The organism is Clostridium thailandense (assembly GCF_019207025.1).
GTDB classification, from domain to species: domain Bacteria; phylum Bacillota; class Clostridia; order Clostridiales; family Clostridiaceae; genus Clostridium_AM; species Clostridium_AM thailandense.
Genome location: NZ_JAEEGC010000008.1, coordinates 1 through 57,671, shown reverse-complemented (window position 1 = coordinate 57,671; position 57,671 = coordinate 1). Strand labels below are relative to the sequence as shown.

At 30.3% G+C, this 57,671-nt stretch carries 48 protein-coding genes (1 of these 48 running past the window's edge); 37 read left to right on the top strand and 11 right to left on the bottom strand.

Features of this window, described 5'->3' with window-relative positions; genetic code table 11:
- Positions 1–96, top strand: partial view of a ferredoxin-like domain-containing protein gene (locus tag I6U48_RS02405; protein WP_218318806.1) — the 3' portion only. The gene continues 579 nt to the left of window position 1, outside the view; only the last 96 of its 675 coding nucleotides appear in the window; its start codon lies beyond the left edge, outside the window; it ends in the stop codon at positions 94–96.
- Between the two features lie 342 nt (positions 97–438).
- The gene (locus I6U48_RS02400; RefSeq protein WP_218318805.1) at positions 439–1,770 is read left to right on the top strand and encodes a CoA-disulfide reductase; all 1,332 of its coding nucleotides are present in this window, start codon (positions 439–441) and stop codon (positions 1,768–1,770) included.
- A gap of 131 nt (positions 1,771–1,901) precedes the next feature.
- On the opposite strand, the gene I6U48_RS02395 is transcribed toward I6U48_RS02400, so the two are convergent.
- The gene (locus tag I6U48_RS02395) at positions 1,902–2,180 is read right to left on the bottom strand and encodes a hypothetical protein (protein WP_218318804.1); all 279 of its coding nucleotides are present in this window, start codon (positions 2,178–2,180) and stop codon (positions 1,902–1,904) included.
- 246 nt (positions 2,181–2,426) lie between these two features.
- Between I6U48_RS02395 and I6U48_RS02390 the strand changes: the two genes are divergently transcribed.
- The 4 genes from I6U48_RS02390 (at position 2,427) to I6U48_RS02375 (ending at position 4,871) form a co-directional block, all read left to right on the top strand.
- Positions 2,427–2,993: a bifunctional transcriptional activator/DNA repair enzyme AdaA gene (locus I6U48_RS02390; RefSeq protein ID WP_218318803.1), complete on the top strand. Its 567-nt coding sequence runs from the start codon at positions 2,427–2,429 to the stop codon at positions 2,991–2,993.
- Positions 2,993–3,460: a methylated-DNA--[protein]-cysteine S-methyltransferase gene (locus tag I6U48_RS02385; RefSeq protein ID WP_218318802.1), complete on the top strand. Its 468-nt coding sequence runs from the start codon at positions 2,993–2,995 to the stop codon at positions 3,458–3,460. The genes I6U48_RS02390 and I6U48_RS02385 overlap by 1 nt, the downstream gene beginning before the upstream one ends.
- Positions 3,457–4,059: a DNA-3-methyladenine glycosylase family protein gene (locus tag I6U48_RS02380; RefSeq protein WP_218318801.1), complete on the top strand. Its 603-nt coding sequence runs from the start codon at positions 3,457–3,459 to the stop codon at positions 4,057–4,059. Before I6U48_RS02385 ends, I6U48_RS02380 begins: the two co-directional genes overlap by 4 nt.
- A 395-nt stretch (positions 4,060–4,454) precedes the next feature.
- Positions 4,455–4,871, top strand: coding sequence for a CGGC domain-containing protein (locus I6U48_RS02375; protein ID WP_218318800.1), 417 nt, complete (start codon positions 4,455–4,457; stop codon positions 4,869–4,871).
- Between the two features lie 207 nt (positions 4,872–5,078).
- Here the strand turns inward: I6U48_RS02375 and I6U48_RS02370 are convergent, their stop codons facing one another.
- Complete coding sequence (locus tag I6U48_RS02370) at positions 5,079–5,735, bottom strand: hypothetical protein (RefSeq protein ID WP_218318799.1); 657 nt, start codon at positions 5,733–5,735, stop codon at positions 5,079–5,081.
- A gap of 421 nt (positions 5,736–6,156) precedes the next feature.
- Here I6U48_RS02370 and I6U48_RS02365 point away from each other — a divergent pair, with 421 nt between their 5' ends.
- The 5 genes from I6U48_RS02365 to I6U48_RS02345 all read left to right on the top strand — a co-directional run bounded on the left by I6U48_RS02365 (position 6,157) and on the right by I6U48_RS02345 (position 10,348).
- Positions 6,157–7,692: a histidine kinase gene (locus I6U48_RS02365; protein WP_218318798.1), complete on the top strand. Its 1,536-nt coding sequence runs from the start codon at positions 6,157–6,159 to the stop codon at positions 7,690–7,692.
- Positions 7,693–7,720: 28 nt separating this feature from the next.
- Complete coding sequence (locus tag I6U48_RS02360; protein WP_218318797.1) at positions 7,721–8,425, top strand: response regulator transcription factor; 705 nt, start codon at positions 7,721–7,723, stop codon at positions 8,423–8,425.
- Between the two features lie 191 nt (positions 8,426–8,616).
- Positions 8,617–9,879: a serine hydroxymethyltransferase gene (glyA, locus tag I6U48_RS02355; RefSeq protein ID WP_376774513.1), complete on the top strand. Its 1,263-nt coding sequence runs from the start codon at positions 8,617–8,619 to the stop codon at positions 9,877–9,879.
- Between the two features lie 7 nt (positions 9,880–9,886).
- Positions 9,887–10,075, top strand: coding sequence for a hypothetical protein (locus tag I6U48_RS02350; RefSeq protein ID WP_218318795.1), 189 nt, complete (start codon positions 9,887–9,889; stop codon positions 10,073–10,075).
- A gap of 51 nt (positions 10,076–10,126) precedes the next feature.
- A complete protein-coding gene (locus I6U48_RS02345; RefSeq protein WP_218318794.1) occupies positions 10,127–10,348 on the top strand; it encodes a M20/M25/M40 family metallo-hydrolase in 222 nt (73 codons plus the stop codon).
- 89 nt (positions 10,349–10,437) lie between these two features.
- Here I6U48_RS02345 and I6U48_RS02340 read toward each other — a convergent pair whose 3' ends face one another.
- The 3 genes from I6U48_RS02340 to I6U48_RS02330 are packed head-to-tail and all read right to left on the bottom strand — an operon-like array spanning position 10,438 to position 17,862.
- Positions 10,438–11,346: a diguanylate cyclase domain-containing protein gene (locus tag I6U48_RS02340; RefSeq protein WP_218318793.1), complete on the bottom strand. Its 909-nt coding sequence runs from the start codon at positions 11,344–11,346 to the stop codon at positions 10,438–10,440.
- Positions 11,339–15,160 carry an ATP-binding protein gene (locus tag I6U48_RS02335; RefSeq protein ID WP_218318792.1) on the bottom strand — a complete coding sequence of 1,274 codons (3,822 nt, stop codon included), beginning with the start codon at positions 15,158–15,160 and terminating at the stop codon, positions 11,339–11,341. The genes I6U48_RS02340 and I6U48_RS02335 overlap by 8 nt, the downstream gene beginning before the upstream one ends.
- A gap of 59 nt (positions 15,161–15,219) precedes the next feature.
- Positions 15,220–17,862 carry a protein kinase domain-containing protein gene (locus tag I6U48_RS02330; RefSeq protein ID WP_218318791.1) on the bottom strand — a complete coding sequence of 881 codons (2,643 nt, stop codon included), beginning with the start codon at positions 17,860–17,862 and terminating at the stop codon, positions 15,220–15,222.
- Positions 17,863–18,050: 188 nt separating this feature from the next.
- On the opposite strand from I6U48_RS02330, the gene I6U48_RS02325 reads away from it, so the two are divergent.
- Positions 18,051–18,971, top strand: a complete 921-nt coding sequence (locus tag I6U48_RS02325; RefSeq protein WP_218318790.1) for a nitroreductase family protein — start codon at positions 18,051–18,053, stop codon at positions 18,969–18,971.
- Positions 18,972–18,996: 25 nt separating this feature from the next.
- Here I6U48_RS02325 and I6U48_RS02320 read toward each other — a convergent pair whose 3' ends face one another.
- Together I6U48_RS02320 and I6U48_RS02315 are read right to left on the bottom strand one after the other, a co-directional pair.
- Complete coding sequence (locus tag I6U48_RS02320) at positions 18,997–19,476, bottom strand: ferritin family protein (RefSeq protein WP_218318789.1); 480 nt, start codon at positions 19,474–19,476, stop codon at positions 18,997–18,999.
- A gap of 830 nt (positions 19,477–20,306) precedes the next feature.
- Entirely contained in the window at positions 20,307–20,891 is a 585-nt protein-coding gene (locus tag I6U48_RS02315; protein ID WP_218318788.1) for a DJ-1/PfpI family protein, read from the bottom strand.
- A gap of 294 nt (positions 20,892–21,185) precedes the next feature.
- On the opposite strand from I6U48_RS02315, the gene I6U48_RS02310 reads away from it, so the two are divergent.
- A complete protein-coding gene (locus I6U48_RS02310) occupies positions 21,186–22,142 on the top strand; it encodes an NAD(P)-dependent oxidoreductase (protein ID WP_218318787.1) in 957 nt (318 codons plus the stop codon).
- 136 nt (positions 22,143–22,278) lie between these two features.
- Here the strand turns inward: I6U48_RS02310 and I6U48_RS02305 are convergent, their stop codons facing one another.
- From I6U48_RS02305 to I6U48_RS02295, 3 genes are all read right to left on the bottom strand, one after another.
- Positions 22,279–23,034, bottom strand: a complete 756-nt coding sequence (locus I6U48_RS02305) for a sulfite exporter TauE/SafE family protein (protein WP_218318786.1) — start codon at positions 23,032–23,034, stop codon at positions 22,279–22,281.
- A 168-nt stretch (positions 23,035–23,202) separates the two neighbouring features.
- Entirely contained in the window at positions 23,203–23,856 is a 654-nt protein-coding gene (locus I6U48_RS02300; protein ID WP_218318785.1) for a pentapeptide repeat-containing protein, read from the bottom strand.
- Positions 23,857–24,017: 161 nt separating this feature from the next.
- Complete coding sequence (locus I6U48_RS02295) at positions 24,018–24,494, bottom strand: DsrE/DsrF/DrsH-like family protein (RefSeq protein WP_218318784.1); 477 nt, start codon at positions 24,492–24,494, stop codon at positions 24,018–24,020.
- 296 nt (positions 24,495–24,790) lie between these two features.
- Here I6U48_RS02295 and I6U48_RS02290 point away from each other — a divergent pair, with 296 nt between their 5' ends.
- The 19 genes from I6U48_RS02290 (at position 24,791) to I6U48_RS02200 (ending at position 50,708) form a co-directional block, all read left to right on the top strand.
- On the top strand, positions 24,791–27,166 hold the full coding sequence (locus I6U48_RS02290; RefSeq protein WP_218318783.1) for a Lon protease family protein: 2,376 nt from the start codon (positions 24,791–24,793) through the stop codon (positions 27,164–27,166).
- Between the two features lie 172 nt (positions 27,167–27,338).
- Entirely contained in the window at positions 27,339–29,249 is a 1,911-nt protein-coding gene (locus I6U48_RS02285) for a cell wall-binding repeat-containing protein (RefSeq protein WP_218318782.1), read from the top strand.
- A gap of 163 nt (positions 29,250–29,412) precedes the next feature.
- Positions 29,413–30,459, top strand: a complete 1,047-nt coding sequence (locus tag I6U48_RS02280; protein WP_218318781.1) for an HD-GYP domain-containing protein — start codon at positions 29,413–29,415, stop codon at positions 30,457–30,459.
- Positions 30,460–30,643: 184 nt separating this feature from the next.
- Positions 30,644–33,883, top strand: a complete 3,240-nt coding sequence (locus I6U48_RS02275) for a DEAD/DEAH box helicase (protein WP_218318780.1) — start codon at positions 30,644–30,646, stop codon at positions 33,881–33,883.
- A 352-nt stretch (positions 33,884–34,235) separates the two neighbouring features.
- Entirely contained in the window at positions 34,236–35,759 is a 1,524-nt protein-coding gene (locus I6U48_RS02270) for a YfcC family protein (RefSeq protein ID WP_218318779.1), read from the top strand.
- Between the two features lie 141 nt (positions 35,760–35,900).
- Complete coding sequence (locus I6U48_RS02265) at positions 35,901–36,098, top strand: helix-turn-helix transcriptional regulator (protein WP_218318778.1); 198 nt, start codon at positions 35,901–35,903, stop codon at positions 36,096–36,098.
- Positions 36,099–36,100: 2 nt separating this feature from the next.
- Entirely contained in the window at positions 36,101–36,541 is a 441-nt protein-coding gene (locus tag I6U48_RS02260) for a DUF2178 domain-containing protein (RefSeq protein ID WP_218318777.1), read from the top strand.
- Positions 36,542–36,802: 261 nt separating this feature from the next.
- Complete coding sequence (locus I6U48_RS02255) at positions 36,803–37,726, top strand: NTP transferase domain-containing protein (protein WP_376774512.1); 924 nt, start codon at positions 36,803–36,805, stop codon at positions 37,724–37,726.
- Between the two features lie 122 nt (positions 37,727–37,848).
- Positions 37,849–40,413 carry a selenium-dependent xanthine dehydrogenase gene (xdh, locus tag I6U48_RS02250; RefSeq protein WP_218318775.1) on the top strand — a complete coding sequence of 855 codons (2,565 nt, stop codon included), beginning with the start codon at positions 37,849–37,851 and terminating at the stop codon, positions 40,411–40,413.
- Between the two features lie 56 nt (positions 40,414–40,469).
- Positions 40,470–41,105, top strand: coding sequence for a nucleotidyltransferase family protein (locus I6U48_RS02245; RefSeq protein WP_218318774.1), 636 nt, complete (start codon positions 40,470–40,472; stop codon positions 41,103–41,105).
- Between the two features lie 71 nt (positions 41,106–41,176).
- A complete protein-coding gene (locus I6U48_RS02240) occupies positions 41,177–43,291 on the top strand; it encodes a xanthine dehydrogenase family protein molybdopterin-binding subunit (protein ID WP_218318773.1) in 2,115 nt (704 codons plus the stop codon).
- Positions 43,291–43,758: a (2Fe-2S)-binding protein gene (locus I6U48_RS02235; RefSeq protein ID WP_218318772.1), complete on the top strand. Its 468-nt coding sequence runs from the start codon at positions 43,291–43,293 to the stop codon at positions 43,756–43,758. Before I6U48_RS02240 ends, I6U48_RS02235 begins: the two co-directional genes overlap by 1 nt.
- Positions 43,752–44,570 (top strand): FAD binding domain-containing protein, encoded by an 819-nt coding sequence (locus I6U48_RS02230; protein ID WP_218318771.1) that lies wholly within the window; start codon positions 43,752–43,754, stop codon positions 44,568–44,570. The genes I6U48_RS02235 and I6U48_RS02230 overlap by 7 nt, the downstream gene beginning before the upstream one ends.
- 411 nt (positions 44,571–44,981) lie before the next feature.
- The gene (locus tag I6U48_RS02225; RefSeq protein ID WP_218318770.1) at positions 44,982–45,926 is read left to right on the top strand and encodes an efflux RND transporter periplasmic adaptor subunit; all 945 of its coding nucleotides are present in this window, start codon (positions 44,982–44,984) and stop codon (positions 45,924–45,926) included.
- A gap of 40 nt (positions 45,927–45,966) precedes the next feature.
- Positions 45,967–46,629: an ABC transporter ATP-binding protein gene (locus I6U48_RS02220; RefSeq protein ID WP_218318769.1), complete on the top strand. Its 663-nt coding sequence runs from the start codon at positions 45,967–45,969 to the stop codon at positions 46,627–46,629.
- A gap of 13 nt (positions 46,630–46,642) precedes the next feature.
- Positions 46,643–47,809: an ABC transporter permease gene (locus I6U48_RS02215; protein ID WP_218318768.1), complete on the top strand. Its 1,167-nt coding sequence runs from the start codon at positions 46,643–46,645 to the stop codon at positions 47,807–47,809.
- Positions 47,810–48,061: 252 nt separating this feature from the next.
- Positions 48,062–48,625: a hypothetical protein gene (locus tag I6U48_RS02210; RefSeq protein ID WP_218318767.1), complete on the top strand. Its 564-nt coding sequence runs from the start codon at positions 48,062–48,064 to the stop codon at positions 48,623–48,625.
- Positions 48,626–48,814: 189 nt separating this feature from the next.
- The gene (locus I6U48_RS02205) at positions 48,815–49,927 is read left to right on the top strand and encodes an acyltransferase family protein (RefSeq protein WP_218318766.1); all 1,113 of its coding nucleotides are present in this window, start codon (positions 48,815–48,817) and stop codon (positions 49,925–49,927) included.
- 97 nt (positions 49,928–50,024) lie between these two features.
- Positions 50,025–50,708: a GGDEF domain-containing protein gene (locus I6U48_RS02200; RefSeq protein ID WP_218318765.1), complete on the top strand. Its 684-nt coding sequence runs from the start codon at positions 50,025–50,027 to the stop codon at positions 50,706–50,708.
- A gap of 299 nt (positions 50,709–51,007) precedes the next feature.
- Here I6U48_RS02200 and I6U48_RS02195 read toward each other — a convergent pair whose 3' ends face one another.
- Positions 51,008–51,217: a hypothetical protein gene (locus I6U48_RS02195; protein ID WP_218318764.1), complete on the bottom strand. Its 210-nt coding sequence runs from the start codon at positions 51,215–51,217 to the stop codon at positions 51,008–51,010.
- A gap of 313 nt (positions 51,218–51,530) precedes the next feature.
- Between I6U48_RS02195 and I6U48_RS02190 the strand changes: the two genes are divergently transcribed.
- From I6U48_RS02190 to I6U48_RS02170, 5 genes are all read left to right on the top strand, one after another.
- On the top strand, positions 51,531–52,226 hold the full coding sequence (locus tag I6U48_RS02190; RefSeq protein WP_218318763.1) for an ABC transporter ATP-binding protein: 696 nt from the start codon (positions 51,531–51,533) through the stop codon (positions 52,224–52,226).
- A 42-nt stretch (positions 52,227–52,268) separates the two neighbouring features.
- Entirely contained in the window at positions 52,269–54,758 is a 2,490-nt protein-coding gene (locus tag I6U48_RS02185; RefSeq protein WP_218318762.1) for an ABC transporter permease, read from the top strand.
- Positions 54,759–54,864: 106 nt separating this feature from the next.
- On the top strand, positions 54,865–55,557 hold the full coding sequence (locus I6U48_RS02180) for a response regulator transcription factor (protein ID WP_218318761.1): 693 nt from the start codon (positions 54,865–54,867) through the stop codon (positions 55,555–55,557).
- A gap of 6 nt (positions 55,558–55,563) precedes the next feature.
- Positions 55,564–56,805, top strand: a complete 1,242-nt coding sequence (locus I6U48_RS02175; RefSeq protein ID WP_218318760.1) for a sensor histidine kinase — start codon at positions 55,564–55,566, stop codon at positions 56,803–56,805.
- Positions 56,806–56,958: 153 nt separating this feature from the next.
- On the top strand, positions 56,959–57,639 hold the full coding sequence (locus tag I6U48_RS02170) for a GntR family transcriptional regulator (protein ID WP_218318759.1): 681 nt from the start codon (positions 56,959–56,961) through the stop codon (positions 57,637–57,639).
- Positions 57,640–57,671: the final 32 nt, after the last annotated feature.

Below are 57,671 nucleotides of genomic sequence, written 5' to 3'. Positions count from 1 at the left end.
GAAAATGCAGGTACTAGAGAAAGGATTGGAGATTACATAGATAGAGTGGGTTTGGATACGTTCAAAGAGCAAATAGATCTTAACAGTTATCTATAAAATAAAAACATAAATCTGATAGATTACTTTTTAAATCAAACTATATTGTGTGAAATAACTAATTAGAGTAGTTTTTTCTTTACAGTTATCTTAAATAAGAGTAAAATTATTTATAGTATAGTAATACCTGCTTTTTCTTTTTCTCTGCAAAGAAAATTAAGAAAGGCAGGTATTATCTATTTATAATAGTATTCTTGTTTTAATAAGGCAATTCTCTGAAGTTTTTATATAGATACCCACGTCTGATTAAAAAAATATTATCTACTTCTGATGGAAGTCTAATTAATTTTGTATTTAAGCATAAAATAAAGTCTGAAATTATTTATAAATAGGAGGAGTTTTATGAAGATTGTTGTTGTTGGTGGAGTTGCTGCGGGTATGTCGGCTGCTTCTAAAATTAATAGAGCTGATAGTAATGCTAAGATTACAGTTTATGAGAAAGGTTCATGTTTATCCTATGGTGCCTGTGGGCTTCCTTACTATGTATCTGGTATGAACGATGATTACACCAAAATGATAGCAAGAACTAAAGAAGAATTTGAAAAGCAAGGAATGAAAATAAACATTAAACATGAAGTTATTAAAGTTATACCAGAAAAAAAAGAAATTTTAGTTAAGGATTTGCAAGAAGATAAATTAATTACAGATTCCTATGATAAACTTATGATTGCTACGGGTGCTGTACCAATAGTACCTCCTCTAAAAGGAAAGGATTTAAAAGGGGTTTACGTACTTAAAACTCTAGATGATGGAATAGCATTAAAAAAAGCAGTAGAAGCTCCAGAAGTGAAAAATATAGTAATCGTTGGTGGAGGATATATAGGAATAGAGTTAGCAGAGACATTATCGAAAAAAGGTAAAGATGTTAGAATTGTGGAGATGGCCTCAAGAATAATACAATCTTTTGATGCTGAAATAACTGAAAAGGCATCGGAAATTATTATACAGGCTGGAATTAAACTTAATTTGAATGAAAAAGTTGAAGAAATTATCGGTATTGAAAAAGTTATAGGAGTAAAAACTGACAAAGGAAGTTATGAGGCAAATTTAGTTATACTTGCTATGGGTGTAAGACCAGCCACAAAATTTTTAAAGGATTCAGGAATAACATTAGCCCAAAATGGAGCAGTTGTAATTGATAGAGAAATGAGAACAAATATTGCTGATATATATTCGGCAGGAGATTGTGCAGAAGTATATAATAAGGCAAAAGAAGAAAATTCCTTTATACCATTAGGAACTAATGCAAATAAATGTGGAAGACTAGCTGGAGAAAATATTACAGGTAAACATATTAAATATGTAGGAACTTTGGGGAGTACGGCTATTAAAATTCTAGATTATGAATTAGCAAGAACTGGCTTATCGGAAAGTGAAGTAAAAGCTTTGGCTATTAATTATAAAACTGTATTTATTAAGGCTGCTGATCATCCGGGTTATTATCCTAATCCAACACCTATTTGGATTAAACTTATATATGAAGAAGGTACAAATAAAATTTTAGGTGCACAGTCTATAGGCGAAAAGGGAGTAGTGCTTAGAATAGACATATTTGCTGTAGCAATCCATAATAGTATGACCACAATGGATTTAGGAATGACAGACCTATGTTATGCACCTCCTTTTGCAGGGGTATGGGATGCAGTTCATATAGCGTGCAATGCGGCTAAATAGAAGATTTACCAGTATTGTGACAATATTAATACAATATTGTTACAATACTGAGGTGATTTGATGCTGGAAAATTGCATCCATTGTACGCCAGGCTAAGCTAAAGACTATGCATTTATTTCTGAAAAAACCTTCTATTTAAGGAGTTCTTCATAATCTGATGTGAGAACTTCATCTATATATTGATTAACATCCTCAGCCGTGAAATCAATCTTTAAAGCTCTAAGGTGATAAGTGCATAAAGAGAAAATCATATCTTTTAAATCACTTGTAAGTCTTTCATCAAGCCAGTAGGTTATAACACCGGATATACTGTGGGTAAGTAAAATTGAAGTTACATTTATATCACTTATATCGGATAAATGTGATTTATTTAAATGTTCTAATATACCTTTTAAATAAATTAAATTCATGGATTGTTTGTAAAACTATGCAGGAAGAGTTCGGGCATACCTGATGGAGATTTCCGTGGATTAATGTTTTTAAGAAAATGATATTGCCAAATATATAATTAATTGATGAAATATAGGAAGATTTATAGTTTTATTTTCTGTAAAATATATTTATAATAGAATCGTTAATCTTTTAAAATAAGAAGTTAGGAGATATACTTGATAATCTAATTTGTTTTAGGAAGGAGCCTAATAAGGAGAAAGTTTATGAAAGAAATTACAAAAGTTTCTGATGACAAGAAGTGGCAAGCTGTTGTTAGCTGCGATAGAAATTATGATGGTATATTTTTTTATGGAGTAAAGACGACAGGAATTTTCTGTAGACCATCATGTAAGTCAAAGACTCCTCTACGTGGTAATGTGATTTTTTTTGATAATGCAGCAGAATCGATAGAAAAAGGATTCCGTTCCTGCAAAAGATGTTGTCCGGAAAAAATAGTCTTTGAGCCTGATTTGGAACTTATAAAAAGAGCTAAGGATATATTTGATGCAGATTATAATAAGCAAGTTAATTTAAGCAATGTTTCAGGACAGCTTGGAATTAGTAAAAATCATTTGATAAGAATTTTTAAAAAGTATACAGGTACTACACCTGTACAGTACATTGCCAAGATAAGAATAGATGAAGCGGAAAAATTACTGAGTGAAGGGGATAAGAGCATTATTGAGGTTGCATATGAATCAGGGTTTAAAAGCTTATCTAACTTTTATAAATGTTTTAAAGAGCATACTGGATATACACCAAATAAACATAGAAGAGGAGATGGTTTTTAGTGCCTACATATTTTTATGAATATAACATTGGAAAAATCGGCATAACTGAAAAGGAAGGAAAAATAACCAATCTGTATTTTATAAATGATAAATTGTCTCAAGACCTTCAGCTATATGAAACTCCTATATTAAAAGAAGCAGCACAACAGCTTGAAATGTATTTTTGCGGTAATCTTAAAGAGTTTTCTCTTCCACTTGATCCCCACGGAACAATCTTTATGAAACAGGTTTGGGAGAATCTTTGCAAAATACCATATGGCAAAACAGCAAGCTACAAGGAAATAGCTGTGAAGGTGGGTAATCCTAATGCTGCGAGGGCTGTAGGACTTGCAAATAATCGTAACCCAATTCCAATATTTATTCCCTGCCATCGTGTTATAGGTGCAAATGGATCACTTACGGGATATCGTGGAGGAATTGAGTTAAAAAAGAGATTGCTTGAAGTGGAGAATATAAAAATAATATGATGTTTTTTGAATATGGACAAGAGGAAATAGAATACTTAAAAAGCAGAGATAAAAAACTTGCTTCAGCTATTGATAACATTGGTATGATAAAACGAGAAATTATTCCTGAACCCTTTCCTGCTCTTATTTCAAGTATAGTTAGTCAACAGATTTCAAAAAAAGCCGCGGAAACTGTATGGAACAGGTTGGTTGATCTGCTTGGTGATATTACAGCAGAAAGTATTGATAAAATAAGTTTATCTGAAATTCAAGGCTGTGGTATGACTTTAAGAAAAGCCGGGTATATAAAGGGAATTGCAAATGCAGCTACAACAGGTGAGGTGAATTTTAATACACTTCATACCCTAAGCGATGAAGAGATAACAAAAAAACTTTCTGCACTTAATGGAGTGGGTGTTTGGACTGTTGAAATGCTGCTAATTTTTTCGCTTTGTTGTCCAGATGTAGTGAGTTATGGGGATCTAGCTATTCGAAGAGGGATGATGAATTTATACAATCTTAAAGAGCTTCCAAAAGAAAAGTTTTATAGGTATAGAAAAAGATATTCGCCTTATGGTTCTGTCGCTTCATTATATCTATGGGCGCTTTCTGGACAGTAGGTGGTATGTATTGTAGACAAACACGGCCTACACTTAACTTATACTATGAGAGTTATTGGTGATATTTAGAGCATATAAATATATTTTTAGAGGACAATAGACAGAGGACAGTGAAGGTAAGTTTTCTTTCTTACGTCAGAAAACTAATTTGTTTTTTTAGGCTTGTTTTGCTAATGCAAAACGTCGCTTAAGCAGAGAGTGCTCCTGCGAAACAAGAGAGCAGAAGTTTCTTTTAAATTAAAGATTTTTCGTAGTGCAGCGGAGAAAAATCCTCCTTCAGGCATAATTTCAAGCATTTTTTGTTCCTCCGTTAACTGATACCATAAAGTAAATTATAACTGATACTTTTGATGATACCATATTGAGAGTATAATTTAAACAAGGGAGGGATAGGTATGAATACTAAATATGTTGTTATCATTCAGTGCGATATCGCACATAAAAGGTGCAGTGGATTTGCATGTACAAATGCTTTTTATAATAAGGATGAAGTTTTTAAAGATTATGATGATACTACAAGATATATTTCTTTTACTTGTGGTGGTTGCTGTGGAAAGGGAATTGCATCTAAATTAGAGCATTTCTCTAAAAAAGTATATAAAAAGAATAATATAAATAAAGATGATATCGTAGTGCATTTATCATCTTGTATGGTGACAGATAATTACCACTATGATAGATGTCCACATGTAGACTACATAAAGAGCATAATTGTGAAAAAAGGTTATAAAAATGTAGTTGAAGGGTCTTATATAAGTAATGGTGCGAAAAAGAAAAGAGAAGAAGAAATATACAACTGTTATGATAAATAAATAGGTGCAAATGTAGCAATTATAGCTAGAAGATATGAAAAGCTACAAGAATTTAGACAGGTTATAAATTATTTGCTAATGGAAGGTGGACAGCAATTAATAATAGTAAAAATTTGGTAGAGTTAAGAGGGAGCATCCATAGATTTTTGTAAATCAAATCTATGGATGTTCCCTCTTAGTGCGACAACCATTTTTTTATTGATTAAATTATTCTACAGTTAATATACCACTTGCAGAAACTCCATTACTTGAATTAAGTATAGTTACCTGAATATTTTTTAATGTAGTAAGATTTACATAAGGTGATGTTATTGTAAGCACTCCATTACTTCCTTTTGCAGTACCAACCCCACTTTGAAATGTTAAGTTGTTGGCAATAATCGAGCTTGTAATATCATTACCATTTTGATCTAATACTCTATAGGTTGCTTGTCCAGTAGTTCCAGCATCAGTAATTGTTAAATTAGTTGAAGTTATTTGAATCTTAACTATTGTCTGAATACTAAAATGTAAGGACCTAGTTTGCCTCATTGTGGTTCCTTTAGATGAATGGGCTTGCGTTCCTATCGCTAAAGTATAACTTTCACCTGTAGTATATCCTGAAGATGGTGGGTAAACTATTATACTTTTGTTATCATTTCCTAATTGAAGACTTATATTTGTCTTAATGCCTTTACTATCAGTAACCACAACTGCTTGTTTAGTTAAATAATCATAACCAATGATGTCTGTAAAATCGATTATCCACTTTTTATTAGCAGGTACTAATTGATTATCAGTAATCTGAAATGCAAATACATTGGTAGAAAATAATAAACTTGTCCCTAAAATACAAGACATAACTAATAATTTAATTTTTTTCATAACACTGATATCCTCATAACAAAAATTTATGCAAAATTTAGCATATATATTAAATATACACTATAAAAGATTATATTTCTACTAAAATTAAACATTTCTTAACAGGAATGAAGAAAGAATTACATTATTTAAGTTTTTTCTTCTAAAACAAAAGATATTTCTTAACCTTCGTGTTTTGAAAGTCCTCCATAAGTTTCACTATGAAAGTTTAAATTCATAAGTAGCAATTCAATTATATTGAATATTCTGTATAAGTTTGATAAAATGTGTTTATATAATAGATTTATTGCACAATAATAAACAATTATAAATATGAGTAGAAATAGAATATTAGATTTTAATAAGATTACAATGATATAGGTTGAAATACCAAGCTTCTATAGAGCTTGGTATTTTGTTATAGTAGAGGGGAATATGCATTATGAAAGGAAATATACAATCTTTCGAATGGGGCTATATAGAGTGGATTTATGAACCGGACTCTAATAATCCTGTAAATAATATGAGTATAGGAATCGTGACTATTTTACCGAATAAACGTCAAAATAGGCATATACATTATGGTGATGAGCAAGTTATGTATGTATTATCAGGAGAAGGTGATCAACTTATTGGGGATATTATAAGCAATATAAAGGCAGGGCAGATTTATCACATGGAAGCGGGTATCATTCATGAAACAATAAATACAGGAGATGAAGCAATTAAACACTTACTGATATCAATTCCCGTACAATATGAACAGAATATGTTTATGCAAAAAGAAGAGTTAGAAATATTCAATAGCAGCAAAGTGTTCAATGATACAGTTAAAATTGATGATGAAATAAGTTATATATATGAAGCACTTGTCAACCCCTTGAAAATGCCAGTTGCTATCTTTGATTTAGGGGGGAAGATAATTATTAAAGGCAGAGACTATCCTGAATTCTGTAAAGATAATTGTTTAATCGATAAAAATGATGGGATTTGTCCTATGTATAGTAATAAAGGTGAATATGCACCACCTCAATATAAAGCATTATCAGCAGTTATATGTCCTCATGGGTTAACAGTATTTACTACTTTTATTACACTAAATAATAAGCCTATTGGAATGATAAAAGGAGGACATATTCAAACAGTCTCATCTAATTCCAATAATTATGATAATTCAAATAAAGAAATTCATATTGTTCCGAAGGGAACATTAAATGCAGTATTACAGCAGCTAAAAAAATTAAGTAAAGCTATAGAAAATTATTATGTTTTTAAAAATGTGAAGATCGAGTTAAGCAAAAAAGAAGAAATTATTCGAGATATTATAAAAAACGAAATTGCACTTGAGGAGTCACTAAAATTAACAAAAGAAAAAATATTGAATATACAGATTAATAATCATTTTCTATTTAATACATTAAACAATATTGCAAGTCTTGCTGTGAAAGAAGATGCGATGAAAACATACCAATCTATTATAGATATTTCAAAGACACTAAGATATACAGCCGCAAATCAAAATCATTTTGTTCAACTAAAAAGTGAAATTGAATTTTTGAAGAACTATACAAATTTACAAAAATTAAAATACGGAGAGAGGCTAAAAATTAATATAGATGCTTCAACTGATATAAATAATAAAAATGTCCCATTTAATTGCTTGCAGCCAATAGTGGAAAATTGTTTTGTCCATGGATTTAAGAATATAAACAAAGATATGAAAATAAATATTATAGTGAAATTGAATAAAGATTATCTAATAATTGATATAAATGATAATGGCATGGGGTTAAATGAGGAAAATTTGGATAAACTTAGAAGCAAAATTAGTGAATATGAAAAATATGAATTAAGGGGACTTATGATGGTTTATTATAAGTTGAGATTGTTTTACGGAGAAAATTTTGATTTTAAAATAGAAAGTTCTAAAGATAAAGGTACTAATGTAAGAATAACTTTACCAGAGTATATAACGTAAGATATGCTTGCCTTGGGGAGGGATAAAAATGAGACATGCAATTATTGCTGATGATGAATATTTGTCCATTGATTTAATAAAATATTTAATTAAACGCTTTGATTTACCTATAAATGTTATAGGACAGGCTTTAAAGGGAGATGAGGCTTTAGAAATGATAAGAAATTTAAAACCAGATATTGTTTTTTTAGATATTGAAATGCCAATTTTAAATGGTTTAAAAGTTATAGAAAAAACAAAATCACTACAAAGTAATTCAATTGATTTTATCGTTATTACTGCCTATAGCTACTTTGAATATGCTCAGTCCTCTCTAAGACTAGGAGCAAAAGATATATTATTAAAACCAATTGAACCTGAACAATTTTTGAAGACAATGGAAAGAATTTTAGGATATAGATACTCAAATAATAAGATTTTTAATGAAATACTGGAATATATAAATCATAATTATCAAGAGGCTATCGAGCTAAAGGAATGTGCAGAAATGTATCATACAAGCCCAAGTTATATTGCCAGAATGTTTAAAAAATATTATGATCTAAGCTTCATTACCTATGTAAATAATCTTAGGATTAATAAAGCAGCAGAACTGCTGAAAAGCACAGATATACCTATTAAAGAAATAGCTTATAAAGTAGGATATAACAATCTTAACTACTTTTATAAAGTCTTCAAAAAGAATATAGGAGTTACACCAAATATATTTAAAAATAGTTTGATTGAAAAGTAAAAATTATTCTAATAAGATTCCCTTATGGTCAATTGTAAAATATAGGATATTTTACAATTAATTAAATAACAAATTGCAATTTTGTTCAATAAAAAGTCAATTATATTAATATAATTGGCTTAAATGTTATGAGATAATTTATACATGATGAGGGATTTGAAAAGCTAAAATTCAAAAAGTAGGAGGAAAAAATTATGTTGAAGACAGTTAGAGAGAGTGATAGGGAGTTATACGAAATAGTAAAAGAAGAGTATGGACGTCAGAAGATAGGTATTGAAATGATAGCTTCAGAAAGCTATGTACCAATTGAGATTTTGGAGCTTCAGGGCAGCATATTGACAAACAAAACCATGGAGGGGTTTCCAGGAAATAGATTTCATGCAGGCCACCAATTTATCGATAAAATGGAGACTCTTGGCATAGAAAGAGCCAAAGCCTTATTTAAAGCAGAGCATGCTAATATACAACCGCATTGCGGATCAAATGCTAACCAAAGTGTTTATGTAGCAATACTTAAACCTGGAGATACTGTAATGGGAATGAGACTGGACCAGGGAGGGCATCTAACACACGGTAGTAAGGTAAACTTTTCTGGTAAGACTTATAATTTTATTTCATATGGTTTAAATAAAGAAACTGAGCTTATAGATTATGAAGAAATGGAAAGATTGGCAAATGAACATAAACCTAAACTGATTGTAGCAGGGGCAAGTGCTTATCCAAGATTTATAGATTATGAAAGAATATCAAAGATAGCGAAATCTGTTAATGCATATTTTATGGTAGATATAGCGCATGTAGCAGGTCTTGTTGCAGCAGGAGTACATCCAAGTCCAGTACCTTATGCTGATTTTGTAACATCCACAACAACTAAAACTTTAGCAGGAGCAAGAGGCGGATTTGTACTTTGTAAAGAGGAATATGCAAAACAGCTTGATAAAGCTACATTTCCAGGTGCACAGGGATCAATGCACCTTCACATAATGGCGGCCAAAGCATTCACTTTTAAAAGAGCGTCTACTGAAGAGTTTAGAGAATTGATGAAGCAAGTAGTAAAAAATGCGCAAAAACTTGGAGAAGTATTGCAAAAAAGAGGTTTTAGACTGGTAACAGGTGGAACAGATAATCATTTACTATTGGTAGATCTTAGTCCTAAAAAGTTAACTGGAGTAGAATTAGAAAAAGCACTTGACTATGTAGGAATATCGGTTAATAAGAACATGATTCCTTTTGATCCAGAAAAGGCTATGGTAACAAGCGGTGTGAGAATAGGTGCAACTGCAATGGCAACAAAAGGTATGAAGGAAAAAGAAATGGAGATTATAGGAGAATTAATTAATGAAGTAGCTGAAAATATAAATGACAATAAAGCATTAGATTTAATTAAAGAAAAAGTTGCTGAATTAGGAGCTCAATTCCCACTTAAATATCCGGAGTATTTTGAAGCTGAATAGAAAAAGTATGAAAACAGACTCATTGATATTAGTAGAAAAAGGAATTATGGATAATCCTAAAGTAGATGCAATATTTGGACTTCACAATCATCCAGATATTCCAGCAGGTAAAATAGGATTAAAATTAGGAGGATTGATGGCGGCGGTTGATACAATTTTGGAATATATTTTTGATTTGCCAGCGGTGTTAACATGAAGGATATGTACGGAATTGGAAAAGAAGCTGTTGTAACTATCTGTGGGGAGGATGGAGCTGTTTGATCTAATACCTTCTATGGGCGGTGAGGACTTCTCAATATATACGGAAAAAACTAAAGGATGCTTCTATTGGTTAGGAGTAGGAAATAAAGAAAAAGACTGTGTATATCAATGGCATAATCCAAGATTTGATGCAGACGAAAGTGCGCTGATAATAGGAAGCAGCGTATTGGCAGTATCCGCTTTGAAAGCAATTGAATATTTTATATAGTTCTTTTGTTAAATTGTAATAAAATCGCTACACAAGCTTAAAAAATCATAACAAAAGGATTTCTTTAAGCTTGTGTAACAACTATAATCTTAAAAACATACAATATTTCTGCCACTTTTTTTGGCTTTATAAAGTGCATTATCGGCCCCAGTTATTAAAGCTTCTACTGTTGAATGAAGGTCTGGGACAATTGAAGTTACTCCTAAACTTATAGTAATTTGGTCGCTAATTAATGAATGTACATGGGGAATCTTAAGTTCTATAACTTTCATACGAAATCTCTCTGCAATCTCAATAGCATTTTTAAGATTTGTATTAGGTAAAATACAAGCGAATTCTTCACCGCCATAACGTGCAAACAGGTTGTTTTTTCTTTTTATTGTAGAATTAAGCTCTTGAGCAACCTTTATAAGGCAAGAGTCTCCAAGCTGATGTCCATAATTATCATTAAATAATTTAAAATGGTCTATATCCAGCATTATGAGTGATAACGGAACTTTTTCACGAAGGGCAACAGCAAGTTCCATTTTTAGGTATTCATCAAAACGACGGCGATTAGGAATACCGGTTAACCCATCGCAATAAGAAATATTTAGAAGTAAATCAGTATATTTTTTTAATTTAGCGTGGGTTTTAACTCTTGCTTTTACAACAACTGGTCTTATAGGTTTGGTTATATAATCTGCTGCACCAAGTTCAAACCCTTCAATTTCATCTTCTTCACTATCTTTTACAGTAATAAATATAATAGGAATGTTATGAGTTATAGGTGAAGCTTTTAATTTTTTGCATACTTCATATCCGTCTAAATTAGGCATTACAACATCAAGAATTATTAGATCAGGAGGATTATTTGAAAAAGCTATTTTAAGAGCCTTTTCACCACTAGTAGCTACTTTAACGGAATAGTCATATCGCAGCAATTCCACAAGAATTTTTATATTTTCAATAGCGTCATCTACTATTAAAATGCTCTGTTTTTCAGGTTGATCAAACATTATCAAAAACTCCTTCTGTTGATATTTTCAAGGATTTGAATATTTTTTTAAGAATCTGAATTGCTCCATCAAAGTCATATCTATTTAAATACTTCTCAATTTCTTCCAGTTCTTTATAAAACATCGAAGCTTCAAGATGATTTTTAAGATCTTCAAGACAAAATTCAGAATCTGGGCTATCTTCTTTTAAAAGCTTTTCTAGTTTCTTTAAAATAGATTCAATTTTGACTTTATCAATAAAGGTTTTATCTATAGTGGATTTGTTAATTTCAATTTTCTCAAGACTTTTTATTGAGTTTATTGTTAATTTCAATTGTTTATCAAGTTCATATAAAAATCTATAAGCTTCTGGTTTATTTTTATTTATTATTGATGAGTGTAATTTTGAAGTAAACTCATTTATTTTATAGGCTGATATATTTGAAGCCACACCTTTTAGTGTATGGGCTAAAAACTTAGCTGTATCCATATCTGATATGTCTAAAGCATGAAGAATATCCTTTGATGAATCTTTTGATTCTGATTTAATCCAGCTATTAAGTATCAAAAACAATTGGTCTATATCTATAGGCTTTGAAATATAGTCATTCATTCCTGCTTTTAAGCAATCCTCTTTAGTACCTTCCATGGCATTGGCGGTCATAGCAATTATAGGTAATTGTGCGAATTTACTGTCTTTCCTTATAATTCTAGTTGCTTCATATCCATCCATTATTGGCATCTGAATATCCATTAAAATAATATCATAATTTGAAGCAGTTATTGCTTTAAGTGCTTCTTTGCCATTATTAGCTATGTCAACAATGAGCTTTGTATCATGAAGTAATTCGGTTATAAATTTCTGATTTAATATGACATCTTCAACAAGCAGTACTTTTGCAGCTTTTATATGTTTTTTTAATTCTATTCTTTTTAAAGTCTTGTCTACCTTTAAATTGTCATTACTTTTAATTTCAGTTTCTAAGTTGAATTCTAAAGTAAAAGTAAAGATACTTCCAACACCATATTCACTTTCTACTTCAATGTCTCCATTCATCATATTAACTAAATTTTTGCAAATGGTCAATCCTAAGCCTGTGCCGCCATATTTTCTGGTTATGGAAGTATCTGCCTGTGAAAAAGGTGTAAATAGTTTAGGAAGTAGATCTTTTGTAATGCCTATTCCAGTATCTTTTACAGAGAAACTAATCTTACAGTTTTTTTCATTACTATAAAGCAATGAGGCCTTTATAAGGATAGACCCTGTTTCAGTAAACTTAATAGAATTATTAAGCAAGTTCATTAATATTTGTTGTAGTCTGAGGTGATCACCATTGAGATAGCAGGGAATATCTTCTGAAATATCACATATTAATCTTAATCCCTTATCAATAGCTTTCATTTGTATCATAGCTACAGTACTGCTTATTACATCCTTTAAATTGAAATTAATTGACTCTAATTCCAGCTTACCTGCTTCTATTTTGGAAAAATCTAATATATCATTAATTATTCCAAGAAGGTTTTTCGAAGAACTTTTAATTTTATTTATATAATCTAACTGTTTTGCAGAAAGATCAGTTTTTAGAACTAGATTAGTAAATCCTATAATGACATTCATAGGAGTGCGAATCTCATGACTCATATTAGCTAGAAATTCACTTTTAGTTTTTGTAGCAGCTTCAGCTGATTCCTTTGCAATCTTATATTCTTCCATTATTTTTTGTTCATTGACATCACGAATCATGCCTTCTATTCCAAGAATATTACCTTCTTTATCACGATAATAATGGGTATTAGTGGATGCCCATTTAATTGTGCCATCCTTACATATTATTTGCTGTTCAAAATTTTCAACGTAATTTTTTTCTTCAAGTATTTTCAACATATTTTTACGCTGCTCAGGATATTTATAAAAAACTTCAATATCTTTATTTATAATTTCTTCTCTTGTATATCCCAATAAATTTTCACAAGAAGGTGACGCAAGGATGACTTTTCCTTCAAGGTCTGTACGATAAAAAACATCTTGAATATTTTCAAAGAGATTACTATATTCTTCTTTTGTACTTTTTATCTCTTCATAATTTAAAGAATTCCTAATGGAAACCACAGCTTGAGATACAAGTATTTTTAAAATTTGAAGTCTTTCTGCTGTAAATATATTTTTTATTGTTTTATTCTCAAGATAAAGTACACCTATGACTTTTGCTTGTTCTCTTATTGGTATGCAAAGTATGGATTGAGGCTGATTATTAATAATATATAAATCTTCACTAAATAAAGCTGATTCATTCACAGCATTTAATATAATTTCTTTCTCAGTCCTTCTTACATAATTAATAATGGATTCAGGTAAATCTTCTGCTTTATAATTTATAGATTTTTTTAGAATAATTTCAATATTGTTATTTAAGGTAACATTTGCATGTATGCATAATTCATTTTTATCTTCAAGCATTAAAAAAGCATATTGTGCACCTGCATTTTCTATTAGGATATTCATCAATTTTTCTATTAGCTTGTCAAAAATCATTTCGCTAGATATTGCTTGCGAAGCTTTTATTAGACTTGCAGCATCAAGAATATCCATTATATTTTTATTTGTAGTGCTAATATCTTCATACCTCTTAATTATAGTTTTTAAGCCTGAATCATATGGCGATTTTTTTTCCTCTAAGAGATAGCGATAGGATTTAATAAGGTATCTTACCTTGCCTTTAGCACCCCATTTTTCATATAAAACTATAGCATCTTCTAAATAGGATATAGCAATTTTTTTTCTGTTGAAGGATAAATGAAATTTTGCGGCTAATTCATTAGCAAGAGCTTCAATAACTTTAAAACCATTTTCTTCTGAATCTCTTATAGCTTCATCGTATAAATCCATTGCTTTTAGAAAATTCTTAGAGATTCGAGCAATTTCTGCATCAATTAATAAAATATTGCAATTAAAATTCTGGGGGCAAATTTCAACCCATTTTTGGAAAATGGATCTATGAACTTTTAATTTGTTCATTAAAAGCATTTGTTTATCTTTATTTAAACTTTCATATGATGATGTTATAAGTAAAGAATAATATAAGTAATATTGAGGATTTAGGTATGTTCCACCAGGAGAATACACAATTAAACTTTCAGTTTCCTCAGCAAGTTTTAATCCTTCAATATATTCTCCATAAAAATACAACAAACTAATTTTATTTATATTATAGTAGTTAATTTGAGTATTAGCACCCATATCCTTTAACTTTTTTAAGTGGTCAAACTCAATATAATCATCATAATTTAGAGATGCTTTATCATCAGTTAATCCCATAAGGCTTAATGTAGAAGTTTTGGTTATCATATTTCTTTCATAATATATATAATTTTTAAGTCTAAGGGAAAAATCGTTAGCTTCATCACAAACATTGACTACTTCTTGAAGCTCATACAAACCTGATATCATCATGTAATAGGGAAGAAAGGAAATGGAATAATTGCTAAAATTAAAATCACCATACTGTTTTCCAACTTCATAAGCTTTTTTCATTAATAATATGCTTTTATTAAGAGGGTCACACCATATATTTACAAAGGCAGAGGTAATAAAAAAAATTTTGCAATCCAACTCTTTTATTTTAAATTTTTTGTTCATTAATATTGCCAGTTTGCCAAATTCATATCCAACTGCGTAATTTTCAAGCTTTCCACACAAAAGCAAAGCATAGGCAGCAAAAGCATAAGAGCTTTCTTTTGAATTACCATACTTTAGCGATATGTTAACCATTTTAAGAATAACTAAAGCAAAAAATAAAGGATCTCCAAAATAGGCAGATTGTGTGAGTGACATCAATATTCTTATTTTTAAAGCCTCTTTAGGATCTTTTATCTCTGGTGAATTAATTAGATCTATAATCTTTCTATTTCCAAGGATTTTTTTATCTGTTTTAACTCTTCCTCAATTTTTATTGGCATCTGCTGCTCTGTTATATCAACATCAATTCCAAATTGTTTCGTTCCTTTCTTTCCTATCTTTATTCCTTCTTCAAATCTACCAGTAACGGAAAAGAGAGTAAGATAGGTTATATACATTTCACCATATTCAAAATTTGATTTAACCTTTGTGAATATAAAATCTGTTAGTTCTTTAGCTTTCTTATGGTTATCAGCAAGAAATTCACATTCAGTTAATTCCTTATATATTAAAAACATCAATTTATGTTCAGTTTCCCACAGATCATTACTTAACAGTTTCGTTGCCAATGTAAGAAATTCTGCAGCTTGTGAGTAAGCTGTAGAAACTTTTGCTTTTTTTCCTGCTATTAGAATAAGCTTTGCCAATTGAAGCTTATCACAGGAATTAGTTATTAAATTAATACCTTTAGAAAGGTGTGTTACAATCTCAAATATTTTTTCTTCAATTTGCTCAGGAAGGGTATTATTTAAAATACTATATCCAATAGTTAAATGAGTAGAAGGCATATCCTTAGATGAAATCATCAATTGACATGCTTCTTGAATTTTATCATGATAAAATCTAAATAATGAAGGATTATTAGAGAGCCAGTTCTTATTAAAATTATCAGGTCTAGTAATAGGAAGAATTAAACCTTCCAAAACAGCCTTTGATATGGAGTTCATTATGTCTTTATCAGATAAATTCATTATCTTGGCCAATAGATTTATATCAAAAGTACTTCCAACATATGAAGCAATACTTAATATATCACGTAATTTTTGGGGAAGTTTATTAAGACGATAATCCAGTAGATCTATAACATTATCTGAAATTATAAGTTTATTGATCTTTTCTTTATCCCAAAGCCATTTACCTTTCTCGGTATCAAACCATACAGAACGTTCTTGATAATTTCTTTTAATAAATTCCTTTGCAAAAAATACGTTGCCATTAGTTTTTCTAAATATAAGCTCAGAAAATGGTTTTGAGACCTCATTATCGCAGAAAAATATATCAGAAACCATATTATTAATATCACAGAAATCTAGTGGGCTTAGAGCTATGTTTTTTACAAATAATCCATTGTTGTTAATTTTTTTTATGAGATTAGTAAGAGGATGCCCTTCGGAAACTTCATCTTTTCTACAGCTGCTTATTAAAGCTAAATATTGAAGCTTATTTTCTGTAATTAGCATTTCCATTAAATTTAAAGATGCCAAATCTGCATTTTGAAGATCATCAAGAAAAATAACTAAAGGATGTTCTTTTGTAGCAAAAATCTTTATGAACTCTAGAAACATCATTTCAAAAACATTTTTAAGTTCCCCAGGACCAAGTGCTGCTGCTTTTGGTTGTCTGCCAACGATGATTTCTATCTCTGGAATAACATCAATAATATATTGCCCATTATTTCTAAAAGTTTTTAAAAGTTTATTTTTCCACTCTTCAACTTCATTTTTATTTTTGATTAGAAGTTGTTTTATAAGAAGTGTAAAAGCTTGAATTATTGCACTATAGGGTATATTAAGCTTTAGCTGATCAAATTTTCCTTCTATAAAAAAGGCTTCTTTATGTGCAGCATTTTTTAAGACTTCATGAATAAAACTGGTTTTTCCTACACCTGCGTTTCCGCTTATGATAACAACTTCAACACTGCCATTATAGGTAAGATTAAGTGTTTTTGTAACTTCTTCAATTTCGTCCTTGCGTCCATAAATTTTTTGAGGTATGTAAAGACATTCAGATAAATCTTTTTGTCCAGTTTTGAAATTGGTAATTACCCCATCATTTTCAAGCATAGAAAGACACTTTTTTAAATCATATCTTATACCATAAGAACTTTGATATCTATCTTCAGGATTTTTAGAAAGCAATTTCATAACTATATCAGAAATTGTAATAGGTATTTTTGAATCTAAATTTACAGGTGGATCTGGTATCTTAGCTATATGGGAATATGTAAGTTCAATAATGTCTTCATTTAAAAATGGTCTTTGACCAGTGAGGAGTTCGTAAAAAGTTATTCCTAAGGAATAAAAATCCGAACGATAATCAATAGCCCTATTCATACGTCCTGTTTGTTCAGGAGACATATAAGCTAGAGTGCCTGGTAAAACGTCTGTTTCCATAGAAGCACCAAGGAGTATTTGAGAATAACTTAAGTCAGTAATTTTCACTTCATCAGTAGTAGTATTTACAATTATATTTGATGGCTTTATATCTCCATGTATGATATTATTTGTGTGAAGTTTATCAAGAATTTTAGTCAGCTTTATGGCTATTTTTATGAAATCTAATAAATTAAGCTTGTGTACAAGATTTAGTTTCTTCATAGAAACACCACCAAAATCCTCCAGTATTATGGCAATAGAATTTTCATTTCTTTCAATTCGATATATTTTTACAATCCCCTCAACATTCAAGTCTATTAAATGTTCATATTTATTTATTAGCTCATTCAACATTGTAGAATCAGGGTACCTTATTTCTTTTACTATAACATTACAGTTATCTTTTTTGGAAAAACATCTAAATACGATGCTTTTTTCACTGTCCCCAATTTCTTCGATAAATTTATAATCGCTAAAATCCATTCAATGATACCTCATTTCATTTTAAAGTAATACATTACAAATATAAGTGAGTATACGTATTTAATATAATAAATAAAGTCTTTTTATAGTATAGTAAAAAGAATTGAAAGAAGTCTTTTTTACATAATATAATAATGATATTGAATTGTAAATCTTTCTATATAATTGAAAAAAGGAGTTGAATATTTATGCCATTAAAAACCGGTAGATTCTATGAATGTGCAGAAGTTGAAATAGATAATGACAAATGTACTTGTTGTGGACTTTGTGTGAAGGTATGTAAGGGGGCTCCATTGTTTATAGAAGAAAAAATTGTTAAGATAGATCAGAACCGAGTATTTGGATGTATTGCATGTGGACAGTGTATGGCGGTTTGTCCAAATAAAGCAATAAAAGTGAGTGGAAGAGACATGTCACCTGAAGATGTCATAAAATTACCTGAAATTGAAAATAGAGCTGATTACGACAATTTAAAATCGTTAATGCTATCCCGTAGAAGTGTAAGAGACTATACAAAGCAAAGAGTGGATCGTGAGACAATAGAAAAAATATTAGAAGCATCATCAACTGCTCCAAATGGTCTTGGAAGTTCTGATGTTGAGGTTCTAGTGTTAGATGGAAATGAAAAGGTTGAAGAATTCACATTAGATCTAATTAACGTTTTAAAAAAACATATGTGGTTATTTTCACCTATGATGCTTAAGATCTATAGACCGTTCATTGGAAAAGAAAATTATGATTCTTTAAAAACTTTTGCTGTAACTGCTGTTAATACATTTATAGATGGTTATGATGAAGGAAAGAACTGGTTAACATATTCGGCACCATTAGCAATGCTTTTTCATTCATCCCCATATGCTGACCCTGCTGATTCATATATTTCTGCGACTTATGCAATACTAACAGCACAATCGTTGGGATTAGGAAGTTGTATGCTTGGGACACCAAATTTAGTATTGAATTTTTTTGGAAAAAAGATAAAAGAAAAATATGGAATACCACTTAAAAATAAAAATGGTATAATGGTGATATTTGGTTATCCTGCTATTAAGTATAGTTTTGCATTAAAAAGAAGATTTTCAAATATTAAGTTTTTTAGCTTATTTTAACAATGATTTATTAGGTAATTCTCAATTATTGAGAATTACCTAATAAATCCATGAACACTTTTTCGTGTTCTTGTTCTTCTTTTATAATTATTGAAATAACCTTGTATATATCATTGTTTACATCATCTATTTTTTCTAATAATCGACCTTGTATATCTAAAAGAAGGCCAATATTACTTCTTTCGAATTCTAATGCAAACCTAAGTAATTGTTTAACACTATTAATTTGAGGAAGTTGAATATTATTGATAAATTCAAATAAAAGTTTAGCAGCTTTATCGTATAAGTAAAAATCTATAGGTTCAGTCAATTTGTCATCCCAAGCATGCATTAAATTTTTATAGTATTGAATATGCTTTTGTTCTTGTTTTGCAATGGTTTTAGCGACGACACTAATTCTTAGAGAATTATTTTGTGCAGTTTCAGAAATTTGAATATATATTTTTAATGCATCTTCTTCAATATTAATAAGTTTTTCTAATATATCTAAGATTGTATAATTCATAGTAACCCTCCATAGTACTAAAGAAGTTATTATATAATGTTTAGTAGAAATTTAAAATATGTTATAAAAAGGAAATGATATAGGAAGTAGTAAAGAACTATTAGTCTATTTATAAACATATCATGAAAATTTATATTATTCAATATCAAAAGCTAAATAGTAGAATATCAGATTTTTTAATAAGGTTTTCTCAACTAATTAGTAAAAATATTTACTTTTATAAATATATAATGCATAATATAGAAAATAGAGTTTATTACTGAGAGGAATTAAGATAAATTTAAACAAAAAGTTCATAATTATTGTATTAATGCTTTTAATATTTTCCCTGGTAGGGAATATTTTTTTATATGAGAAAAATAGCATTAAAGAACCTATAAAAAATTAAATTTATTCTAAGTAATTTTAAAAAGCATAACTATTTTTCTCTAATGTTTAACTCTAGATTTAAAGAGTCTAAAAAGCAACCATAAAGTAATTGTCGATTTAGCAATTAAATATATAATAGCAATTAAAAATAATATTAGGTGGTGATGAAAGTTATATGAACTAAAAAAACTAAAAAAACTCAAATAAATCACCTCAGAATGTATTTAAAGTTATTTTACGTATTTTAAAGCAATTTAATACAAGGATAAATGTGGTAAATAAAAAGCCAGAGGTAAAAAAACCTCTGGCATAAAGATTATATCAATTCTATCAATATCATAACAACATTTTTAACTGTTTATTGACAGCAAATATTATTAGGGGACACGAATCAAATGATATAATCTTTACAAAAATAGAATGTGCAAAATTGAAATTATTATTCTGGTAAGTATAGGGAATTAAAATCCCATTAGATTTTTAACTTTGGTACAGTTTTCTGGAGAAGTTAATAGTTCTAAAAGTTTGAAAGCCACAGCGAAAGCCGTTGAGGGATTGTAAGAGGTAATTATATTTTTGTCAATAACAATAGGTTTGTCACAAATAACATTAGCTCCAAATTCAGCTAGTTGTTTTTGTCTTTGGCCATTGGATAAATTATAGGTTGTAGCATTTCTATTAGTTAGTACTCCACTTTTACCAATGGGTAATGCACCAACACAAATAGAAGCTATTATTTTTCCTGATCTATCAAATTCTTTTATTAAGTTTAAAAAAATCTCATTATAAGCATCTTCATAAAATCCAGCCTCTTCGAAACCACCTGGTATTGCAAGAGCATCAAATTCATCAACGTTGACTTCATTGATTTGCATCTCAGGAGTTATTGTAAAGTTAAAGGTACACTTTAATTCTTTTCTCATTCCAACAGTTATTAATTCTGTAGTACCATCACCATCTGATTTATTCCATCCTATAACATCTGTAAAAACACTTGCTTCCACAGCCTCAAAACCATTAGCAAGAAGTAGTAATACTTTTTTCATAATTAAAACATCTCCTTATATATTTCTATTTTGCTTTTCTTAAGTATAACTCTGTATTTAACATCAGTAAAATTGAAATAACTGAAATAAACAATCGAAATATATGATATTATAATACATAAAAATAAACATATATATCTAGCTATGAGCAAGTTAATTGAAATTGCACTAGAAAATTCAGCTGATTGGGAATAAAAAAGATGAAGTTTTGTACTAGGCTTTTTATAGATTAATACGGTATAATACTAATTAGCTACATTACTAAGATAACATTTGAAATAAATGGAGGGAAAAATGAATAATATTGTATTTCTTAATTCGAGCAGAATAAATTTTGATAACAAACTTGATTTTTCATACTTGGATAAGTTAGGTAAAGTTAGTAAGTATGAAGATAGTAGTAACGAAGAAATTCTAGAAAGAGTAAAAGATCAAAACATAGTAATTACAAAGGAATTAACAATTGGTAGAGATTTAATTGAACAATTTCCGTCTTGTGTCAAATTGATTTGTGAAGCTGGTACAGGTTATAACAATATTGATATTGCGGCGGCAAAAGAAAGAAACATATCTGTGTGTAATGTTCCAGGTTATAGTACTGAGGCAGTTGCGCAGTTGGTGATGACATTTATATTAAGTTTAAGTTCATCGTTATCAGCTCAACAGAGGATGATTGAAGATAAAAACTATGATAACTTTACTAAATACCTTCAAGTACCTCACTTTGAAGTACAAAATAAAACTCTTGGAATTATTGGCGCAGGGGCTATTGGTCAGCAAGTTATGAAAGCAGCTGCAGCTTTAGGAATGAACATAGTTGTATATAGCAGAACTTTTAAAGAGTTAGGAGAACCAAAAATTAAGTTTGTAAGTCTTGAAGAACTTCTTAAAGAAAGTGAGTTTGTTACCATAAATTGTCCGCTTACTTCTGAGACGAAATACCTTATTGACAAGTCGAAACTAGAACTTATGAAACCTTCAGCTTTCATAATAAATACTTCAAGAGGAGCAATAATAAAGGAAACTGATTTAATTGAGGCTTTGAAAAACAAAAAAATCGCTGGAGCAGCACTTGACGTTCAAGATCCAGAACCTCCAGAACTGAATAATCCACTTTTCAATATGAAAAATGTTATTCTTACTCCACATATAGGCTGGAGATGTCTTGAGTCAAGACAAAGACTTATAAATCTCTTGGCTGAAAACGTAGAAGCATTTATCAATGGAGATCCTATTAATATTATTTGCTAAGATCATAAATACAGTATAATTAGCATATAAAAAGTCTGTGTTGACCTTACACAGACTTTTTGTATTAATAGCTATGTTCCAGAACTATATAATTATCAATTATTATTTAGAATAAGAAATCTCATATTACCATCTTCTAAATGATTATATTATAAAATAATTTACCTGCTACAGCTAAGGCCATAGTAACAAAAATAGGCTTTATAATTTTAGCTCCCTTTCTTAAAGCAACTTTAGCCCCTATACGTGCGCCTATCATCATAAATATTGCAACTGGTATACCTATCTTATAGTTAATCTCACCTCTTAGTGCAAACATAATAACAGCTGCAATATTTCCAATAAAGTTCATTACTTTGCAGTTTCCACCTGCTCTTACAAAATTAAATTTGTATATGTTTACAAGCCCAAAGATTAAAAAAGCACCAACTCCAGCGCCTAAGAAGCCATCATAAAACCCCAGACCTAGAGCCATAACAATTCCCATGGATATATTTTTTCTCGAAATGCCTTGAAACTTGTCCTCAATTCCTATGTTTTTAGAAAACAAGCTATATAAGCCGACGAATAATAGCAGTACAAGTACTATAACATTAAGGTAAGTTGATTTTATGCTAAGCACAGTAGTTACGCCTAAAATAGCACCAATAAAACTAAAAGGAATTAAATATTTTAATATATCATAATCTACCTTTCCAGATTGAGCAAATTTAATTGAACTAGAAAAAGTTGAGCAACAAGAGGTAAATTTATTTGTGCCTAATGTTATATGAGGTGGAATACCTGCTAACAAAAAAGCTGGTAAGCTTATTATGCCTCCGCCACCAGAAATAGAATCTACAAAAGCTGAAAAAAAACAAGCGATACATAGAAAAATTAAGCTGTTATCCATGAATAGTCTCCCCTTTAAAATAATACTTTGAAGGACTGTTTTTAAATATATTTAACTTCTTGTCATGATTATAACAAAGAAAATTCTATATTAAAAATATATAAAAAATATTGTAGCAATATTAATAAAGTATAGAAAGTAGGGGGACTTAAAATTTTAAAAACTGATCTATTTAATAACGAGACCGAGTAAGACTGAAAGGGAAACTGCTTGCATAGCAGAAACTATGGCACCGTTAACATCAGCTATATTTGCACTCATGCCTTCAATATCACAACTGGTAAAATCTATTCCTTTAAGGCTTGTAAAGTTCATTTGAGATTGGAGTAAGCTAGATTCTTGAAATTCAACTTTTGAAAACACTGAATTCTGAAAATCTGATGAACGTAATTGACATTGAAGGAATGCAACTTGTTTGCAATTGGAGTAGTTAAAAAAGGCATACTGACCATTGCAATTTTCAAAAATTACATTTCTCAAAGTAGCCTCACTTAAATTTATGCCAATAACTTTACAATTTACAAATTCCACTCTATGTAGTGAAGCCTCGCTAAAATCTATATTCGATAAATCACAATTTTGAAATCTTACATCTAATAGTTCAATGTTTCTAAAAACTATTTTATCAAAAATAGCATTTTCAAATATTACTTGCTTGAAAGTTATTTTGTCTGCTTCATGATCTTCTAAAGAACAATTACTAATTTTTCCAAAAGAAAATATAGCTTCATCTTCTAGATCCTCTTTAGAAAGTTCCATGATCTCTAAGTCATTATCAAACTTAGGTCTTAAAACCTTTGTTTTATTTTTTTTTTCTTCCATAGGTTGATGCCTCCATTATATTTAAAATTATTAACTATTTATAGTTTATTATAGCATTAAAAAAATTTTATTATCAACTAAGAATAAATAGAATATAATTAATTACTTAAATCTAATTAGGGTCTGTTGCTGGTATCTATAAGTGCAACAGACCCTAAAATTTAAATAAATAATTGCATATCTGAATCGAGAGCATCTTTTAAATAATCCTTCGCTTCAATTATTTCAACCTCTGGAAGAAGTTCTTCTTTCTTAAAGCCCATAATTTCAACTGAAAGTTTACATCCATAGAATTTGACACCTTTCTTTATTGCACCCTTTAGAAAAGCAGTAACGGTAGGAGCTTCATCATCCTTCATCATAGCTTTTAACATTTCTTTGCCAAAACCACTAAAATTCATTTTAGATAGTGGTAAATCTTCAATTCCCTTAGGAGTCATAAATGCGAACATTTTTTCATAAAGGCTCTTATCGTCTGGAGCATCAGCTTTTGGATCTCTAACTAAAAGAATTCCCCAAAAACCTAAAAATATTGTTACGTCCACTCCAAGTTCTCTTGCAGAATTAGCTATAACTAAGGCGGCAATGGCCTTGTCATAATCTCCACTGAATATAAGCAAATTTAATTTTTTTTTCAAATCAAACACCCTTTCATATTGAAAATTATAATATTAGTTTAGTCGTTATTAAAAATTTTATGTGAATAAAAGAAAATATCTGTATATTTGTCTGTAGAATTAAAAAAGTGGTAAATAAAGTGAGTTATGGACATCTTTTTATAAGAAAATAAGAAAATTGTTACAATTTCGAAAATATCAAAAGAAATTGCAGGAATTTAAAAATAAATATTGAAATATATATAGTAAAGAATAGATATTTCAATACTTAAAACATCAATTTATTTGTACAAAAAATAAGTTTCTGGAGGTAATCTATGAGAGAGTATATAGAGTTAAAACGAAAGGATTTAGAATTAGGAACAAAGGAAATACCAGAGTTTGATACCACGGAGAATGTGGGATGCTATGATATGGTGATAGGTCAGAAGAGGGCTGTGGAATCTATAGAGCTGGGATTAAACATGGAGAGCAAAGGATATAACATATTTATATCTGGTAAAACTGGTACAGGCAAAACTGGTTATATTGTAAGAAAAATAGAAGAATACGCAAAGAAAATGCCTACACCTGAAGATTGGTGCTATGTTTACAATTTTGAAAATCCTAATAACCCAATAGCAATTTCTCTTGAAACAGGTAAGGCAAGTAAGTTTAAAGAAAAGATGAATTTATTAGTGAAGTATATTGCAAAAGAAGTACCTGTATACTTTAGTTCAGAGAACTATGAGATGGAAAAAAACAGAATAATAGGTGAATATGAGAAACTTATTTTAGGACTGTCTAGAGAACTGAATGTTGAGGCCAAAAAAAGAGGGTTTAGCGTGAAGAAAACACCTACTGGAGAATTCATGTTTATCGCACGAAAAGACGACAAGGATTTAACAGAAGAGGAATTTGAAAATTTAAGTGAAGATGAAAAAAAGAATATGGAGATTTATGTAAATGAGCTTAGAAATATATCTTCAGATATATTTAAGCAGAGTAGACAACTTGAAAAGAAGCTAGAGTTAGAGTTAAAGCACCTTGACGATAAAATTGCTGAAACCATCATATCGTCAAAGATTGAAGAGCTGATAGAAGATTATGGTTCTAATTCAAAAGTTGTTGCATATTTAGAAGCTGTAAAAAAGGATATAATTGAAAATATATCATACTTTTTTGAAGAAGATGATAATGAAAAAGAGGCTAAGAACATAAAATTGGCAGTTTTTAGAAGATATGACATTAATGTCTTAGTAAATAATAGTGAAAATTCAGGTGCTCCTGTTATATTTGCTGATTCCTCAGCACAAGGACAGATGTTTGGTAATATTGAATACGAGAATAGAATGGGAAATCTTATAACTGACTTTACATTAATAAAACCAGGGTACTTGCATAAAGCTAATGGCGGATATATTATAATTAAGGCACAGCAATTACTAAACCAACTATCCTCATGGGAGTTGTTGAAAAAATGTATTAATTTGGAAAATATAACCATTAACAATTCGAAATATAATATAGATGTACTACCTATATCAACCTTGAATCCAGAAGAAATACCTTTAAAAATAAAAGTAATATTAATTGGAGGACATTATATATATTCTCTTCTTCAAAAAAATGATTTGGAATTTGAAAAAATATTTAAGGTTAAAGCGGAGTTTGATACTGAAATAGAAAGAGATAAAGATAATACCACTAACCTTATAGGTTCAATAGGCTGTTATATAAATAAAAATAAAATTAGGCATGTAAACAGAGAAGGAATTGTAAAATTATTGCAATTTTCTTCCAGACTTGCAGAAAATAAAAGCTATTTTTCTGCCTCTATGGGCGACATATTTAAGATAGTTGATATTGCAAATTATTATGCTAAAAAGGATAATAGTGAGCTGATTAAAGCTAAGCATATTTCAGAAGCCTTAAAGGAACAAAATTCTATGCATGGACTTATTAGAAATAAGGTGTTAGATATGTATAGAAAGAAAAAATATATAGTTGATTTAAAAGGAGTAAAGATTGGACAAATAAATGGACTTTCTGTTATAGATTATGGAGATTGTACAATTGGGCAGCAGCATAGAATAACTATTTCTACTTTTGCTGGAAGAGATGGAATAATTAACATCGAAAGAGAAGCGGATATGAGTGGAAGTATTCATAGTAAAGGTGTAATGATATTAGCTGGTTTTGTAGGTGAACTTGTAGGAAGGGACATACCAATATCATTTAATGCTAATATTGTATTTGAACAACTTTATTCAGGCATTGAAGGGGATAGTGCATCTGCAGCTGAACTTCTCGCATTATTGTCAAGTTTATCAGGAATTCCAATAAAACAGAGCATGGCAATAACTGGTTCCGTAAATCAAAAGGGTGAAATACAACCGATTGGTGGAGTTAACGATAAAATAGAAGGACTCTTTGATATATGTTCGTTATATGGCCTTGATGGGACACATGGAGTAATAATTCCTGACACCAATGTAGAGGATCTTGTATTGAAGGAAGAAGTATTAGATGCGGTAGAAGATGGAAAATTTCATATATACTCCGTTAAAAATATCAGTGATTGTATTGAAATATTGTTTGATGATAAGAATATATCTGAAGTCAAAGAAGATGTTTTAGGATATGTAAAGAAAAAGATGATGGAAACATTGGTAAAATACAATGACATTTTAAAAGAATCTAAGGTCAATTAAAAAATTAAAATAACTTTTTTCATATGCTCCCTCTCAAGATTTTGTGAGGGAGTATTTATATGTCCTTAATAAAAATTATAGTTTAATATCTTAAAATTATTTTACGTTTACCTAAAGCTTTTAAAATAAACTTCGATAATAAATTGGCAAAATTTTCAGGAGGTAACTTAAAATGAGAGTACTTAAATTATTAAACTACAAAATAATTTTTGCTAGTATGTTTATATTAAGCATTATTTTTTTGAATACAAAAGTTTTAGCAGAAGATATGAATGCTAGCAAAACAAGCATACAACGAATAGAAGGGTCTAATAGAATTGAAACTGCAAATTTGATTTCTAAATATAAATGGAAAGATACTTCAGAAAATGTAGTAATTGCTTCATCTGAAGATTTTTTTTGTGCCATTAGTGCAGTGCCATTAGCTTCAAAGTTAAACTGCCCTATTTTGTTCACTGAAAAAAATACTTTAAATCAAAATACTAAGGAAGAAATTATAAGACTTAAAGCTAAAAAGATTTATATAATTGGTGACAAGGATGTTATTTCTCAAGAAACAGAGGATGAACTATTGAAAATAGCTAACAGCGTATACCGTATTCAAGGAAAAGATAAATTTAGTATATCTACAAATATTGCATTAATTATTGGTAAATCTGATAAGGTGTTTATAGTAAATGGAAATGATTTTCCAGATGCTTTATCTATAGCATCGATTGCAGGTAAAAATGAAGCACCTATAATATTTACAGACAAAGAACAATTAACTACATCAGCTATGAAATATATAAAGAGTAATAAAATAAAAGAATCATATATAGTTGGAGGAAAGGAGGTTATTAGTAATGACATACTAAATGGCTTACCTAATCCTTATAGGCTATTTGGAGAAGATAGATATGCAACTAATATTGATATAATAAATTATTTTAGTGATGAATTAAATCAGAGTAGTACATTTATTGTTCCAGGAGAAAGTATTGAAGACTCAACTGCAGCAATAGCTGCAGCTGTGGTAGCACAAAGTAGTTCATCACCACTTGTTTTGATGGGAGCGCCTGGTGAAACATACTCGAAGAACTTTTTAGAATCGAATAGTTTTAATATAAATAATGTCATAATTATTGGCGGGGAGAATGTATTGTCAAGTAAAAGACTTGGAATACTTGGTGATTATAATAGCATAAATGCTAAGGACTATTTAGATACCGTAAGCTATGATGGAAGTAATCAAGGGTGTCATCCTAAAGTCTTGTACTTCCCTGACCAATGGTCAGGTTGGAAGTACTGGATGGTATTTACTCCTTATCCTAATGGAGATGATAAATATGAAAATCCTTCTATACTTGTATCACAAACGGGGCATGAATGGTTTACACCATATGGACTAGTAAATCCAGTGGTGTCAGGATTAAATCAAAGTGATTGTCATCTAAGTGATCCACATATACTATTTAACCAAGGAAACAAAACTTTAGAATTATGGTACAGGGCTACTTACTATAATAATGAAGATAGGATAATGAGAGTAACTTCAAAAGATGGAGTTAAGTGGTCGGAGCCGGAAAAAATGGTCTCATTTTATGGAGTAAAAGAATGTTTAAGTCCTACAGTTATTTTTGAAGATAATAAATATAAAATGTGGTATGTAAGTGAAGAATTAAAATGTATGTATATACAAAGTGGAGATGGTAAGCACTGGACTTCTCCGAAAGAAGTTAAACTAAACTTAACTGATTCATATGTTCCATGGCACCTGGATCTAATCAAGACAGATTTGAGTTATGAAATTTTAGTTTCTGCATTTAAACTGAAAGAAGCAGCATTGAATAATAGGGTATTAATGTGGGGAACATCAGAAGATGGGTTGAATTTTAATAACTTGACTACTGTTTTGATACCAACTCAAAATGATAACTCATGGGATAATAAACAGATCTATAGATCCTCTTTTGTAAAGGTTAATGGTGTTTATAAAGTATTTTATTCAGCAATGAATAAAAAGAATCAGTGGCATATTGGCCTTTCACAAGGAAAAAGCATGAAGTATCTACATGGATTTGCATTTAAAAAACACAAATAGTTTGCAATTAGAGACACATCAAAGCTTATCAAAAGTTTTAGATGTGTCTTTTTATAGCTATTTATTAATGATTAATTTATGCATGAAAAAAAAATTGTTTAGTGTTATAATTATATAAAAAAAGTTGAAAAATAATAATTTTTGTATTTTTGAGGAGATAAGCATGGGGAAAATATGCATATTAGTTTCAGAGTGCAAATTAGGAGACATAGTTGCACAAAAGGTAGTAAGCAAATATGGTGCGACTATTGCTGTAGAAAATACAGTTATAAACAATTATATTAAAAATAAACTTATTGCATTTGATATAAATTATATTTGGATATATGGAAATGCTGATGAAGAAACACCTAAATTAATAGATAATAATCTTTTGAAACTAAAGAAAGATTACAAACAAAATGTTATGGAGATTAATGAAGTTATAAATGATTTATCTAGAGGAAAACCAGTAAATGTACAAAAAATAGATAAAATATCAAATTCAATTTATAATGCTATAAATGATGAATACCATATTATTAAGTGTCTTAGTGAGCTAAGAACAGCAGATCAACATCTATATAGCCATAGTATAAATGTATCTTTTTATGGAATGCTACTAGGCAAGTGGCTGTGTCTAACAAAAAGTGAGATAAATAAAATAGTGCAGGCTGGACTGCTTCATGATATAGGAAAAGCAAAAATACCAACTGAAATTTTAAATAAAAAGGGAAAATTAGATGTTCAAGAAGTTGAAGAAATAAAGAGACATACTATATATGGATATAACATGGTAAAGAGAATACATATTATTTCAGATGAAGTAAAAGAGGCAATTTTGTTACATCATGAAAGAATGAATAAATCAGGATACCCTATGGGAAAAGATGGAGATGAATTAAGTTTATATTCTAAGATAATTGGTATTGCAGATGCTTATGATGCAATTACTTCAGAGAGGATTTATAGGCATAGAGAAACGCCTTTTATAGCTTTTGAAATACTTCAAAAGGAAAATATAGAGTGTTTTGATATACATATAATGAGTACTTTTTTAGGAAACTTGGCAGCCTGCTATGTAGGTTCAAGGGTTATGTTAAACAATGGTAGAACAGGAGAGATTCTATATGTGCCTCCACATGCAATTACTAAGCCTATTGTTAGTGTTGAATCTGAATATATTGATTTATCTAAGGAAAGTAATTTAAAAATTATAAGAATGATTTAGAAATTATGTTTATAATCTTATATATTTAGAGAAGTTATTGCTCTTTTTCTTTTGAATAGAAGGAGCTGTTGCATATTATAGTGCAACAGCTCCTTCGGTCATTTTATAAAATTGGCCTACATTTAAGCTTATAATTTATGTTATAATAAAAAGATTGAAAATTAAATTTACTAAAGGTGAGAATATGTTGAAAGAAGATATGTTACTTCAAATATTTAATGAAGAAACCAGCGGGAAAAATCAGTTAAAAGGACAAAGAGTATTTAATAATGATTTAATTTCTTCATTAGATATTACTAGTGAAGATAACTTGATTTGCATAAGCAGTAATGTGATTTCAGAAAATCTTTTTAATGAATATAGTGCGAAAATCGAACTAGACACAAGCAAGAAAAGTATATTTTCTACCTATTGTAGTTGTGGAGATTATGAGAAAAATGAATTTAATAAGAGAAATTATTGTTGCAAGCATCTAGTAGCAACTTTCTACAAGGCGGTGGGGGATCTTGCGAAACATCCTCTTTTGAATGAAGAGAATTATAATGACAAGAAAGAATATAAAAATAATCTTTTATTCACACTTCTAGAGGATGAAAATGATAAAGAACAGATAAAGATAGAAATTTACATAGATAAAAACGATTGGAATCATAATCTAATGGCTGAATTTAGAATAGGGCTTAATACTACAAGTTCTAGTAATCTCTATGTTTTGAAGGATATTAATCAATTTTTGGTAGGAATGTATAATAATGTTCCTATAAACTATGGTAAAAATTTTATCTTTGATATGAGAAATCAAAGGTTAACTACAAAGGATAAGAGACTTATTGATTTTATTGAGACTTTAAAAGAAATAGAAAAGAACCAAAATTATGTTAATAGAAATGGATTTAAAATTATAGATGGAAAATATATAAATATTCCTAATTATTTAGTTAGAGAGTTCTTTCAGGTTGTAAGAAGACATAGGGTCTACTTAAATGAAGGTTTTTTTTGCAGAAATTTTGAAACGGAGATACTATTTGATTCTCCAGCAGTAGAGTTCGATTTGAAATTAATTAAGGATGAATATGTGCTTAAATCGCCAGGGGGAATGCCAGAAGTTTTAGGATCCAAAAATGATGTTTTTTTATACGGTACAACTATATATCTTCCAGACTATGAATTTTGTTATAAGATAAGTCCATACCTTAGAGTTTTTAATGAATCAAAAGTAGTAGTAATTCCAAGTTCAGAGGAAAAAACTATTTTGAAGAGACTAGTTCCGGATCTTAATGAGCTATCACCAAATGTTACTTTATCTAAGCCTATAAAAGATAAAATAGTAATGGAAGAGTGTAAGTTTAATTTTTATTTTGATAAGGAAGAAAATAATGTTACATTAACTGTGAAGGTGCAATATGGAGCTTATGAATTTAATATCTTTGAAGATTGTAAAGAAAAAGTTATATATAGAAATTCAAAAAAGGAAACAGAAGTTAAGGTCACTATAAGAAATTTAGGCTTTGAAGAAATAGAAGGTAAGTATTACCTTGTGATGGGAGAAGAATACATATTTAGGTTCTTTAAAAGTGAGATATTTAAGTTTCAGGAACTAGGAGAAGTATATTATTCAGAAAATTTTAAAGGAATCAAGTACATAGGAACAAAGGGGATAAGTGGAGATATTAAAGCTGGTAAATATAATTATTTTGAATTAGACTTTACAATAGCAGGCATCAATCCACAGGAGACAGCTCATATATTAAGAGCATTTAGAGACAATCTTAAATATTATAAATTAAAAAACGGAGAGTATCTTGATTTAGAGCAGCTAGAGCTTAAACGTTTTTTAAAGCTTTTAGATATAGTTTCTTCAAAGGATATAGATAATAATCATATTGAAATATCTAAAAATAGAGCTGCTTTTATTGCTGATTATTTAGAGGAAAGTAATATTAGATATATAAAAGGGAATAAAGAATTAAAAGAAATAAGAGATAAACTTAAAAATGCTAAAAAATTAAAGTTTGAAGTGCCATTAGATTTAAAAGGAATTTTGAGGGAATATCAAAAACTAGGATTCAACTGGTTTAAAACTTTAGATTATTTAGGATTTGGTGGAATCTTAGGGGATGAAATGGGACTTGGTAAAACGCTTCAAACTATTGCATTCATATTATCTAATAAGTCGAGCAAATCCTTAATTGTAGCGCCTACTTCATTAGTGTACAATTGGTTAAGTGAATTTGAAAAGTTTGCGCCTTCTGTAAAGGTAAAGGTTGTTAATGGATTAAAGGAAGACAGAGAAGAAATAATTAAAAATATAGAAAGTTATGATGTGATAATTACAACTTATAATTTATTAAAAAGAGACTTAGAGAGTTATAGAAATCTTGAATTTGATTATTGTATATTAGATGAGGCTCAAAACATAAAAAACTATAATTCTCAAAATGCAATAGCAGTAAAGGAAATAAAGGCAAAAAATAGATTTGCGTTATCAGGAACCCCAATTGAAAACTCACTTATGGAACTTTGGTCTATATTTGATTTTATAATGCCGGGATATTTATATGATGAAAAAAGATTTAGTGTAAGATATCATAAAAAGCTTAGAGAGAGTCCAGAGGTACTGGAAGATTTAAATAGACTTATAAAGCCTTTTATACTTAGAAGAAAAAAAAGAGAGGTTATAAAAGAATTACCGGATAAAATAGAAAAAACACTAGTAGTTGACTTGGAAGATGAGCAAAAGAAAATTTATAAAGCTTATGCAAACTATGCTGTGGAGCTTATTCAAAAAAGGGTAAAAGACTATGAATTTCAAAATAGTAAAATAGAAATACTAGCTTATATAACTAAGCTAAGGCAGATATGTTTAGATCCTTCTATATTAATGAAAGACTATAGTGGAAGTAGTGGGAAATTAGAAGCATTAGCTGAGCTGCTTAATAAAACTATAGAAGAAAGTCATAGAGTATTAGTTTTTTCTCAATTTACATCTGTTCTTAAAAATATTGGGAAAAGGATATCTGCGGATGGAATAAGTTTTAGTTATTTAGACGGCACGATGACTTCAGATAAAAGAATGAAAACAGTTAAAAGCTTTAATGATGGAGAAACTTCGGTATTTTTGATAAGTTTAAAGGCTGGAGGTACGGGATTAAATCTAACCTCTGCAGATGTAGTAATTCATTTTGATCCTTGGTGGAATCCATCAGTAGAAGAACAGGCAACCGATAGAGCACATAGAATAGGACAAAAAAATGTAGTGCAGGTTATAAAAATTATAGCTAAAGGTACTATTGAAGAAAAGATTATTTCTCTCCAAGAGGAAAAGAAAAAGCTTATATCACAACTTATGGGAGATGATTTTTCAAAAGGCAGCGGACTTGTAGATTTAAGTCAGGAACAAATAATGGAATTATTTAGAGTGTAAAACTCAATTTCAATAATTTTTAGGATCTAGTAGTGAAATAAGCTACTAGATCTTTTTTTTGAAATTTATTACACCAATTAATATATTTATGCAATAAATATATTAATTTTTATTTTTTTGACTTTATAAAATCAACATAAATTACATAAGATTATATACAAATATACTTAATTTTTTTTAGTAAAACTGAAAAAATATTAATGATTCAACAAAAAATATATTAATATTAAAAGTTGAATTGATGAATAAGTATAAAAAATGGTGAAAATTTATAATTTTTACAATTTATATTGGTGAATACAAGAAAAAGTTGTATAATAATTGTATAAAAACAATTGAGGAGGACGAAAAAATGAATAAAAAAATGAGTAAGAAAAAAATGGGTTTTCCTACAGCATTTACAGTACTATTTATAGTTTTAATTTTTGCGGCTGTTCTTACCTATGTAATACCTGCAGGATCATATTCAAAACTAAAATATGACTCTGATAAAAAGATTTTTATGGTTACAAAGCCAGATGCTTCTGTACAGGAAATGCCAGCTAAACAAGAAACTTTGGACAAGCTTGGTATTAAGGTTGATATACAAAAATTTGCTGATGGAAGTATTAGTAAACCTGTAGCAATTCCTGGCACATATGAAAAAGTAAAACAAAACCCACAAGGTGTAAAGGAGTTATTTCAAGCTCCAATCAAAGGAGTATATGATACCATTGATATTATTATGTTTGTATTCATAGTTGGTGGGTGTATTTCTGTGTTAAATAGTACTGGAGCTTTTGATGCGGGAATTTCTAGCCTTTCAAGAGCGACAAATGGAAAAGAATATGTATTAATAATTGTTGTAACTATATTAATTGCATTAGGAGGAACGACTTTCGGAATGGCAGAAGAGACCATTGCGCTATATCCAATACTTGTTCCTATATTTATGGCAGCAGGATATGATGCAATAGTATGTATAGCTGCTCTTTATATGGGATCATCAATTGGTACGATGTTTTCTACTGTAAATCCATTTTCATCAGTTATTGGTTCAAATGCAGCAGGAATATCCTTCACTCAAGGATTAACAATAAGATTGATAGGATTGATAATTGCAACAGTATTTACTATTGTATATATTTTAAAATATGGTGCAAAGATCAAGAAGGACCCAACTAAGTCATTAATATATAGTCAAAAAGAAGAAATCGAAGAAAAGTTCTTAAAGGATTACGCTGGTAAAAGTATTCCGGAATTTACTTTTAGACGTAAATTAATGTTAGCTATATTTGGACTAGCATTTGTTGTAATGGTTTGGGGAGTTTCCACTCAAGAGTGGTGGTTCCTAGAAATGACTACATTATTTTTAGTTGTGGGAATAATAATTGGTATAATCTCAGGGATGGGAGAAAAAGAATTTGTTAGTAAATTTGTTGCAGGAGCTGGAGACTTAATAGGTGTCGCATTAGTTATCGGAGTAGCAAGAGGAATTAACTTAATTATGGATACAGGATTAATCTCTGACTCAATCCTTAATCTATCATCAGGAGCAGTTCAAGGAATGAATCCATATGTATTTATTATTGTAATGCTTGTAATATTTATCGTACTTGGATTCTTTATTCCATCATCTTCAGGACTTGCTGTACTTGCAATGCCAATTATGGCTCCACTTGCAGATGCTGTTGGATTGCCAAGACACGTAATAGTAAGTGCATATCAGTATGGACAAGGATTAATAGCATTTATAACACCGACAGGTTTGATTCTTGCAACTTTAGCAATGGTTGATGTAACCTATGATAAGTGGTTAAAATTCATAATGAAATTAATGGGCTATACGGGCATATTTGCAGTTATAATGTTATTAATTGAAGTAGCTCTTAAATAATAAAGTGGCTGTCACTTAACTGTGAACAGCCACTTTATTTTTTTATCAAAAACATGTAAAGCGTGCTTTACATGTCGAAAATATTGGAATATAATAAATATGTAAAGTTAACTTTACATTAAAAGAAGAGGTGAGCTGTTAGTGAAAAATTCAATAAGAGAGCTTAGAGAGAAGAATGGATACACACAAGACGATCTTGCTTTAGCAGCAGGGGTATCGAGGCAGACAATAATATCCCTTGAGAAAGGAAAATACAATCCATCAATACAACTTGCTTTTAAGCTTTCAAAAATATTTAATTTATCAATTGAAGAAATATTTATTTATGAGGAGGAATAGTTATGAGAACTAGTAAATTAGGAGTGGATTTTATTGGTTTTATTAGGACGACAATAATTGGATTGATAGGGGGAGCAATTTATCTTTATTCAAATAGTCAAGGAATAACCGGAGGAGGAATGAGGTTTACTAAAGTATTTTCATCAATGTTTATTATAATTGGTATTGCCGGAATTATTCTCACTAAGTTTTTTGAAAATAATCCCATAAAGAGCATTGGTGTAGTAAATAAAGATGACGAGATGCAAAAACTAATAAGATATAAAGCTGCTTATGCTGCTTTTGAAATTACTATGTCCGCTATAATGATTTTTATAATGTTAATAGCAGCCGAGATTATAAAACTAACTATGCCTTTATATATGATAGGCATAGTACTTCTAGTTGCAATGGGAGTCATCAATATAGTCTCTATAGTTATATACAGTAATAAAATGAGTTAAATGAGAAAATATGTTTTGAATATAAGGCTTGAAGGCGCAGAAGGAAGAAAACATGATATCATCATATAGAAAAATATTGGAAGAGTAAAGGTAAAAAAATAGCTGGAAGCAATGTGATTCAAAACCTATTGCATAGATAAAAGTTAGTTGAAAATTGTAAGGATAATGTATAAAATTAAATTAAAATCAAAAATGCTAATATTTTAGAACGATGATTGTTTTTTATAAAAAGATAAGTTATATAGAGTAAGGGGTATGGAGATGAAAACAGAAAAAAAAACAGCAGGTATAATTGTAAGTGCTGGAAGAACATCAAGAAGAAATGAAGCAAATCCACTGCTGAAAATCGGTTCTATTTCTGTGGTAAAAAGGATTGTTTTAACATTTCAGTTGGTAGGAATTTCGCCAATTGTAGTGATTGCTGGATATCAAGCGGAAGAAATTGAACATCATCTAGCTGATTATGGAGTTATATTTTTGAGAAATCAATATTATGAAACTTCACAGATGTTTGATTCGGCCAAAATAGGATTAGATTTTTTGCAAAAAAAATGTGATCAGGTAATATTCACTCCAGTGAATATTCCTATGTTTACACCTGAGACTATTCAGAGAATGATAAACTGTAATGAAAAGCTTCTTTCTCCATCTTATAATGGAAAAACTGGACATCCTCTTTTAATATCTTCTGAATTAATTCCTAAAATACTAGAATATGATGGAAATATGGGGATGAGAGGAGCAATTAAAAATATTGGAGTTGAAAGAAAATGGATGGATGTAGATGATGAAGGCATTCTTCATGATACGGATGATATTGATAGATTGGATCAGCTTTCAAAAAAACATAATCAGCATATTTTACATCCATTTGTTAGAATTAGCATTGAAAAAGAGAACTTATTTTTTAATTCAAAAGCAAAGTTGCTCTTAATTTTAATTCAGGAAACAGGTTCTGTACGAAGTGCATGTAAACATATTGCATTGTCTTATAGCAAGGCATGGAATATGCTGAACCAATTAGAAAAAGAATTAGGATATGAAGTGGTTAAAAGAAAACATGGGGGCAACAATGGTGGGGAAACTTATTTGACAAATGAAGGTATTGAATTTTTGAAAAAATATCAGCAATTTGAACAGAATGTACGTCAATATGCAAATGATGAGTTTGAAAGAATATTCTAAAAAATAGAAGTTTTGTTAAGAGCGATTTCTTTTCACAAAGAATTTGCTGAATATTATCCTCCGTTTTATAATAAGCATAGCGGCAAGTCGTTATACTTATTATAAAAACATGGAGGTTATTTATGTTTGTCTTAAATGTTAATGGTAAAGAAGTTATTTCTAAAATAGACAAAACATTACTATCTTTTTTAAGGGATGACTTAAGGATTACTTCCGCAAAAGATGGATGCAGTGAAGGAGCTTGTGGTACATGTACTGTTTTAGTGGATGGAAAAGCAGTAAAAGCTTGTGTACAAAAAGTATCAAAATTTGTAGGGAAGCATATTTTAACTGTTGAAGGATTAAGCTATAGAGAAAAAGAAGTTTATGAATATTGTTTTGGAGAATCAGGGGCAGTTCAGTGTGGATTTTGTATTCCAGGAATGATAATTTGCGCAAAAGCTTTATTAGATGTCAATCTTAATCCAACAATTAAAGATATTAAGAAAGCAATACATGGAAATATTTGTCGATGTACAGGCTATAAGAAAATTGAAGAAGCTATTTTAATGTCAGCAAAATATTTTAGAGATAATCTAGACATTCCAAATGCTCCAACTGAATTGAAAATGGCACAGAGATTTAAACGTAGTGATGCAGCTGAAAAAGTAAATGGAACAGGTATTTTTGTAGATGATATTCAATTAACTGGAATGATTTATGCAAAAGCAGTTCGTTCTAAATATCCAAGAGCTATTGTAAACAAAATTGATATCAGTAAAGCAGAAGCTCATCCAGACTGTGTTAAAATTTTATTAGCAAAAGATGTTCCAAATAATAAAATCGGACATATAAAGCAAGATTGGGATGTACTTATTGAAGAAGGTAATACTACTAGATATGTGGGCGATGCATTAGCATTAGTAGCGACATATCATAAAGACAAGCTTGATGAAGTATGTGCATTGGTTCAAGTTGATTACACTGAATTGAAACCGATTACTCACCCAACAGATGCATTAAGATCAGATGCGCCATTAATTCATGTCGATGGAAATATTATGAGCCGTTCTATGCTTCAACGTGGCAATGCAGCTGAGGCAATTAAAAATTCTAAATATGTGGTAACAAGAAAATATCAGACACCATATCAAGAACATGCATTTATGGAGCCAGAGTGTGCAATTGCTATGCCTGAAGGAGAAGATGGAATTCTATTATATTCCGGTTCACAGTCTGTATATGATGAACAGCATGAAATATCAAATATGCTTAAAATTTCATTGGAAAAAGTACATTGTCATTCTCAACTTGTTGGAGGAGGCTTTGGTGGCAAAGAAGATATGAGTGTTCAACATCATGCAGCATTAATGGCATGGCACACTAAAAAACCTGTTAAAGTAAAATTCTCGAGACAAGAAAGTTTGGATTATCATACGAAACGTCATCCAATGGGAATTGAAATGACAACGGCTTGTGATGAAAACGGCTATTTGACTGCTATGAAAGCTGTTATTATTGCTGATATAGGTGCATACGCATCTCTTGGCGGACCAGTATTAGAAAGAGCATGCACACATGCAGGTGGACCATATAATTATCAAAATATGGATATACTTGGAATGTCAGTTTATACCAACAATGTTGTTAGTGGAGCTTTCAGAGGTTTTGGAGCAGCACAAAGTTGTTTTGCTACTGAATGCAATATTAATTTATTAGCAGAAATGGTAGGTATTTCACCATGGGAAATCCGCTATCGAAATGCAATTCGGCCTGGTCAAAGATTACCAAATGGTCAGATAGCAGATGAAAGTGTTGCTATGGCAGAATGTTTAGAGGCTGTTAAGGATATATATGAATCAAATCCATATTCAGGTATTGCTATAGGATGGAAAAACAGCGGAACTGGTGTAGGACATTTGGATATTGGCCGTTGTATTTTATCTATTGAGAACGGTAAAGTACATGTTAGAACTTCTGCAGCTTGTATGGGACAAGGAATTGCACAAATGTGTGCTACTGTATTGTGTCATACAACTGGTATAGATCCATCTATTATTGTACATGAAAGAGCAGATACTGTTCGTACACCTGATTCAGGAACTAGTACTGCTTCTAGACAGACTGTAGTAACTGGTGAAGCTGTAAGACGGGTATCTGAAAAACTGAAATTAGAATTAAATAAAGGACTTACAATAGCTGATTTAGAAGGTAGAGAATTCTATGGAGAGTATTCTGCAAAAACAGACCCAATGGGTGCTATAAAAGATAATCCAATTAGCCATGTAAGTTATAGCTACGGAGCTCAGGTTATTATTCTTAATGAAGAAGGAAAAGTTGAAAAAGCAGTTGCAGCATTTGATGTTGGAACACCGGTTAATATTCAATCTGTTGAAGGACAAATTGAGGGTGGCATGCTCATGGGAATAGGTTATGCTTTGACAGAAGAGTTTAAAGTTGAAGGAGGTTATCCTAAAACAAAACTAGGTACATTGGGACTGATAAGGGCTAAGGATGCTCCTGAACTTGAAGTTATTCTTGTACAAGGTAAAGGAAAAATTCCTGAAACTTATGGAGCAAAAGGTTGTGGAGAATTATGTCTAATTCCGACAGCGCCTGCCTGTGCACATGCTTATTATAGATTAGATGGTAAATTCCGTACTCACTTCCCGCTGCAAGATACGTTCTATAAAAAAGCCAGAAAATAAATAGTATATTAGAAAAGCATCGTAATACTATTTGATTTAGAAAGTGAGGAATTTGAATGAAAGTCAATGGCATTATATTGGCTGCAGGTTTATCTAGCCGTATGAAAGCGTTTAAGCCACTTTTAAAATTAAAAGAAAAAACCATAATTGAACACAGCATCGATAGTATGTTTAATGCTGGTGTAAGTCAAGTAATTGTGGTACTTGGATATCGTGCTGAAGAAGTTGAAGCTTTTTTAAGTGGTAAGTATAACAGTTCTAGGCTGATATTTATACAAAACAGGAGATATTCAGAAACAGACATGTTAACATCTATTAAGATAGGAATATCAGTACTTAATACCTGTGATGCCTTTTATATTCTACCAGGAGATATGCCAGCGATTCATATTAGTACCTTTACTGTGCTAAAAGAGGCTATGTGCAGAACAGATGCAATGGTAGCTTTTCCAACTATTGATGGAAAACGAAAGCATCCACCACTAATTTCATGGAACTGCATAGATTTTATTCTTAACTTTAATGGAGAGGGCGGTCTTCGAGAAGTGTGGAAACAGTTTGAAGGTCTTATGGTAACAGCACCTGTTGAGGATTTTGGCTGTATGTTAGATGCAGATACAAAGTTAGATTATGATAGACTGCTACACTATATGGATAGGGAGATTTATCTAAAACAATTAACATATATATAATATTGTTCTAGTTTATAAATTTTATAGCATTTATAAAAATGTATAACAAATAAATGTATAGGAGGAGCTATATGGAAACTATAAGTAAATCTGTGAAGAAAAAAGATCATGAATCAAAAATGAACGGTCGTGCTCTTTATGTGGATGATCATGTAATGGAAGATATGCTTTATGGAAAGTTGTTACACTCTGTAAAAGCAAAAGCACGTATTAAAAATATTATTCTTCCTGAATTGCCAGAAGGATATTATGTTGTTGACAAAAACGATATAACAGGTGTAAATCGCGTTGCAATTGTAAAGGATGATACTCCTGTTTATGCTAATGATACTGTAGAATATGTTGGTGAACCAATTTTAATGGTAGTTGGACCAAACCTAAAAGAAGTTGAGAGAATTTTAAATGAAATTGTTATAGTATATGAAGAGCAAGTTCCTGTTCTTGATATGTGCAAATCTGATACTGTGTTCTTTCATTATAATTATGAAAAAGGTGATATTGATAAAGCCTTAAAAGATGCAGATCGCGTTTTCATTGAGACTTTCCAAACTGGTTATCAAGAACAAGCTTATCTTGAAACACAAGGTATAATAGCCTATCCTCATGATGGAAGAATGACTGTACGTGGTTCTATGCAGTGTCCATATTATGTTCATGGTGCAGTGTCAAAAGCATTAGGATATGACGCTAAGGATGTTCAAGTTATCCAGGACATTACTGGTGGAGGTTTTGGGGGAAAGGAAGCATTTCCATCTATACTTGCGTGTCAAACAGCAGTAGCAGCAAAAAAGGCAAATAAGCCTGTTAAGGTGGTATTTGACAGACGAGAGGATATGGAGTTTACGTCTAAACGTCACCCATCTATAAGTACTTATAAAGTAGCTGTTAAAAATGGTGAAATTACTGGTATGGATATTGATGTTCTTTTTAATAGTGGTGCATATACAACACTTTCTCCAGTTGTTTTACAGCGCGGTTTGATTTGTGCAAATGGTGTGTATCGCGTAGATAATCTTCGTGTTGATGGTCGTGCGGTTAAAACTAATACTGTACCTTGCGGTGCATATCGTGGCTTTGGTGCACCTCAGACCTTCTTTGCAGTAGAAATGATTATGGATCATATTGCAAAAGAAATGGGTATTGATTCTCTTGAACTTAAAGAAAAATACATTGTTAAACAGGGTGATTCTACTTCTACAAGTGGTAAGTATCATTTTCATGTACCTCTACCTGAAATGATTGAGCGTATTGATGAACTTACTGATTACCGTGCAAAACGCAAATTGTACAAGAATCAAACAGGTAGATACCGCAAGGGGATTGGTATGTCTTTGTTTTTCCATGGGTGCGGATTTACTGGTAGTGGAGAACGTGATATCATTAAGGCAGTTACTAAGATAAGGAAGAATTCAGATGATACTGTGGAAATTTTAGCAAGTAATTCGGATATAGGACAAGGTCTAAAAACTACTTTCAGTAAAATTGTTGCAGATACTCTTGGAATTCCTTATGAACAGGTTTTTATCAATAATCCTGATACAGACCGTGTACCAGACTCAGGTCCGACAGTAGCAAGCCGTTCCTTGATGACAGTTGGGGGATTGCTTAAGCGTGCGGCAGAAAAGCTTAAAAAAGAATGGAAACCAGGAGAAGAACAAGTTGTAGAAGAACATTTTGCTGAGCCTGATTTTGTAATTCCTTTTAGTATTGATGAGTTCAAGGGAGACGCTTATCCAACCTATTCTTGGTCTGTTAATGCTATTGAAGTAGAAGTGGATACACTTACTGCTACTACTAATATACTTGGAGCATGGGGGATTTTTGACGTTGGTGTTCCAATTGATATGAATATTATACAGGGGCAAATGGAGGGAGGTTTCCTTCAAGGTATTGGCTATGCGTCTATGGAACAAATGGATTATAATGATAGAGGTATGATTCGTAACAACAGTTTTAGTGATTACATCATTCCTACATCAGTAGATGTTCCAAATCTTGTAACTGAGATAATGAATAACCCATATACACATGGGCCATATGGTGCAAAGGGAGCTGGTGAACTTCCATTAGTTGGTGCTGCTCCAGCTTATGTTGAGGCTATGGAAAATGCTCTTGGCGCAAATTTAAATAAAATACCATTCACACAAGAAGATACCATGAGAGTTTTACAGGAGGTGCTTAAGTAATGATAAAATTTATTCTTAATGGACAGGAGGTTGCGTCTGCTGCAAAAGCAAATGAGCGTTTGCTGGATGTACTTAGAAATGAATTTAGTATTACTGGTGTAAAGTGTGGTTGTAAAGAAGGCGAATGCGGTGCTTGTTCTGTTATTCTTGATAACCGACTAGCTAACTCTTGTATGGTAGCTATGGGCAGTATTGAAGGAAGTGCTGTCGTAACCATTGAAGGATATAGAGAAACTGAACGTTTTATGGTCCTTGATAAGGCATATGCATCCGTAAGTGCTGTGCAATGTGGTTTTTGTATCCCTGGCATGATACTTGCATCAGAGTGTATTCTTGCTAAGAATCCAAACCCTACTGAAAATGACATTCGTGATGGTATTTCTGGAAATCTTTGCAGATGTACTGGCTATAATGCTATAGTTAAGGCTATTAATATTGCAGCAAAGGAGGGGAAGGGTTTATGGTAAATGGATATAAGGCAACATCCTTAAAAGAAGCATTGGAAATTCGTGCAAGAGAGGCTGTTACTCCATATGCAGGAGGTACTGATTTAATGGTGGAAGCAGATGAGAACGCAACATATTTGTTTCTTAATAAAGTGTCAGAGATGAAAAATATCGTGGAGGATAATGAATATATTCGTATTGGAGCGGCATGTAACTTTACTGATATTATTGAGAGTGAGTTAGTTCCTGCTATTTTAAAAGAAGCATTAGCTCAGATTGCAGCACCAGCAATAAGAAATCTTGGTACTATAGGAGGTAATATATGTAATGGATCTCCTAAGGCAGATAGTGCACTAGTATTATTTGCTACAGATTCTAAACTTCGTATTGTTAGTAGCAGAGGTGAACGTGTAATTCCTATTAATGAATTTTATCTCGGTAGAAAGAAAACCTCTCTGCAAAAAGATGAATTACTTGTTGAGATTCTTATGGATAAAGTAGGTTTTAATAATTACTATTATAAGAAGATAGGTGCAAGAAAGTCCTTGGCAATTTCTAGAGTAGCTTTTGCTGCCATATTAAATGAAAAAGAAGGCAAAATTAGTAATTGTATAACAGCTTTTGGTGCAGTGAGTGATGTTGTTATTAGGCGAGCAGATATTGATGCAATGCTTATTGGCAAGACTATTGAAGAAGCAAAGGCTGTTAAGGAAGAATATCTTGCAGCCTATGATAAAGCTATCGTACCAATAAGAGGTAGAATTTCTGCAGAGTTCAGAAAGGCTGCTTGTATGAATTTACTTCGTGATTTTCTTGAAAGTAACGGAATCTAATTAGTTTAGAATAAATTTTAATCGACATAATAATAACTGTATTCCAGATTGATCAATGAAATTATTTTGTCAACAATTTAGATATAGAGTTTTAATTTTAGTTTTTAAATAAAGAGATTGTGGAACCTGAATAAGCATGATAGAAAGTTTACTTTTTATCATGCTTATTCAGCTTCCACAGTCTTATACATACTGTGCTTAGTATGTATAAGACTTTAGTTGTAGAAGTTCACTGAATAAAATAATTATTTATCTCTTACTGGAGTATTTTAAAATGCAACTTTGACATTTTTAGTAGTTATTACTATAGAATAAAAGTTATTTAGTTAAGGATAAGTTAAGGTTTCAGTATCATAATAGTACCCATAGCGAGGGACATTAAATTTAATTATATAGAAGGGATAGATAATTATGAAAAAAGTAGCTATTAGTATAATATTAGTAGGAGTATTAGGATTTGGAGGATTTGGAGTATATAAAAACATCAATGCTAAAGCAGCAGCCCAAAGTCAAACTTCCCAGTATACCACATCAAAGGCGTCAGTACAGAATATTAAAAAATCAATTTCTGGCTCAGGAAGTGTTCAATCATCATCAACAGATGTTCTTAAAGCAGCAAGTAGAGATACAATAGATTCAGTATTAGTAAGTAAAAATCAGGTTGTAACAAAGGGGCAGGAGCTAATAACTTTTGTAAATGGAAGTGACCCTATTGTAGCGCCTTATGACGGCGTTGTTAGTGATATAAGTGTAAGTGCAGGAGATAATGTGAATGCATCTCAGGCACTTATAACAACCTTTGATAATAAAAATCTTTATACAAAAATATCAGTGGATGAAACTGATTTACCGGATTTAAAAGTTGGTCAAAAGGCAGACATAAAAGTTAATGCTTTCCCAGACGTAAAATTTACTGGAACCGTTAAAGATATCAGCCAGCAAGGAACATACTCTAATGGAGTTTCAAATTTTGATGTAACAATAACCTTTGACAATGTAAATGATATAAAGGTAGGAATGTCTACAGAAGCCACTATAGTTACTGCATCTAAAGACAATGCGTTAGCAGTACCGGTAGAAGCAGTAAGAGATATTAAAGGAGAAAAATATGTCATGATACCTAAAGAAAATGCATCACCAACATTACAAAAGGTTGAGTTAGGTATTAGTAATGGAAGAGTAGTAGAGATAACTAATGGATTAGTAGCTGGGCAGGCAGTTGAATTACCACAGATTAAGAGTTCTTCAAACAATTCATCAAAGCTAAAAGGTATGGGGAACTTCCAAATGATGCAAGGTGGCGGTACAAGAAATAATAAAACATCTGGAAGTCAAGGCAGCAGTCAAAGCAAATAAAGCCTAGTAAGCTTAGCGTAAAAGAGAAAGGAGAATTCAAATGATAGAAATTAACAATTTGTGTAAATCTTACACTATGGGAGATACGGTGGTTAAAGCCTTAGATAATATAAATTTAAGTATAAAAGAAAATGAATTTGTGTCTATTATAGGTCCATCTGGTTCAGGTAAGTCTACATTAATGAATATATTAGGATGTTTAGACATGGCTGATACTGGAAACTATATATTTGACAGCGTAAATATTGATAAAGCAAATGAATTAGAATTAGCTAGAATCAGAAATAAGCAAATAGGTTTTATATTTCAAAACTTCAATTTGCTGAACAAACTAGATGCAGTAGAAAATGTGGAAGTTCCTCTTTTATATAGGGGGATGAATGATAAAGAGTGTAGATCACTTGCAATGGGATATCTTGAAAAGGTTGGGCTTAATGGAAGAGAACATCATAGACCTAATCAGCTTTCAGGAGGTCAACAGCAGAGAGTAGCTATTGCAAGAGCATTAGTTGGAAATCCGAAGATACTACTAGCAGACGAGCCTACAGGAGCATTAGACAGTAAAACTAGCAAAGAAATTATGGAACTTATAAAGGAACTTCATAAACAAGGGCAAACCATAATATTAATAACCCATGATCCCAAGGTTGCAGAACAAGCTGAGAGAGTTGTTACTATAGAAGATGGCAAGCTTTATGCGTAAAGGGGGAAGCTAAATGAGATTTTTTCAAACAATAAAATTAGCTTTAAAGAATATAAAAAATAATAAATTAAGATCTGCCCTTACTATGATAGGGATTATTATAGGAATTTCCTCAGTAATTGTATTAGTAGGTATGGGAAGCGGATCAACAAAACAAATAACTTCTCAGGTTCAATCACTTGGAACAAATCTTATTGCAGCAAACACATCAAGTAACGGTACTAAACAGTTTACTCTTGATGATGTAAAAGATATTGAGCAAATACAAGGAGTGGACAAGGTAGCACCTGTCATATCCACAAATACAACTGTTAAAGTTGATAAAAATTCTCAAAACACATTAGTAACAGGAACTACTAGTAATTTTCTTGATATAAGAAATATGAATGTTGCAGAGGGCAGGTTTATTGCAGATTTAGATGTAGATTATAGAAACAAGGTTGCTGTTTTAGGATCAGATATAGCACAGCAGCTTTATGGGTTAGAGAGTCCAGTTGGAAAAGAACTCAATATAAAAGGTAACACTTATGAGGTTGTAGGTGTGTTAAAGTCTCAAGGAAGTTCCATGGGAAATAACACAGATGATATGGTGATTATTCCATCAACTACAGCTATAGGTCTTGCAGGTACAAGAAATGTTCAGACTGTTTATATAAAATCTTCTGATGAAAAGAACGTTGACTCAGTAACTAATGAAATAAATAGCTATCTAACTAGTTTCTTTAAATCAACTGATAACAATAATAGAGTTATGAGTCAGAAACAACTGCTAGATACAATGAATTCAATCTCCAGTACTATGACATATTTATTAGGTGGCATAGCTGCTATATCCCTAATAGTAGGTGGAATAGGTGTAATGAATGTTATGCTGGTATCTGTATCGGAACGTACAAAAGAGATAGGTATTAGAAAAGCATTAGGTGGGACAAGGAAAGATATATTGATTCAGTTCCTTATTGAAGCGTTAGTTTTAAGTTCATTAGGGGGAATATCTGGTGTACTATTTGGATTAGGAATAGGATGGGTAGTATCGGCTATTGGAATGTCGATGACTTTCTCACTACCAATAGTTGTTGTAGCCTTTTCTTTCTCTTTAGCGGTGGGAATAATATTTGGAATATTCCCAGCTTATAAAGCATCAAATCTTAAACCTATTGACGCTTTAAGATTTGAGTAAATTTAAAGACAATATTATAGAATTTTTATTTGAAAATAGAAAGAGCCTAAAAATGGCTCTTTCTATTTTCCAGTAGATAATGTTAAACTAATATATGTTGCTAAAGTCATTATTAAAATTATAATATTGGAAAAGGAAAAATGAGCTTTTTGTCGAATATATATAATGCTGATAGCGTTGAAATATGAAATTTTCTCATTTGAGTAAATTAAATAAAAATTATTTGCATAAAGAAAGGAAGAAAATATTATTATGAAAATTGAAAATGTAAAAATTTATGATTTAGAGGAATGTGTAAAGGCTAGTAAATATCCTATGGCAGTTGATACAAATGAATGTTCATCGGAAATAGTAAATACTACAGTAAAATTAGCTTCATGTAAAAAAGGAACTGCTCATGATCAGTTTTTAACAGGTATTAGAGTGAATTTTGATTTAACCTTTACAAATAAGGCATGGGTTGAATTAGAAAGATATAGATTTATTGAATTCGTAAGTTCACAATCAACTATGCATAGAATAAGCAAATTTGATTTAAGAAAACAATATAATAAATATGTAGATGAAAGAATTATTAGTATAATGGAAGAATTAAAAGATACATACAACAAAACTCAAGATCCAGAAGATTATTTGAAATTATTGTATTCTAATCCTGCTGGATTTGAATTAACTGCTAGATTGACTACAAACTATAGAGCTTTAAAAACTGTATATTCCCAAAGAAAAAATCATAGACTACCTGAGTGGAGAGAATTTTGCAAATGGATAGAAACTTTACCAAATGCACAAGAGTTGATATTGGGTGATGATTAGTAAAATTTATAAAGAAAATGAATAAAATTGAAGGTAAGTGACAATTATAACTTACCTTCAATTTTATTTATTGAAAATATTTAGGTCTGTTAACTTAGATTATAGTTGGCTAAGCAGTCTTAATTGACAGTTTTGCATTTAATATGTTTTAATGTAAAATATAATATTAAGTGTAAGGATGTGGGGAAAGTGGTTTTAAGAATTAAAGCAATAGATGTGCTAAGGGGATTTGCTGTAGCTATGATGGTCTTATGCAATAATGTTGGGAACGGAGACAGAAACTATGTACAATTAAGACATGTTGAGTGGAATGGACTGACCTTTGCTGATTTTGGATTTCCCTTTTTTATTTTGGTAATGGGAATGACTATTCCTATCGTTATGGAAAAGAGAAAGGCTGCTGGTACAAAAATAAATCATATTATTTTGCAAGTTTTTATTAGGAGTTTAGTATTAGTAGCATTGGGACTGTTTTTAAATGGGTTTCCATTATTTGATTTAAGCATTATTAGGATACCTGGAGTTTTACAAAGAATAGGTATAGTATATTTAATTTCTACGCTAGTTTATTTAGCAATAACACATATTACAGACAAAGATAAGTTAATAATAGCATCTTTAATTACTATTTCGTTAGTGATTGTTATAGGGTATTATATAGTACTTAAGCCCTACGGATTAGAACCTGAGGGAAATTTAGTCGGAAGAATAGATTTTAAATTTTTAAAAGGCCATTTAGCCCTTAAAGCTTCAGATCCGGAAGGAATTCTTAGTACAATAGCATCAGTTTCTACCGGAACATTAGGATGTGTAATAGGACATTTTTTAATTTTTAAGAACAGTACTCCCTACAATAAAGTTTTAAATATAGCAGCTTTAGGCATTGCAAACCTTGCTGGAGCTTTTTTATTTAACAAGATTTTTCCTTTTAATAAAATGATATGGTCAAGTTCTTTTATATTGATAACAGCAGGAGTAGCCGCCTTAAGTATAGCCTTACTTCATCTAGTTTGTGATATTTGTAAGAAAGATGGTATTTTTAAACCATTTATAGCATTAGGCAGTAGTCCTATATTTGTTTATCTAGTTTCAGAGCTTATAAGAAAAACTCTTTGGAAAGTCCCAATATATGATAAACAATTTAAAGAAGCTTTGGGTTTTTGTCCCTGGATAACATTTAAATTTATAACACCTTGGGCTGGTGAATGGCTTGATTCACTATACTTTTCGATATTCTATGTGATTTTGTGGATGTGGATTATGAGTAGGATGCACTCACAAGGTAAATACATAAGGCTATAACAGATTTTGTATGAAATTTAGTAATCATTTTCAATTAGATCTATTAGTAAATATGATACAATGTATATTAAGAATAGTTTAATTAGGAGTACTTTACATGGACAAATTTTTTATAAAATTTACCCCATATATTATAGCAACTAACGTGCTAGCTGTACATTTGCTAGGTTATATATTGACGTTGCAAGTAGAAAAAAGGTGGTATTTTGCAATATGGTTAGCTGTAGCTTTAATTGATGTTGCTTTTGCATTTCGATGTGGCAGGTTAATTCAAAATTTGCATAGAAATGTTTATGAAGATGCACTTACAAAAGTGAAGAATAGAGGATTTTTTTATTTAAGAATGAGTGAAGAAATAGAAAAACTAAAGAAAATTAATTATAGAATTTCTTTATTAATGATAGATATAGATAACTTTAAAGTTATTAATGACACTTATGGACATATTGCTGGTGATAGTTTGGTCAAGCAATTGGCAAGTATTTTAAGCCAAAAGATTAGAAAAAGTGATAATATAATAAGATGGGGTGGGGATGAATTTGCAATAATTCTTCCAGAGAGTACCCACGAAGAAGCTTATAACATAGCTGAGAGAATTAGAAATGTAGTACAGGATTATTCTTTTTACCATAATAATGTATTAATTAAAATGACAATTAGTATTGGAATTGCCTCTGTTAAAGATGAAATAGAAATAGATACTTTTGTAGATTTAGCAGATTCTGCATTGTATAAATCAAAAAGAACAAGAAACTCTGTCACAAATTTGAATTATCAATAAAGGTAATACTACTATTAATAAAAACAAATTAATATATTCACTGATTATAGTAAAGAAAAAAGATTTGGAACAGATATTAATTCAGCTGCAAATGATAGGAAAGTTTTTAATTTAGGGAAAAAAGGAACTCTAAATAGAAGATAATATTTGAAGATAAAACAAGAGCTTGCTTGACATGCAAGCTTTTGTTTTATCTTCAAATATTAATTTTAAGTATAAACTTATATTACTGTAATCTAAATTGAACAACTTGACTTTAGAATTAGATAATGCTCTGGATCTCTAAGAATAAAAAAATTTCATAAAACAATATGCGTTATTTCTTCAGAGGAAATCCTATATTTCTTTGCCTGCGTGTACAAATTATTAAGTCGTACTTCCAAGCTTTTTATTATCCATATGCTTTCTTCAATTATGTACGAGTCATCCGTTGCATTCCACTTATTGTATTCATATTCTAGTCTTTGATTTACTTCATTAATAGCCTCCATGAGATTTTTAGAATCCATAATATCATCCTTTATAATTAAATTAATATTAATAAATAATATGATTATATATTGAAAAAATTGCATAGTTGAATAAAAATAAAAAGGGGGTTGTCTTAAACCTAAGTGTTAACTCTCCGCGGTTCTTCTCTATAGTGTGACAGACCTGTGTGGTGTATACTAGATTAGAGTTAAAAATCTTATATAGGGAACATATAGATTCTTACTAAATTGTAAGATGCTTTTTTGTTTTGTAAGGTAACTGACATAGAGTAAAAAATAATAGATAGCTATAATTAAAATATAGAATTTGAAAAGTATAGGAGAGATAAAAATGGAAATTTTAAAAGTTGAAAATTTAAATAAAACCTATGGGAAAGGTGAAAATAAAGTTGAGGCTCTTAAAGATATAAGTCTACAGGTAAATAAAGGTGAATTTGTAGCAATCGTAGGGGCTTCTGGATCTGGTAAAAGTACACTTCTTCATTTACTTGGAGGATTAGATAGGCCAAGTAAAGGTAAAGTTATAATTGATGGAGAAAGCATTTACAATTATAAGGAAGAAAATCTGGCAATATTCAGAAGAAGAAAAATAGGATTTATATTTCAATTTTTTAACTTAATACCAGTTTTGGATGTTGAAGAAAACATAGCACTTCCAGCACTATTAGATAATGATAAAGTAGATAGAAGTTATTTACAAGAAATCATTGAACTGTTAGGACTTGAAGAAAGAAAAAATCATCTTCCATCAGAGCTTTCAGGTGGTCAACAGCAAAGAGTGTCTATTGGTAGGGCTCTATTAAATAAGCCTTCAATAATACTTGCGGATGAGCCTACGGGAAACCTGGATAGCAAGAATTCAAAAGAAGTTATTGATTTATTAAAATTTACGGCTAGAAAATATAATCAGACATTGATACTTATAACTCACGATGTCAGCATAGCGGCTATGGCAGATAGAGTAATAACAATAGAAGATGGTGAAATAATCTCTGATAAGCATCTAAAAAGTAACTTAGGGGCATAAAAATTGGTGCGTTAAGTGTAAAGAATATGAGGTGGATATAAAATGATAACTGGTTATGAACAACTTACAGTAAAATATTTAAAAACAAGCAGAAAAAGAACGCTGCTTACTATTATAGGAATAGTCTTATCTGTTGCTTTGGTGTGTTCCATTGGACTTTTTGTTAAGGGAATGCAGGCAGCTCAAGTAGAAGATATGAAAAATTCATATGGTTCCTGGCATATTGCTTTTTCGAAAGTAAATGAAAATATGATTTCAAAGGTAGTGAACAATCCTAAGGTTTCAAGATATGGTTTTTATAGTGAAGAAGGAAGTATAAAAATAGGTGAAAAGTTAAAGATTGAAAAAGTAGTTGTAACAGATAAGGCATTAGAACTTGCTCCTTGTAAATTAAAGCAAGGTAGGATGCCAGAAAGTAAAGATGAAGTGGTTGCGGAAAGATGGGTATTAAACTCAATGGATAAAACTCTTAATATAGGAAGTAAAATTAAATTTGATAATAAGGAGTATAAAATAGTTGGTATATTAGAAGATAATATACCAAATCAAGTTAAAAATGAAGGGATGATAGTATCTAAGGATAATAATATTAGCAAGACGAATGCAGTATTATTGGTAGAGATAAGTTCCAAAACTAATTTAAAGAAAGCGGTAGATGAATTAATAAAACTAGGAGAACCAGGAAAATTTCAATTAAATGAATATGTTCTTACCATGGAAGGTGCGGGAAACAATAATTCTGTAAATACTGGTTTTTATATGGTAGTGGCTATAATAATTGGGATAGTAGTAATATCAACTATAGCAGTAATATATAATTCATTTCAAATTAGTGTCGTAGAAAGAATTAAGCAGTTTGGACTTTTAAGAGCAGTAGGGGCAACTCCTAAGCAAATAAGGAAAATTGTATTAAGAGAAGCTACTATATTAACTGCAATAGGAGTTCCATTAGGATTATTATGTGGTATTACAGCAATTTATATAATAAATTTTGTATTCAAATTAATTGGGAAAAACTCTGTTACTATTATAAAAATGGTAGTAGAACCTAAAATTTTAATAATAAGTGTTATAATTGGAGTATTATCAATATATGTATCAGCATTGATACCAGCATTCTTTGCAGGAAGAATTTCACCTTTGGTAGCTATAAGCAGTAGAAATTCTATAACAAAGGAGAAAATAAAAAGAAGAAAAAGTAAAATAAGTGGAAAAATATTTGGATTCGAGGGAGTAATGGCTTCCAAAAATATAAAGAGAAATAGAAAAAGATATAGAATTACTGTATTTTCTATAGTGATAAGTGTTGTTTTATTTGTTACTTTTAAATCCTTTATGGATATGGCGTTAAATATATATACAGATCTTAATGAAGAAAAAAATATACATTTTTCTGTTATACCGGACAGAGCAAATCAAAAACAATCTATATCAATAAATGATGATCTAATTGATAAGATTAAATCAATTAGATCAGTTGACAAAATATACAAAATGTATGAACCTTATAGTTTTCGGGCCGCAATTAATCCAAGCAGCAAAATTAAAGAAATTGAAAATATAAAGGGTGTATATGAAGAAACCGAATTAAAGGGTAGTAATAAAACTTTGCTATCAAGTTCTATTTTGGCTTATGATAACAATTCTATAGAGGTATGTAAAAAATATTTGAAATCAGGAAAAATTGATGTTGACGAATTAAATAAAGAAAATGGAGTGATATTAGTTAAGAAGAGCAGACTTTATAAAGAAAAGGAGAAAAAAGATTATTTTGGACCACTTACTGACTTAAAAGTTGGCGATGAAATAAGTGTTCAATATGATAATAGTTCAAAAGGTAAAATAGAATTTGGAAAAGGTAATGTAAAAAGTGTCAAGGTCATGGCCATACTTGAATATGATCCTTTTGTAGGCCCAGGAAATAAACTAAAAATGATTACCACTGAAAACGTCGCTAAAAATTTAACTGGAGTAAGAGATATAAAGCCTGAAAAATTAAATATATTGATTAAAGATACAAAAGATGAAGAAACAGCCAAAACACAAATAGAAAACATAGTAAATTCAAATACTTCATTAAAAGTGATAGATAACATAGATAATAATAGAACAACGAAATCAAGTATATTAATGTCTAAGATATTAATATATGGATTTGTTATAGTAGTATCTTTAATTGGAAGTGTCAATATTATAAATACAATAACTACAAATATTATATTAAGAAAAAGAGAATTTGCTGCACTAAAATCTATAGGGCTAACCCAAAAGGGGCTGAAAAAAATGATCGTATTAGAAGGGGTACTTTATGGTATTGTTGGTAGCATATATGGTTCGATTATTGGTTCGATCATGTCCTTTATACTGTATAGAGGATTATTTAGAGTAAGAGAGTTCAGCTGGAGTGTGCCTTGGAATGCAATTGTTATTGCAGGAATAGCAGCAATAATAATTGCATATATTTCGGTGTTGTCACCTCTTTCAAGGATTAAAAGGGAAAATTTAATTGAAACAATCAGAGAGGATTATTAATAAATGAGGCTGTTGCACTTTAGGTTATGTATATTTGTAAAGTGCAACAGCCCTATTTAACTAATAATACAAATATTGTATTATTAGTATATAAGAGGTGAGGCATATGGATAAATTATTATTAGTTGAAGATGATGAGTCATTGGCAATGGGGATAGAATTCACATTAAAGGATGAAGGATATGAGGTTTATAGGGCATCAACAGTTAAGGAAGCACGATATATATTTATTGCAAAGAAATTAGATTTGATTTTGTTAGATGTGAACCTACCTGACGGAAATGGATATGAATTATGCAAATATATAAGAAGCAAAAGTGAGATTCCTGTAATATTTTTAACCGCTTGCGATGACGAAGTAAATATAGTCTTAGGCCTAGAGATAGGTGGAGATGATTATATAACTAAACCCTTTAGAGTGAGGGAACTTTTGTCTAGAATAAAGGCTACTTTAAGAAGAAATAGAACTATAGCTGTAGGCAATAAATTAAAGAGCGGCAATATAATGATAGATACTTCGAAAGCATTAGTAAAGAAAAATGAAGATGAACTTATACTTACAGCACAAGAATATAAGCTTTTATTGATATTTATGGATAAGCCAGGAATCGTGATGAAGAGGGATGAGATATTAAAAGAATTAATAGATGAGGAAGAGTGTTTTTTTGATGAAAATACGTTATCCGTTTATATTAAAAGAATAAGGGAAAAAATTGAAGATAATCCTAAAGAGCCAAATTATATAATTACACAAAGGGGAATGGGATATAAGTGGAATAAAGAGGTTACTAAGGAGTAGAAAATGATGAAAGAATACTTTGTTAATCCTGAACTTAAGATGAGTTCAGGAATGATCATATTTTTAATGATTTTATTTTTTTGCATTACATCTGTCACGTTAAAATTACATCATGATAGGTTAAAAGATAATTATATTAAGGTGCTAGGAGCTATTACTGAAAGAGTGACAGAAGAGAATCCTAAACTTGAAAAAGAAATTATACCGCTTATTACGAAAGAAATTTCTAAGGAGGATTCAGAAAAAGGTACAAAAATTTTAAAGCAATATGGCTTAACTAAAGAATTGGAAGATCAAATTTTTCCGTATATAGATAATACTATTAAAATGAATAATTATTGTATCATACTTGTATTTATTTTTATGTCATTCATTTTCTTTTTATTTAATTATTTTCAATATGTATTTTTTTATAAAAAAATAAGAAATTTAACTATGTGTGCAAAGAAAGTAGTTGAAGGAGATTATGATTTAGCCATTAATGAAAATATAGAAGGAGATTTTTCTAAATTATCAAGTTCATTTAACTCCATGAGAGGAATAATTAGGAGCAACATAACTGCGCTTAAAAATGAAAAACAATTTCTTGTTGATTTGTTATCCGATATATCCCATCAACTAAAAACTCCTCTTTCATCAATGGTTGTATACAATGATATTCTGTTAAGTAAAGAGTTGACTAAGGAACAAAGTAGAATGTTTTTAACTAATAATCAAAACCAGCTTAAGAGAATGAACTGGCTAATTAAAAGTATACTTAAACTTGCTAAACTTGACGCTGGTGCTATAGAATTTGTAAAGGAAAATGTAAGTTTAAATGAGAGTATAGAAGAATCAGTGGATGCGTTAAAAAGTAAATCAATTGAAGGAAATATTGAGATAATTTTTAATAAAAGTACAGAAATATTTTTTGAGCATGATAAATTGTGGATGGAAGAAGCATTTATTAATATTATTAAAAATGGAATAGAACATACTTTAGAAGGTGGAAAAATAACTATAACTATTATAGAAAATCCTATCTACAGGAGGATTATAATAGAGGATACAGGTGAAGGAATTAAAGAAAGTGACTTGCCAAACATATTTAAAAGATTTTATAGAGCAAAAACTTCAAGAAAAACTGATTCTGTAGGTATAGGATTGGCACTAGCGAAATCTATTATTGAGGCGCATAATGGATTTATTGAAGTGCAAAGTAAAGTGGGAATTGGAACTAAATTCATTATTACATTTCTTAAATATTGATATTAAATTAAAAAAATATCACAATTCTACAATATAATTCCAATTATTGTGATAAAATAGAAATAAATGATAATATAAATGTCAATGGATATATTTTTCGAAAAATTAAAAACTATTGATTTTAGTTATATTTTTAAAGGGGGCAAAATTAGGATGGAATATGAACTTTCACCAATAAAGTTTGACAAAACGGGATATATTAGAGATTCAGTGTTTTCCATTTTGCGTAATGCAATTCTTGATGGAAAATTAGAACCAGGTCAGCGACTTGTGGAACGTAATATTGCAGAGCAATTGAAAATAAGTAGGACTCCAGTTAGAGAGGCAATCCGTAAACTTGAATTTGAAAAATTGGTAACTCATATTCCACGAAAAGGAGTTGTTGTTTCAGGATTTACCAAAGAAGATATTAAAGAGATTCAGTTAATGAGAGTTGCATTAGAAGCTCTTAGTTGTAGCATTGCAGCTACAAAAATAAAGAATGGTGAATTAGAACGATTAAACTTAGTTAACAATAAAATGTTAAAAGAATATAAAGAGGGTAATATTGACAAATCTATTTTAATGAACAAAAAGTTTCATGATATTATTTGTAAAGCTGCAGAAAGTCCACATCTATATTATTTTATAAACACACTTCGGGGGTATATTAACAGTTTTACAAAATTAACATACACTAAGCAAGGACGTCTTGAAGAAGTATTTGAGGAACATAATAAAATTATTGAGGCTTTGCGCAATCATGATAGTGACAAAGCATATAATTCCGCAAGAACACATGTAGGAAAAACAAGTGAAGTATATTTGACAATGTCCTATTCAAAAGATATATAATTTATTAATATTTTATTTATTAAAATGGTATA

Bases quoted from the DNA above. Each gene is read 5' to 3' on its own strand.
- I6U48_RS02330 (WP_218318791.1), bottom strand. From the start codon at position 17,862: ATGGATTTTAGCGATTATAAATTTATCGAAGAAATTGGGGACAGTGAA.
- I6U48_RS02190 (WP_218318763.1), top strand. From the start codon at position 51,531: ATGGAAATTTTAAAAGTTGAAAATTTAAATAAAACCTATGGGAAAGGT.
- I6U48_RS02195 (WP_218318764.1), bottom strand. From the start codon at position 51,217: ATGGATTCTAAAAATCTCATGGAGGCTATTAATGAAGTAAATCAAAGA.
- I6U48_RS02345 (WP_218318794.1), top strand. From the start codon at position 10,127: ATGGAGCTGTTTGATCTAATACCTTCTATGGGCGGTGAGGACTTCTCA.
- I6U48_RS02400 (WP_218318805.1), top strand. From the start codon at position 439: ATGAAGATTGTTGTTGTTGGTGGAGTTGCTGCGGGTATGTCGGCTGCT.
- I6U48_RS02335 (WP_218318792.1), bottom strand. From the start codon at position 15,160: ATGTCACTCACACAATCTGCCTATTTTGGAGATCCTTTATTTTTTGCT.
- I6U48_RS02260 (WP_218318777.1), top strand. From the start codon at position 36,101: ATGAGAACTAGTAAATTAGGAGTGGATTTTATTGGTTTTATTAGGACG.
- I6U48_RS02280 (WP_218318781.1), top strand. From the start codon at position 29,413: ATGGGGAAAATATGCATATTAGTTTCAGAGTGCAAATTAGGAGACATA.
- I6U48_RS02350 (WP_218318795.1), top strand. From the start codon at position 9,887: ATGAAAACAGACTCATTGATATTAGTAGAAAAAGGAATTATGGATAAT.
- I6U48_RS02285 (WP_218318782.1), top strand. From the start codon at position 27,339: ATGAGAGTACTTAAATTATTAAACTACAAAATAATTTTTGCTAGTATG.
- I6U48_RS02245 (WP_218318774.1), top strand. From the start codon at position 40,470: ATGAAAGTCAATGGCATTATATTGGCTGCAGGTTTATCTAGCCGTATG.
- I6U48_RS02300 (WP_218318785.1), bottom strand. From the start codon at position 23,856: ATGGAAGAAAAAAAAAATAAAACAAAGGTTTTAAGACCTAAGTTTGAT.
- I6U48_RS02225 (WP_218318770.1), top strand. From the start codon at position 44,982: ATGAAAAAAGTAGCTATTAGTATAATATTAGTAGGAGTATTAGGATTT.
- I6U48_RS02215 (WP_218318768.1), top strand. From the start codon at position 46,643: ATGAGATTTTTTCAAACAATAAAATTAGCTTTAAAGAATATAAAAAAT.
- I6U48_RS02310 (WP_218318787.1), top strand. From the start codon at position 21,186: ATGAATAATATTGTATTTCTTAATTCGAGCAGAATAAATTTTGATAAC.
- I6U48_RS02210 (WP_218318767.1), top strand. From the start codon at position 48,062: ATGAAAATTGAAAATGTAAAAATTTATGATTTAGAGGAATGTGTAAAG.
- I6U48_RS02390 (WP_218318803.1), top strand. From the start codon at position 2,427: ATGAAAGAAATTACAAAAGTTTCTGATGACAAGAAGTGGCAAGCTGTT.
- I6U48_RS02235 (WP_218318772.1), top strand. From the start codon at position 43,291: ATGATAAAATTTATTCTTAATGGACAGGAGGTTGCGTCTGCTGCAAAA.
- I6U48_RS02395 (WP_218318804.1), bottom strand. From the start codon at position 2,180: ATGAATTTAATTTATTTAAAAGGTATATTAGAACATTTAAATAAATCA.
- I6U48_RS02370 (WP_218318799.1), bottom strand. From the start codon at position 5,735: ATGAAAAAAATTAAATTATTAGTTATGTCTTGTATTTTAGGGACAAGT.
- I6U48_RS02320 (WP_218318789.1), bottom strand. From the start codon at position 19,476: ATGAATTATACAATCTTAGATATATTAGAAAAACTTATTAATATTGAA.
- I6U48_RS02170 (WP_218318759.1), top strand. From the start codon at position 56,959: ATGGAATATGAACTTTCACCAATAAAGTTTGACAAAACGGGATATATT.
- I6U48_RS02375 (WP_218318800.1), top strand. From the start codon at position 4,455: ATGAATACTAAATATGTTGTTATCATTCAGTGCGATATCGCACATAAA.
- I6U48_RS02220 (WP_218318769.1), top strand. From the start codon at position 45,967: ATGATAGAAATTAACAATTTGTGTAAATCTTACACTATGGGAGATACG.
- I6U48_RS02315 (WP_218318788.1), bottom strand. From the start codon at position 20,891: ATGAAAAAAGTATTACTACTTCTTGCTAATGGTTTTGAGGCTGTGGAA.
- I6U48_RS02275 (WP_218318780.1), top strand. From the start codon at position 30,644: ATGTTGAAAGAAGATATGTTACTTCAAATATTTAATGAAGAAACCAGC.
- I6U48_RS02365 (WP_218318798.1), top strand. From the start codon at position 6,157: ATGAAAGGAAATATACAATCTTTCGAATGGGGCTATATAGAGTGGATT.
- I6U48_RS02255 (WP_376774512.1), top strand. From the start codon at position 36,803: ATGAAAACAGAAAAAAAAACAGCAGGTATAATTGTAAGTGCTGGAAGA.
- I6U48_RS02305 (WP_218318786.1), bottom strand. From the start codon at position 23,034: ATGGATAACAGCTTAATTTTTCTATGTATCGCTTGTTTTTTTTCAGCT.
- I6U48_RS02270 (WP_218318779.1), top strand. From the start codon at position 34,236: ATGAATAAAAAAATGAGTAAGAAAAAAATGGGTTTTCCTACAGCATTT.
- I6U48_RS02180 (WP_218318761.1), top strand. From the start codon at position 54,865: ATGGATAAATTATTATTAGTTGAAGATGATGAGTCATTGGCAATGGGG.
- I6U48_RS02230 (WP_218318771.1), top strand. From the start codon at position 43,752: ATGGTAAATGGATATAAGGCAACATCCTTAAAAGAAGCATTGGAAATT.
- xdh (WP_218318775.1), top strand. From the start codon at position 37,849: ATGTTTGTCTTAAATGTTAATGGTAAAGAAGTTATTTCTAAAATAGAC.
- I6U48_RS02175 (WP_218318760.1), top strand. From the start codon at position 55,564: ATGAAAGAATACTTTGTTAATCCTGAACTTAAGATGAGTTCAGGAATG.
- I6U48_RS02185 (WP_218318762.1), top strand. From the start codon at position 52,269: ATGATAACTGGTTATGAACAACTTACAGTAAAATATTTAAAAACAAGC.
- I6U48_RS02325 (WP_218318790.1), top strand. From the start codon at position 18,051: ATGCCATTAAAAACCGGTAGATTCTATGAATGTGCAGAAGTTGAAATA.
- I6U48_RS02240 (WP_218318773.1), top strand. From the start codon at position 41,177: ATGGAAACTATAAGTAAATCTGTGAAGAAAAAAGATCATGAATCAAAA.
- I6U48_RS02360 (WP_218318797.1), top strand. From the start codon at position 7,721: ATGAGACATGCAATTATTGCTGATGATGAATATTTGTCCATTGATTTA.
- I6U48_RS02380 (WP_218318801.1), top strand. From the start codon at position 3,457: ATGATGTTTTTTGAATATGGACAAGAGGAAATAGAATACTTAAAAAGC.
- I6U48_RS02290 (WP_218318783.1), top strand. From the start codon at position 24,791: ATGAGAGAGTATATAGAGTTAAAACGAAAGGATTTAGAATTAGGAACA.
- I6U48_RS02340 (WP_218318793.1), bottom strand. From the start codon at position 11,346: ATGTTTGATCAACCTGAAAAACAGAGCATTTTAATAGTAGATGACGCT.
- I6U48_RS02200 (WP_218318765.1), top strand. From the start codon at position 50,025: ATGGACAAATTTTTTATAAAATTTACCCCATATATTATAGCAACTAAC.